General features: G+C 61.9%; 43 protein-coding genes (1 of these 43 running past the window's edge). 19 read left to right on the forward strand and 24 right to left on the reverse strand.

The window, feature by feature from the left end; genetic code table 11:
• On the reverse strand, nucleotides 1–6,320 hold a 6,320-nt coding region (locus A5773_RS06230; protein ID WP_156744757.1), incomplete at its 3' end, for a non-ribosomal peptide synthetase.
• Between the two features lie 40 nt (nucleotides 6,321–6,360).
• Complete coding sequence (locus A5773_RS06235) at nucleotides 6,361–6,591, reverse strand: MbtH family protein (RefSeq protein ID WP_066950804.1); 231 nt, start codon at nucleotides 6,589–6,591, stop codon at nucleotides 6,361–6,363.
• Between the two features lie 1,020 nt (nucleotides 6,592–7,611).
• On the opposite strand from A5773_RS06235, the gene A5773_RS06240 reads away from it, so the two are divergent.
• From A5773_RS06240 to A5773_RS06280, 9 genes are all read left to right on the forward strand, one after another.
• The gene (locus A5773_RS06240; RefSeq protein ID WP_067790169.1) at nucleotides 7,612–8,031 is read left to right on the forward strand and encodes an MmpS family protein; all 420 of its coding nucleotides are present in this window, start codon (nucleotides 7,612–7,614) and stop codon (nucleotides 8,029–8,031) included.
• The gene (locus A5773_RS06245) at nucleotides 8,028–10,919 is read left to right on the forward strand and encodes an RND family transporter (RefSeq protein WP_067790043.1); all 2,892 of its coding nucleotides are present in this window, start codon (nucleotides 8,028–8,030) and stop codon (nucleotides 10,917–10,919) included. Before A5773_RS06240 ends, A5773_RS06245 begins: the two co-directional genes overlap by 4 nt.
• Before the next feature lie 68 nt (nucleotides 10,920–10,987).
• Nucleotides 10,988–13,903, forward strand: a complete 2,916-nt coding sequence (locus tag A5773_RS06250) for an RND family transporter (protein WP_067790047.1) — start codon at nucleotides 10,988–10,990, stop codon at nucleotides 13,901–13,903.
• A gap of 59 nt (nucleotides 13,904–13,962) precedes the next feature.
• The gene (locus tag A5773_RS06255; RefSeq protein WP_067790049.1) at nucleotides 13,963–15,234 is read left to right on the forward strand and encodes a glycosyltransferase; all 1,272 of its coding nucleotides are present in this window, start codon (nucleotides 13,963–13,965) and stop codon (nucleotides 15,232–15,234) included.
• A gap of 204 nt (nucleotides 15,235–15,438) precedes the next feature.
• Complete coding sequence (locus A5773_RS06260; protein ID WP_067790052.1) at nucleotides 15,439–16,662, forward strand: class I SAM-dependent methyltransferase; 1,224 nt, start codon at nucleotides 15,439–15,441, stop codon at nucleotides 16,660–16,662.
• 146 nt (nucleotides 16,663–16,808) lie between these two features.
• Nucleotides 16,809–17,912 (forward strand): NAD(P)-dependent oxidoreductase, encoded by a 1,104-nt coding sequence (locus A5773_RS06265; protein WP_066950784.1) that lies wholly within the window; start codon nucleotides 16,809–16,811, stop codon nucleotides 17,910–17,912.
• Nucleotides 17,913–18,222: 310 nt separating this feature from the next.
• Complete coding sequence (locus A5773_RS06270) at nucleotides 18,223–19,056, forward strand: TylF/MycF/NovP-related O-methyltransferase (protein WP_197507854.1); 834 nt, start codon at nucleotides 18,223–18,225, stop codon at nucleotides 19,054–19,056.
• Between the two features lie 143 nt (nucleotides 19,057–19,199).
• Nucleotides 19,200–20,468, forward strand: a complete 1,269-nt coding sequence (locus tag A5773_RS06275; protein ID WP_067790056.1) for a glycosyltransferase — start codon at nucleotides 19,200–19,202, stop codon at nucleotides 20,466–20,468.
• Between the two features lie 160 nt (nucleotides 20,469–20,628).
• Entirely contained in the window at nucleotides 20,629–21,531 is a 903-nt protein-coding gene (locus tag A5773_RS06280) for a class I SAM-dependent methyltransferase (protein WP_082948110.1), read from the forward strand.
• A gap of 117 nt (nucleotides 21,532–21,648) precedes the next feature.
• Here A5773_RS06280 and A5773_RS06285 read toward each other — a convergent pair whose 3' ends face one another.
• A complete protein-coding gene (locus A5773_RS06285; protein ID WP_067790062.1) occupies nucleotides 21,649–22,731 on the reverse strand; it encodes an acyltransferase in 1,083 nt (360 codons plus the stop codon).
• Between the two features lie 225 nt (nucleotides 22,732–22,956).
• On the opposite strand from A5773_RS06285, the gene A5773_RS06290 reads away from it, so the two are divergent.
• Nucleotides 22,957–24,597, forward strand: coding sequence for a GMC oxidoreductase (locus tag A5773_RS06290; protein WP_082948111.1), 1,641 nt, complete (start codon nucleotides 22,957–22,959; stop codon nucleotides 24,595–24,597).
• 47 nt (nucleotides 24,598–24,644) lie between these two features.
• Here A5773_RS06290 and A5773_RS06295 read toward each other — a convergent pair whose 3' ends face one another.
• Both A5773_RS06295 and A5773_RS06300 read right to left on the reverse strand, forming a co-directional pair.
• Entirely contained in the window at nucleotides 24,645–25,655 is a 1,011-nt protein-coding gene (locus A5773_RS06295) for a Gfo/Idh/MocA family protein (RefSeq protein WP_369817331.1), read from the reverse strand.
• A 59-nt stretch (nucleotides 25,656–25,714) separates the two neighbouring features.
• Nucleotides 25,715–26,422, reverse strand: coding sequence for a class I SAM-dependent methyltransferase (locus A5773_RS06300; RefSeq protein WP_067790068.1), 708 nt, complete (start codon nucleotides 26,420–26,422; stop codon nucleotides 25,715–25,717).
• 387 nt (nucleotides 26,423–26,809) lie between these two features.
• Here A5773_RS06300 and A5773_RS06305 point away from each other — a divergent pair, with 387 nt between their 5' ends.
• Complete coding sequence (locus A5773_RS06305; RefSeq protein ID WP_067790070.1) at nucleotides 26,810–28,093, forward strand: glycosyltransferase; 1,284 nt, start codon at nucleotides 26,810–26,812, stop codon at nucleotides 28,091–28,093.
• Between the two features lie 119 nt (nucleotides 28,094–28,212).
• Here A5773_RS06305 and A5773_RS06310 read toward each other — a convergent pair whose 3' ends face one another.
• Nucleotides 28,213–29,244, reverse strand: a complete 1,032-nt coding sequence (locus A5773_RS06310; protein WP_082948112.1) for a sulfotransferase family protein — start codon at nucleotides 29,242–29,244, stop codon at nucleotides 28,213–28,215.
• A gap of 647 nt (nucleotides 29,245–29,891) precedes the next feature.
• Between A5773_RS06310 and A5773_RS25435 the strand changes: the two genes are divergently transcribed.
• The gene (locus A5773_RS25435) at nucleotides 29,892–31,220 is read left to right on the forward strand and encodes a glycosyltransferase family 2 protein (protein WP_082948113.1); all 1,329 of its coding nucleotides are present in this window, start codon (nucleotides 29,892–29,894) and stop codon (nucleotides 31,218–31,220) included.
• 685 nt (nucleotides 31,221–31,905) lie between these two features.
• Here A5773_RS25435 and A5773_RS06315 read toward each other — a convergent pair.
• The 3 genes from A5773_RS06315 to A5773_RS06325 all read right to left on the reverse strand — a co-directional run bounded on the left by A5773_RS06315 (nucleotide 31,906) and on the right by A5773_RS06325 (nucleotide 34,898).
• A complete protein-coding gene (locus tag A5773_RS06315) occupies nucleotides 31,906–32,649 on the reverse strand; it encodes an O-methyltransferase (protein WP_067790073.1) in 744 nt (247 codons plus the stop codon).
• Between the two features lie 174 nt (nucleotides 32,650–32,823).
• Nucleotides 32,824–33,936, reverse strand: a complete 1,113-nt coding sequence (locus A5773_RS06320) for a glycosyltransferase family 1 protein (RefSeq protein WP_067790076.1) — start codon at nucleotides 33,934–33,936, stop codon at nucleotides 32,824–32,826.
• Nucleotides 33,933–34,898 carry a GDP-mannose 4,6-dehydratase gene (locus A5773_RS06325; RefSeq protein ID WP_082948115.1) on the reverse strand — a complete coding sequence of 322 codons (966 nt, stop codon included), beginning with the start codon at nucleotides 34,896–34,898 and terminating at the stop codon, nucleotides 33,933–33,935. Before A5773_RS06325 ends, A5773_RS06320 begins: the two co-directional genes overlap by 4 nt.
• 159 nt (nucleotides 34,899–35,057) lie before the next feature.
• On the opposite strand from A5773_RS06325, the gene A5773_RS06330 reads away from it, so the two are divergent.
• Both A5773_RS06330 and A5773_RS06335 read left to right on the forward strand, forming a co-directional pair.
• Nucleotides 35,058–35,987, forward strand: a complete 930-nt coding sequence (locus A5773_RS06330) for a hypothetical protein (RefSeq protein WP_156744760.1) — start codon at nucleotides 35,058–35,060, stop codon at nucleotides 35,985–35,987.
• A 126-nt stretch (nucleotides 35,988–36,113) separates the two neighbouring features.
• Nucleotides 36,114–37,007, forward strand: a complete 894-nt coding sequence (locus A5773_RS06335; RefSeq protein WP_067790085.1) for an FkbM family methyltransferase — start codon at nucleotides 36,114–36,116, stop codon at nucleotides 37,005–37,007.
• A gap of 96 nt (nucleotides 37,008–37,103) precedes the next feature.
• On the opposite strand, the gene A5773_RS06340 is transcribed toward A5773_RS06335, so the two are convergent.
• The 7 genes from A5773_RS06340 to A5773_RS06370 form a co-directional block, all read right to left on the reverse strand.
• Nucleotides 37,104–37,799: a bifunctional 2-polyprenyl-6-hydroxyphenol methylase/3-demethylubiquinol 3-O-methyltransferase UbiG gene (locus tag A5773_RS06340; protein ID WP_082948116.1), complete on the reverse strand. Its 696-nt coding sequence runs from the start codon at nucleotides 37,797–37,799 to the stop codon at nucleotides 37,104–37,106.
• A gap of 2 nt (nucleotides 37,800–37,801) precedes the next feature.
• Nucleotides 37,802–38,923, reverse strand: coding sequence for a glycoside hydrolase family 99-like domain-containing protein (locus tag A5773_RS06345; protein ID WP_067790096.1), 1,122 nt, complete (start codon nucleotides 38,921–38,923; stop codon nucleotides 37,802–37,804).
• Between the two features lie 37 nt (nucleotides 38,924–38,960).
• Nucleotides 38,961–39,686, reverse strand: coding sequence for a glycosyltransferase (locus A5773_RS06350; RefSeq protein ID WP_067790099.1), 726 nt, complete (start codon nucleotides 39,684–39,686; stop codon nucleotides 38,961–38,963).
• Nucleotides 39,683–40,369: a bifunctional 2-polyprenyl-6-hydroxyphenol methylase/3-demethylubiquinol 3-O-methyltransferase UbiG gene (locus A5773_RS06355; protein ID WP_067790104.1), complete on the reverse strand. Its 687-nt coding sequence runs from the start codon at nucleotides 40,367–40,369 to the stop codon at nucleotides 39,683–39,685. The genes A5773_RS06350 and A5773_RS06355 overlap by 4 nt, the downstream gene beginning before the upstream one ends.
• Nucleotides 40,369–41,388: an NAD(P)-dependent oxidoreductase gene (locus tag A5773_RS06360; protein WP_067790106.1), complete on the reverse strand. Its 1,020-nt coding sequence runs from the start codon at nucleotides 41,386–41,388 to the stop codon at nucleotides 40,369–40,371. The genes A5773_RS06355 and A5773_RS06360 overlap by 1 nt, the downstream gene beginning before the upstream one ends.
• A complete protein-coding gene (locus A5773_RS06365) occupies nucleotides 41,385–42,602 on the reverse strand; it encodes a nucleotide sugar dehydrogenase (protein WP_082948117.1) in 1,218 nt (405 codons plus the stop codon). The genes A5773_RS06360 and A5773_RS06365 overlap by 4 nt, the downstream gene beginning before the upstream one ends.
• 267 nt (nucleotides 42,603–42,869) lie before the next feature.
• Nucleotides 42,870–44,840 carry a hypothetical protein gene (locus A5773_RS06370; protein ID WP_232001805.1) on the reverse strand — a complete coding sequence of 657 codons (1,971 nt, stop codon included), beginning with the start codon at nucleotides 44,838–44,840 and terminating at the stop codon, nucleotides 42,870–42,872.
• Nucleotides 44,841–45,006: 166 nt separating this feature from the next.
• On the opposite strand from A5773_RS06370, the gene A5773_RS06375 reads away from it, so the two are divergent.
• Nucleotides 45,007–45,501 (forward strand): GtrA family protein, encoded by a 495-nt coding sequence (locus A5773_RS06375; protein ID WP_067790110.1) that lies wholly within the window; start codon nucleotides 45,007–45,009, stop codon nucleotides 45,499–45,501.
• A gap of 165 nt (nucleotides 45,502–45,666) precedes the next feature.
• On the opposite strand, the gene rffA is transcribed toward A5773_RS06375, so the two are convergent.
• The 6 genes from rffA to A5773_RS06405 all read right to left on the reverse strand — a co-directional run bounded on the left by rffA (nucleotide 45,667) and on the right by A5773_RS06405 (nucleotide 52,654).
• Nucleotides 45,667–46,812, reverse strand: coding sequence for a dTDP-4-amino-4,6-dideoxygalactose transaminase (gene rffA, locus A5773_RS06380; RefSeq protein WP_232001806.1), 1,146 nt, complete (start codon nucleotides 46,810–46,812; stop codon nucleotides 45,667–45,669).
• Nucleotides 46,812–47,222 (reverse strand): GtrA family protein, encoded by a 411-nt coding sequence (locus A5773_RS06385; protein WP_067790113.1) that lies wholly within the window; start codon nucleotides 47,220–47,222, stop codon nucleotides 46,812–46,814. The genes rffA and A5773_RS06385 overlap by 1 nt, the downstream gene beginning before the upstream one ends.
• A 3-nt stretch (nucleotides 47,223–47,225) precedes the next feature.
• Nucleotides 47,226–47,801: a DapH/DapD/GlmU-related protein gene (locus A5773_RS06390; protein WP_067790117.1), complete on the reverse strand. Its 576-nt coding sequence runs from the start codon at nucleotides 47,799–47,801 to the stop codon at nucleotides 47,226–47,228.
• A gap of 294 nt (nucleotides 47,802–48,095) precedes the next feature.
• Nucleotides 48,096–49,040, reverse strand: coding sequence for a glycosyltransferase family 2 protein (locus A5773_RS06395; protein WP_067790120.1), 945 nt, complete (start codon nucleotides 49,038–49,040; stop codon nucleotides 48,096–48,098).
• Between the two features lie 230 nt (nucleotides 49,041–49,270).
• Nucleotides 49,271–51,211, reverse strand: coding sequence for a hypothetical protein (locus A5773_RS06400; protein ID WP_067790123.1), 1,941 nt, complete (start codon nucleotides 51,209–51,211; stop codon nucleotides 49,271–49,273).
• A 162-nt stretch (nucleotides 51,212–51,373) separates the two neighbouring features.
• A complete protein-coding gene (locus A5773_RS06405; RefSeq protein ID WP_067790125.1) occupies nucleotides 51,374–52,654 on the reverse strand; it encodes a glycosyltransferase in 1,281 nt (426 codons plus the stop codon).
• A gap of 265 nt (nucleotides 52,655–52,919) precedes the next feature.
• On the opposite strand from A5773_RS06405, the gene gmd reads away from it, so the two are divergent.
• The 4 genes from gmd to A5773_RS06425 all read left to right on the forward strand — a co-directional run bounded on the left by gmd (nucleotide 52,920) and on the right by A5773_RS06425 (nucleotide 56,646).
• Nucleotides 52,920–53,942, forward strand: coding sequence for a GDP-mannose 4,6-dehydratase (gmd, locus tag A5773_RS06410; protein WP_067790128.1), 1,023 nt, complete (start codon nucleotides 52,920–52,922; stop codon nucleotides 53,940–53,942).
• An 8-nt stretch (nucleotides 53,943–53,950) separates the two neighbouring features.
• Complete coding sequence (locus A5773_RS06415) at nucleotides 53,951–54,913, forward strand: GDP-L-fucose synthase (protein ID WP_067790129.1); 963 nt, start codon at nucleotides 53,951–53,953, stop codon at nucleotides 54,911–54,913.
• Nucleotides 54,914–55,036: 123 nt separating this feature from the next.
• The gene (locus tag A5773_RS06420; RefSeq protein ID WP_067790132.1) at nucleotides 55,037–55,768 is read left to right on the forward strand and encodes an FkbM family methyltransferase; all 732 of its coding nucleotides are present in this window, start codon (nucleotides 55,037–55,039) and stop codon (nucleotides 55,766–55,768) included.
• An 89-nt stretch (nucleotides 55,769–55,857) separates the two neighbouring features.
• Nucleotides 55,858–56,646 carry a glycosyltransferase family 2 protein gene (locus tag A5773_RS06425; protein ID WP_082948118.1) on the forward strand — a complete coding sequence of 263 codons (789 nt, stop codon included), beginning with the start codon at nucleotides 55,858–55,860 and terminating at the stop codon, nucleotides 56,644–56,646.
• Nucleotides 56,647–56,697: 51 nt separating this feature from the next.
• Here A5773_RS06425 and A5773_RS06430 read toward each other — a convergent pair whose 3' ends face one another.
• Nucleotides 56,698–57,486 (reverse strand): ABC transporter permease, encoded by a 789-nt coding sequence (locus A5773_RS06430; protein WP_082948122.1) that lies wholly within the window; start codon nucleotides 57,484–57,486, stop codon nucleotides 56,698–56,700.
• Nucleotides 57,486–57,671 carry the final stretch of an ABC transporter permease gene (locus A5773_RS06435; RefSeq protein ID WP_067790138.1) on the reverse strand. 558 nt of this gene lie beyond the right edge of the window, so the window shows 186 of its 744 coding nt (coding positions 559–744); the start codon falls outside the window, past its right edge; the stop codon is at nucleotides 57,486–57,488. Before A5773_RS06435 ends, A5773_RS06430 begins: the two co-directional genes overlap by 1 nt.

Here is a 57,671-nt window from a genome sequence, read left to right on the forward strand (position 1 = left end):
TTGCGGTGCGGCACCGCCACACCCTTCGGGGTGCCGGTCGTACCGGACGTATAGATGATGTAGGCGACGTTCTCCGCGGACGGCGCGGGCAGCCCATCGCTGGATTGGGTCGCGACGGCCGGGTCGTCGAATTCGATGATCTCCAGGCCCGACCCGTCCAGCCGCGATCGCACGTCCGCGGTGGTGACGGCCGCGATCGGCGCGGCGTCGCCAAGCACGAACTCGATCCGCGCCGCCGGCACCGTCGGGTCGACCGGCAGGTAGGCCGCCCCGGTCTTGAGCACCGACAAAATCGCCACCACGGCCTCGGCCGTCCGCGGGAACAGCACCGCGACGCGCTCCCCCGGCCCGGCGCCCCGGCTCACCAGCAGGTGCGCCAGCCGGTTAGCGGACTCTTCGACCTCGCCGTACGTCCACGAACGGTCGCCGTCGGTGATGGCCACTGCCTCCGGGGCGCGCGCGGCCTGGGCGGCGAACAGCTCCGGAATCGAGGCCAGCTTCCGCGCCGTCTCGGTCAGCACCGCCCGGTTGCCCCACTCGTCGAGCCGGCCGTGCTCGGCGGCGTCGAGCAGGTCGATCGAGGACAGGCGGCGGGAGGGATCGGCGGTCATGGCCACCATCACCTGCTGCAAGCGCTCGATCAGCGTGTCGATGGCGGCGGTGCTGAACACCTCGGTGTCGAACTCGACGCGAAGGCTCAGTTCGTGGCCCGGCGAGGCCACAACGGACAGCGGGTAGTGGTTGTACTCCCGGCTGCTGAAATCGGTGACGGCCAATTCGTGGACGCCCAACAGCGCGCCCGCGTCGATCGGATAGTTCTCGTAGAGGAACAGGGTGTCGAACAACTGGTCGTGACCGGTGACGCGGTGAATCTCGGGCAGCGCCAGGTGCTCGTAGTCGACGGTGTCGTTGTGCAGGCGTTGCAACTGGTCCAGCAGTTCGGCGACGGTGGTTGTCGGGGTGACGGTCGCGCGCACCGGCACCGTGTTGATCAGCAGGCCGACCATCGCGTCCGCGCCGGCCAATTCGTGGGGCCGCCCCGAAACCGCGGTGCCGAAGGCCACATCGTGCTGCCCGGTCAGCCAGGTCAGCAGCTGGGTCCACGCGCCCTGCAACACGGTGCTGATGGTGGTGCGGCACGAGCGCGCCAGCTCGCCCAGCGCCTTCGTGGTCTCGGCGGGCACATGGAACGCGGCGACGCCGCGCCGCCCGATGTGTCCGAGGGGGCCGACGAGGGTGGGGGTCTCGAAGCCGGCCAGCACCTGCGCCCATGCCGCTTGCGCGGCGGCGCGGTCCTGATTGGTCAGCCAGGTGACGAAGCTGCGGTACGACGGGGCGGCGGGAAGCCGCTCCCCGTAGTAGCTGGCGAAGACCTCCTGCAGCAGGACCGGCAGCGACCAGCCGTCCACCACGATGTGGTGAATGGTCAGCACGAACCGGTGCCGGTCGGGCGCCGTACGGATCAGCGCGGCCCGGAACGACGGCTTCTCAGCGAGGTCACACACCGCGGCGCGCTCGTCGGCGGCCAGCCGCTCGACCTCGTCATCGACGTTGCCGTCGTCGAGTTCCACGTACCGCCAGGCCATCTGCGGATCGGCAGGGATGACCTGCACCGGCTCGCCGAAATCCTCCGAGAACCGGGCGACCAGGTTGGGGTGCCGCTTGACGGCGGTGTGCACCGCCTCGCGCAGGCGCGCCGCGTCGAGTGCGCCGCGGACGGTGATGCCGAGCTGCACCGCATACAGGTCGTCCATATCCTGCGCGAAGGCGGTGTGGAACAGCAGTCCCTGCTGCACCGGGGTCAGCGGCAGCACGTCGGCGACGCTGCCTTGCCGGCAGAGCTCGTCGATCTGCTGCTGGCTGAGCTGCGCGGGGGCGATGTCCGACGGGGTCAACCCACCGCCGCCGGCCTTGACGTGCGCGCAGATCCCGGCCAGCGCCTCAAACCACAACTGGCTCAACCGGTTAACGCGCTCGTGGTCCAGCGCCGACGGGGCCCACGTCCAGTTGGCCTGCAGGTGCGGGCCGGCCTCGGTGTCCATGGTGCCGGCGTTGACTTCCACCGTGTGCGCCAGCGGCATGGGCACCGCGGTGGCCACGGCCGCAACGGCCAGGCTGTCGTGGCTGACCCGCCAAAAGTCGTCGGACAGGTCGGCGCCCGCGCCGAGCCGCCCCAGATAGTTGAACCCGATCACCGGGTCCGCCCCGTCCAGGTCCACCTCGGCGTTCAGGTAGCGCAGCAAGCCGTAGGTCAGCCCGTCGGGCAGGGCGCGCAGCTGTTCCTTGGCGTCCTTGATCACCGCGCCCAGCGCGGCCTCGCCGGCCACCACCTGCGACCAGCTCAGCCGGCGGCTCTTGAGCGCCACCGGGTATTTGGTGGTGAACCAGCCGACGGTGCGCGACAGATCCACCCGGGGAGCCAGTTCTTCCTGGCGTCCATGGCCCTCCACGTCGATGGCGATCGGCGCCGCGCCCGTACCCAGGAATTCCGCGAACGCCAGCCCGAAGGCGATCAACAAGATGTCGCCCACGCCGGCGTGGAACGCGGCCGGCACCTCGCCGAGCAGCAGTCGGGTCGTGTCGACGTCCAGCGACACGGAGAGCTGGCCTGCCGTCACATAGGTGTCGACATCGGGTTGCGCCGCGGGCAACGCCGCCGGGGTGGCCGCCACCTGTCGCCATTCGTCCGCCCGGGCCACCACGTCGGCGCGCTGGGCGTACTCCTCCAGAAGCGACGACCACCGGGCGAACGACGTGCCCGGTGCCAGCAAGGTTATCGGCTGCCCGCTGTGATGCTGCGCCCAGGCGATGTTGAAGTCTTCCAACAGGATTCGCCACGACACACCGTCGACTGCGAGGTGGTGGATGATCAGGGCCAGCTGGCCCGTCGGCGCGGCCCACGCCGCGCTGACCATCACCCCGGCGGCCGGGTTCAACCGCGACCGCGCCTCCGCCAATGTCTCTTCGGACAGCGTCTCGACGGCGTGCACGCAGCCGCGCGCGTCCACCGCACCGACCTCGGGCACGTGCAGCGACCAGCCGCCCGCACCGTCGTCGTCGGCGCGCAGCCGCAGCGCGGCGTGGCGATCCAGCAGGGCCTGCAGCACCGCCACCACGTCGGCCTCGCCTGCCCCGGCCGGCGCCTGCACCACCATGGTCTGGTTGAACTGTTCGATCGGCCCGTCGATGGTCTGCAGCCAGCGCATGATCGGGGTGGCCACCACCGGCCCGACGCCGTCGTCGGCGACACCGCCCGCGCCGTCGGCCGCCACCTCGGCCACCCGGGCCAGCCGGGCCACCGACTGCTCGACGAACACGTCGCGCGGCCGGAACAGGATCCCCGCCGCACGGGCGCGGGCCACCACCTGCATGGACAGGATGCTGTCGCCACCGAGGTCGAAGAAGGAAGCGTCGACGCCGACCCGCTCCAGGCCCAGCACCTGGGCGTAGATGTCGGCGAGGATCTCCTCGACTGCGTCGCCGGGGGCGCGGTATTCGGCGGTGGCGTATTCGGGTGCCGGCAGGGCTCGCTTGTCGAGTTTGCCGTTGCCCGTCAGGGGCAGCGCCTCGAGCACCACCACCGCGGCGGGCACCATGTACGGCGGGAGGCGATCGGCCAGCGCGGCTCGGATCGCGGCCGGATCGGCCGTGCCGGTGATGTATCCGACCAGGCGCTTGTCGCCGGGGCGGTCCTCGCGCGCGATCACGGCGGCGTTTTCCACCCCGTCGAGGCCCTTGAGCACCGATTGGATTTCGCCGAGCTCGATGCGGTAGCCGCGGATCTTGACCTGCTCGTCGGAGCGGCCGAAGTATTGCAGCTGCCCGTCCTCGCCCCAGCAGACCAGGTCACCGGTGCGGTACATCCGGGCTCCGGGGCCACCGAAGGGGTTGGCCACGAACCGGGATGCAGTCAACCCGGCGCGGCGCACGTATCCGCAGCCGACGCCGCGACCGGCCAGGTACAGCTCACCGACCACACCGGCGGGCACCGGCTGTAACCACTTGTCGAGCACGAACATTGCCGCGCCGGCGATCGGCGAACCGATCGGCACCACAGCGGATCCGGGGGTCAACGGCTTGCTGATCGACGCGCACACCGTGGTTTCCGTCGGACCGTAGGCGTCCAGCATCACCCGCCCGGGCGCCGCCCACCGATCCACCACGTCGGTCGGGCAGGCTTCGCCGGCCACCACCAAGGCGGTGGACTCCAGGCCGTCCGCGGGCAGCATCGCAACCGAGGACGGGGTCTGCGTGAGCACGCTGACCTTCTCCGCGACCAGCAGATCGTGGAGGTCTTCCGGCGAGCTCGCCACCGACTCGGGCACCACCAGCAGGCGTCTGCCCCGCAGCAGGGCGCCGAAGATCTCCCACACCGAGAAGTCGAACGCCGAGGAATGGCTTTGCGTCCACACCTGCCCCTTAGGCAGGCCGGCGTCGAGCGACTCGATCAGCCACGTGACGTTGAGATGGGGAATCGCAACGCCTTTGGGGGTCCCGGTGGTTCCGGAGGTGTAGATGATGTAGGCGATGTTGTCCGCGGCGGGCGCGGGCAGCGCGGTGTTGGGCTGAGCCTCGACCGCCGGGTCGTGCACGTCGACGACCGACAGGTCGCGCCCGTCCAGGCGCGAGCGCAGGTCCGCCGTAGTGATCACCGCGCTCGGTCCCGCGTCGGCAAGCACGAATTCCATGCGCGCCGCCGAGTGCGCCGGATCGATCGGCACGTAGGCAGCACCGGTTTTCAGCACCGCGAGCATGGCCACGATCGCGTCGACGCAGCGGGGGAACATGACTGCGACGCAGTCACCCGGACCCACGCCATGACCGGCAAGCAGGTGGGCCAGCCGGTTGGAGGCCTCGTCGAGTTCGGCGTAGGTCAACGACTTGGCGGCACAGGTAACCGCCAGGGCCTCGGGCGCGCGCTGCACGTGTTCCGCGAAGGCCACCGGGATTGACGACGGGGTAGGCACCGGCGCCGTCAAGGCCGCCCGGTTGCTCCACTCGTCGATTTGGGCCGGCTCGTCGGCGGCCAGCAGATCGATCGAGGCCAGCCACCGCTCCGGGTCGGCGGTCATCTCCTCCAGCACCTGCTGCATGCGCGCCGCCAGGTCGGCGACGCCGAAGTCCGCGAACGGTTGCCCCGGCCCCGCGGTGCTGAGGAAGAGCTGGTCACCTGCGCCCATGAAGAACAAACTGAAGTGCCCCACGGGCCCGTGATTCGTGTACGACGCCGTGGCCGGGGAACCGGCCAGGTCCAGCGTCAGCCTCATCGGAAGGAAATTGATCCCGACCCGATTCGCCGCCTGCCGCAGACCGTCACTCTCCAGGGTGTGCACCGGGAATCGCTGGTGCTGCAACAACTCCCGGATTCGCGTGTCGACGTGTTTGCAGAAGTCGGCGACGGTGGCCGTCGGTGACGTGTTCAGCACCAGCGGCACCACCCCGGCGAACATCCCGGGAAGCGTCTTCGACTCCGGACGCACCCGCCGGCTCACCGGGAAGTCGAGCGCTACCTCAGGACCACTCCCCGACCACGCCCGCACCAAGAGCGCGCACGCCGCGGTGGTGACGGAGAACCGGCGGATGCCCAGCTTCTTGGACAGCTCCTTGATCCGGGTGGTGACGGACGGGTCCAACTGGACGGAAGCTGACGGCGAGTAGTGGTCTTTGCCGCTCGTGGTGTCGGCTGCGGGCCGATCGACCCATGCGGTTTCCGGCGGAAGGTTGCTGCTCCAATACGCCTGGTCGTCCAGATAATCGGGCGACGCTTCGTATTCCGACTCGATGTCGACCAAATCCTGCGCCGAACCGAAATAGGCATCGGGAATGGGTTTTCCGGCGACCATCGCCGAATAAATCGTCGAAACCCGACGGCATACCAGCGCCATGCCCAATCCATCGACTGCGATGTGGTGGCAGCAGCCGAACAAATAGAACTCGGCGGCCTGTGTCTGGAATAACACGAATTTGAACAGCTGGCCGTTCAATGCCATCGGCGTGCGCTGGATCGACGAGGACATCGTACGGGCTTCCCCCACCGGGTCGGGCGAGGAAGTCAGGTCATGGAAGTCGAGCTCGAAGTCCGGGTAGTCGATCGGCTTCTGCACAACCTGGCCGTCGACCTCGAAGAACGACACCCTGCCGGCCTCGGCCTCGGCAACGGCCTGACGGAGGGCGCGCTCGAGGGCCTCCCGATCCAGTGCGCCCTCGATTTTTATCAAGAGCCCGAGCTGCCACTCCGTGCCGACGTAGCCCGTTTCCTGCGAAAGCCAGATGTCCAGCTGTCCGCGCGTCAGCGGAAGTGCGCGATCACCAACTCCCATCGACTCCCCCAAAGCTCCACCCGCCCCATACCCCGACTCGTTACTGGTCAAAACCCCGACCCGTTGCGAGCTTGTCGCGCAGACTCTTTGGCCGAATGTCGGGCCAATTCTGTTCGATGTACTCCAAGCACGCAGCGCGGTCCGCCTCGCCGTACACCACTCGCCAGCCAGCTGGAACATCGGCGAAGGCCGGCCACAGGCTGTGCTGCTCTTCGTCGTTCACTAAGACGAAAAAACTGCCGTTGTCGTCGTCGAATGGGTTGATGCTCACGGTTCTCCAGGATGTCTAGTTGACACAAGTGGAACGGTTCCAAACCCTACTGGAGGCACCATCGTGCGTCCGAGGTTTGGACAAAGTTCCCGGTGTGACCTGACAGGCTCTTAATGCAGCCTAAGAATTGGGCTGGTGCGGGGCTGCACAGCTGCCGCCGTTGGCTGCTGTGACCTGCAACAATGGCTCACCGGGGAGGTTCGCGATCGCGCGTGGTCTGCCTGCTAGGACGATGGAATTTTGGGTGGTTGTCAGCGCCTAGGCTACCGGTCCGAAAGCCGGCGCGAAAATCACCAAGAGGCGGATCCGCGGCGGCGGCTACTCCAACGCAGCAAACGGCGCGGCGAGTGGCCTGTCTGGGACGCCCGCGCCGCCCACTGCGACGGCAACGGGCGCGCACAGAAATGCCGTCCCCGAACCCATTGACTCGGGGCGGCGATCGTCGTTAGCTGACTACGGCCGCTGATCACTCAGCGGCCTCGGCCGCAGGGCGGACCGCGGGGTGGGCGGGCGCCGTTCCGGACCGAGTGGGGCACCCGGCGCCAACCGGGTGAACCATCCGGGCGGGCGATCTACAAAGTGCCGTTATGCACGCGGTATGCATTACGATCCCGTATCTCAATGCCGAAGCGGCTGATACGGAGACCATTCGCGTGGTTTACTCATGAAGACCTGGTCGCGCTCCCGGGGGGCGGGGCTCGTATGGGGTGCCGAAGCACGACTAGTCTGCGACGTACACCGCATCTGAGTGCCCTCACCTGGCGCGGCCCAAGATGTAACAGCTTGATCGGGCCGGCGGAATAACAAGAGACGCGTAAACGGGTAGAAGGGGGTGCGGTGACCGAACCCGACCTGCGGGCCCGGCCCGGTTTCGCCAGCACGAAAGGCAGCGACATTAGCCAGCCGTCAAGTCGACGACGCCGTTTTTTGCCGTTTGCTCGCCGAACTTCGACTGAGCCGGGGGGACAGCGCGCGCCGCGGGAATACCGCCGGAGTCAGGGCGTCGGGATTTTCAGAGCGCTGAAGCACGTGTGGATCCCGCTGGTCATTCTGGCGGTCGTTGTCGCCGGCGGTATAACGGTGACGCGTTTGCACGGGATATTCGGTTCCGAGAAGCGGCCGTCGTATGCCGACACCAGACAACAAGACACCAAGCCTTTCAACCCCAAGCGTGTGCAGTACCAGATCTTCGGACCGCCAGGGACGACCGCCGACATCAGCTATTTCGACATCAACGGCGAGCCGCAGCACATCAACGGCATTCCACTGCCGTGGACATACGACATCGCGACCACCCTGCCGTCGATCGTGGCAAACGTTGTGGCACAAGGGAATAGCGATACGCTCGGCTGCCGTATACTGGTCGACGGTGCGGTCAAAGCTGAGAGGATCTCACACGAGTTGAACGCGTTCACCTACTGCGTCCTGACAGCCACATGAGCACCCAGCCAGTGGTTGAAGAACGCGCCAGGCAGCCATTCTTTGCGCGGACGATCCATCGGTTCTCCGTTCCCATTATTTTGGGATGGCTGGGCATTGCGGTCCTGATGACCATCGGCGTCCCGTCACTGGAACAGGTCGAGGCGGAGCATGCAGTTTCACTGAGTCCGATCGGTGCGCCGTCGTTCAAAGCGATGGAGCGCCTCGGGACGGACTTCAAGGAAACCAACACCGGCGCTTTGGCAATGATTTTGCTGGAGAGCCAGCAGCCCCTGAACGACGATACCCACGCCTATTACGACCGTTTGGTTCGTGACCTGCAGAACGATCACAAACACGTGCAGCACGTCCAGAATTTCTGGGGCGATCCGCTCACCCGGGGGGCTGCGCAGAGCCAGGACGGCAAGGCCGCCTACGTCCAGATCAACCTGAACGGCAACGCGGGCGGCAGTTCGGGCGACGAATCAGTTGCCGCGGTCCGGAAAATCGTGCAGGCCGCGAATCCGCCCGCCGGTCTCAAGGTCTACGTCACGGGACCCGCGCCGATCGTCGCGGATATGAATGTCGCCGGCCAGAAGACCGTCCTGTTGGTGACGGCGGTGGCCCTTGCCGTCATCTTCATCACGCTGCTCCTCGTCTACCGTTCCATCGTCACGGTGATCCTCTTGCTGTTGATTGTCGGGCTGGAATTGCAGGTGGCGCGGGGAATGGTCGCGCTGCTCGGCCATCTCGGGGTAGTCGGTCTTACTACGTTTGCCGTCAACCTGCTGGTAGCCGCGGTGATCGCGACTGGAACCGACTACGGAATCTTCTTCGTCGGTCGATATCAAGAGGCCCGTTATGCGGGCGAGAGTAAAGAGGCGGCTTTCTACACCACCTTCAACAGTGTCGCCAAAGTCGTGTTGGCTTCCGGTTTAACGATCGCCGGTGCGGTGCTCTGCCTCAGTTTCACCCGGCTACCTTATTTTCAGCCGCTCGGCATTCCCTGTGCCGTGGGCATTGCCATCGCGGTCCTGGTGGCGCTCACGCTGGGGCCCGCACTTCTCGCGGCCGGCGCCCGGTTCGGAATGTTCGACCCGAAGCGGGCGATCACGGTTCACCGCTGGCGACGGATCGGCACGGCCATTGTGCGGTGGCCGGCCCCCATTCTCATCGCGACCATGGCGGTCGCTCTGATTGGGCTTTTGACATTGCCGAATTACCGGCCCAGCTACGACGATCAAAAGTTCATTCCGGCAAGCATTCCCGCCAACGTCGGATACGCGGCCGCTGAGCGGCATTTCCCCGGATCTCGAATGATGATGCCCGAGATTCTATTGGTCGAGACCGACCACGACTTGCGTAACCCGACGGACATGCTGGTGATCAACAAACTCGCCAAGGGCGTGCTCGCGGTTCCGGGTATCTCGACGGTGCAGACCGTGACCAGACCAGAGGGAGTCCCACTGCAGCACACCACTATCCCGTGGATAGTGAGCATGGGGCAGGCGAGCCAGCTGCAGAACATGGCGTTCCAAAAAGACCGCATGGACGACATGCTCGTGCAGGCCGAAGAGATGGCGAAAATGATCGCCATCATGCAGCACATGTTGGATTTGATGAGACAACTCGTCGCCACGACCCATCACATGGTCGGCGTGACGCATCAGATGCAGGACATTACCTCGGAATTGCGTGACCGCCTTGCGGACTTCGAGGACTTTTTCAGGCCCCTCCGCAGCTACTTCTACTGGGAGAGGCACTGCTACGACATTCCCGTCTGCTTCTCGCTGAGATCCATCTTCGATGGCATCGACGGCGTCGATGAGATCAACGACAAGCTGAAAGAGCTCGTACAAAACCTCGATGAGCTGGACATGATCCTGCCTCAGCTGGTCATGCAGATCCCGCCGATGATCGAAACCATGTCGAGCATGCGCACCATGATGCTGACCATGCACAGCACCATGTCGGGCGTCATGGGCCAGATGGATTCCAACTCCAAGGATCCCGCCGCGATGGGGCAGGCTTTCGACGCGTCCAAGAACGACGACTCCTTTTACCTACCGCCGGGGATCATCAACGGCTCGGAGTCCTTCAAGCGAGTCGAGAAGGTATTCATGTCACCGGACGGCAAGGACGTCCGGCTGCTCATTTCGCAACGGGGCGATCCCGCGACGCCCGAAGGCCTCTCCCGGGTCGAAGCGATCAAGACGGCGGCCGAGGAGTCGCTCAAGGGCACCCCGCTGGAAAACTCGAAGATCTACCTGACCGGTACCGCGGCGATCACCAAGGATTTGGTGGACGGGTCGAAATTTGACCTATTGATCGCCGGAGTTTCCGCCCTCTGCCTCATTTTCATCATCATGCTGATCATGACGCGGAGTTTCATCGCCGCAATGGTGATCGTCGGCACGGTATTGCTGTCATTGGGTGCGTCCTTCGGACTATCCGTACTGATATGGCAATACATGCTCGGCATTCAGCTGCACTGGACCGTGCTTTCGACCTCGGTAATCGTCCTGCTGGCGGTGGGGTCTGACTACAACCTGTTGCTGGTCTCCCGGATGAGGGAGGAACTTGCCGCCGGTATCAACACCGGCATCATCCGCGCAATGGCGGGCACCGGCAAAGTGGTGACGAATGCCGGCCTGGTGTTCGCGTTCACCATGGCGTCTATGGTCGTCAGCGACCTACGCAGCATCGGCCAGGTCGGCACCACGATCGGCATCGGCTTGCTGTTCGACACATTGATCGTGCGCGCATTCATGACGCCGTCGGTCGCCGCCCTGCTGGGACGCTGGTTCTGGTGGCCGCAGACCGTGCGTCCCCGCCCCGCCAGCACGATGCTGCGGCCAACGGGGCCGCGGCCGCTGGTGCGTTCGTTGTTGTTGAAGCAGCCGCGATAAGTGTCGGGAATCCACTTCGGCATGGGGACGACAAGCGTGGGGAGCGTCGTGGCACAGGGACAGGCCGCATGAGCGTCGGACAACGGCGGCCGCCCTTCTTCGCGCGGTCCGTCCGCAAGCTCGCGATGCTTGTCATCCTGGCGTGGGTGGCGTTTACGCTCCTGGTGAGTTTCGGGGTGCCGTGGCTGGAGACGGTCGGCCGGGAGCACTCCGTGCCGATGGCCCCCCAGGACGCCCCGGCGGTGCAGGCCATGCAGCGCATGGGAAGGGACTTCAAAGAATCCGACTCGGATAGCTTCGCGATGCTGGTGCTGGAGAGCCAACAACCACTCGGCGACGATGCTCACACCTACTACGACCAGCTCGTTCGCAAGTTGAAGGCCGACACGAAGCACATCGAGCACGTGCAGGACCTATGGTCGGATCGGCTAACAGCGGCCGGCGCACAAAGCCCGGACAGCAAAGCCGTCTACGTCCAGCTGAACCTGGCCGGTAATCAAGGCACCACCCTGGGCCAGGACTCAATTGCCGCGGTCCGGCACATCATCGCCCAGACGCCGCCGCCCCCCGGCCTCACCGCCTATGTCACCGGTCCGGCAGCGCTTATTGCCGATATGCAGCACGCCGGCGATTCATCCATTCTGAAGATGACGTTGATAGGCGCCGTGATCATCTTCACGGTCCTGCTATTCGTCTACCGGTCAATCATCACCGTAATTCTGCTGTTGCTCACGGTCGGCATCGAAGTATTTGCGGCACGCGGGATCATCGCGTTCCTCGGCGACCACAGTCTGGTACAACTTTCGACGTTCGCCATCAACCTGTTGGTGGCGCTCGCAATGGCGGCCGGAACCGACTACGGAATCTTCTTCTTCGGCCGATACCAAGAGGCCCGTCAGGCCGGTGAGGACCGCGAAACCGCCTACTACACCACCTACCGCGGGGTCGCCCCCGTCGTTCTGGGCTCCGGCTTGACGATCGCCGGAGCGATGCTGTGCCTGAGTTTCACCCGAATGCCCATCTTCCAGACCATCGGCGTGCCCTGCGCCGTCGGCCTGCTCGCTTCGGTCGCGATCGCCCTGACCCTGGTCCCGGCGGTCATTACCCTCGGGAGTGGCTTCGGGCTATTAGATCCCAGGCGCATGATCGGCTTCCAGCGCTGGCGCCGGGTCGGCACGGCGATCGTCCGCTGGCCCGCGCCCATTCTCGCCGCGACGATCGCCATCGCTCTCGTCGGTCTGGTCACCTTGCCGGGTTATCAAACCAGCTACAACGACCGCGCCTACATCCCCAAAAATGTTCCGGCCAACGTGGGATATGCGGCCGCCGATCGTCACTTCAGCCAATCCCGGATGATGCCGGAAATCCTGATGATCGAATCAGACCACGACATGCGGAACCCAGCTGACTTTCTCGTGCTGCACAGACTGGCCAAGGGGATCTTCCAGGTGAAAGGCATTTCCCGGGTTCAGGGGATAACCCGGCCGGAGGGAACGCCAATCCAACATACGTCGATACCGTTCTTGCTCAGCATGCAGCAAGCGACCATGTCGCAAGATATGAAGTATATGCAGGCGCGAACGGACGACATGCTCAAGCAAGCCGACTTGATCTCTCAGCAGATTGCGACAATGAAGCGCCTGTACGAGTTGCAGAAGCGGATGACTGAGATCACCCATGACACGATTACGAAGACGAAGGAGATGACTGTAGTCATCGGTGAAGTTCGGCAACATTTGTCTGACTTCGAAGATTTCTTCCGGCCGCTGCGCAGCTATTTCTACTGGGAGAGGCACTGCTACGACATCCCGATTTGCTGGTCGCTGAGGAACATTTTCGAGACATTCGACGGTGTCGACATTCTGGCCGATAAATTGCAGCAAGACCTCATTCCCGATCTCGACAAGATGGACGTGCTCATGCCGCAGCTGCTTGAGCAATACCCGACGATGATCGCAATTGCAGAGGGCATGCGATCGATGATCCTGACGATGCACAGCACCATGGCCGGGACCCTGGGGCAGATGACCAGCAACGACAAAGACGCCGTCGCCATGGGCGAGGCTTTCGACGCCTCCAAGAACGACGACTCCTTCTATCTACCTCCGGACATCTTCGAGAATGCGGACTTCAAACGCGCGATGAACAACTTCCTGTCCCCGGACGGGAAGGCAGCTCGATTCATCATTTCGCATCGGGGCGACCCAGCAACGCCCGAGGGCGTCTCGCGGATTGACCAGATACGCACGGCGGCAGAAGAGGCACTCAAGTCGACACCGCTGGAAAACTCCAAAATCTACATTGCCGGCACGGCATCGACCTTCAGGGACTTCAAGACAGGTTCCGAATACGACCTCTTCATTGCCGGAGTCGGTGCGCTCTGCCTCATTTTCATCATCATGCTCGTCATCACGCGCAGTTTCGTGGCGGCACTCGTGATTGTGGGCACTGTGGCGCTGTCGCTGGGCGCCTCCTTCGGGTTGTCGGTACTGATCTGGCAATACCTTCTGGGCTTCAAATTGCACTGGATGGTGCTTCCGATGGCTGTGATCATCCTTCTGGCCGTCGGGTCTGACTACAACCTGCTGCTGGTTTCCCGCATGAAAGAGGAAATAGCGGCTGGCATCAAAACGGGCATCATTCGGGCCATGGGCGGCACCGGTAAAGTCGTGACGAACGCGGGCCTGGTGTTCGCTTTCACCATGGCCGCGATGGCGGCCAGCGACTTGCGAATCATCGGACAGGTCGGTACCACCATCGGCCTGGGTCTGTTGTTCGACACCTTGATCGTGCGGTCGTTCATGACGCCCACCATCGCTGCGCTGCTCGGGCGTTGGTTCTGGTGGCCGCAGGTGATTCGTCCCCGTCCGGCGAGTCAAATGCTCCGCTCCGAGGGACCGCGCCCGCTTGTGCGGGTTTTGCTCTCGCGCGACGTCCACGAAGACGACGCCCCGACGGCCGAGATCCCGAGGCCGGCTCGCTAGGGCGTTCCCTGTGCAACGGCGCGTCATAGGGCTCGCGGCCGATACGCTGAGGATTCATCATGAAATTTGCCCTGGCATGCTACGGAACTCGCGGTGACGTCGAGCCGTCAGCTGCCGTTGCTCGCGAACTGCTGCGCAGGGGACACGAAGTCCACATGGCGGTCCCACCCGACCTCGTCGGGTTCGTCGAGTCGGTCGGGCTGGCGGCCGTCTCCTACGGGCCGAAACTGCAAGACTTTCTGGACGAAGAGTTCCTGCGAAACATGTGGCGAGACTTCTTCCGAAGTGCCTGGACGATCCGCGGACCGCTGCGTGTGGTGCGTAGGGTCTGGGAACCGATCATCCAGTACTGGGGCGACGTCAGTACGACTCTGATGTCACTGGCCGAAGGGGCTGACCTAATGTCCACCGGCATCAATTTCGAGCAGCCCGCCGCCAACGTCGCCGAGTATTACGACATCCCGCTTGCCACCTTGCATCACTTTCCAATGCGGGCCAACGGTCAGTTGGTTCCGAATGCGCCGGCGGCTGTGGTTCGGTCCACGATGACGGCGACCGAGTGGTTGTTTTGGCGCTCGACAAAAAATGTCGAGAATGCGCAGCGCCGCAAACTCGGCCTGCCAGAAGCAAAGCATCGCTCGTGGCGACGGGTCGCCGAACGTGGATCGCTCGAGGTTCAGGCCTACGACCAGGCGTGCTTCCCCGGACTCGCAGCCGAATGGGCGAAATGGGGGAACCGGCGTCCCTTCGTCGGCGCGCTGGCGATGGAACTGACGACCGAGGCCGACGAGGAAATCGCGTCGTGGATCGCCGAAGGGACACCGCCGGTGTGCTTCGGGTTCGGCAGCATTCCGGTGGAATCACCGGCCGACACGGTCGCAATGATCAGCGCGGCGTGTGCGGAATTGGGTGAGCGGGCGTTGATTTGCTTCGGCGGGAACGACTTCAGCAACGTGCCGCAATCCGAGCACGTCAAGGTGGTGGGCGTCGTGAATTATGCTGCCGTCTTTCCCGCCTGCCGCGCGGTCGTTCACCACGGCGGCTCCGGGACCACGGCCGCGAGTCTGCGCGCCGGAGTACCTACGTTGATCCTCTGGAGTTCGGCCGACCAGCCATATTGGGGAAATCAGGTCAAAAGACTCCAGGTCGGCACCGCCCGCCGTCTGTCGACCACCACCCAAGATTCGCTGGTCGCCGACCTGCGTCGGACCCTCGCCCCCGAATGCGCCGTCCGCGCCCGCGAACTCGCCAAGCGGATGACCGCACCCACCGAAAGCGTCGCCAAAGCTGCCGACTTATTGGAACGTGCGGCGGCAGCGGAAACGCTCTGAGTGATGTGAAGTGCTGGCCGTGTTTCGGGGCGGCACTCGCTATGCCGGTGCGGTGCCCGGGGCCCATGTGACTCAGGTCGCACATGGGATGCCATGATCGGTACAGTGACGATTAACTGATGAGCAAACTCAGAAGTACTGACGACGTCGATTCGGCGCTGCGGTCGTCGCTGATGATATTGACATGTGCGTTAGGGGCCGGGGTTGACAGAGCAAATTTGTCGTTTGTGCAACGGCGGTGTTAAAGAAGTGCTTGATCTCGGTCCACAACCCGTCTCGAACGCTTTTGTGAGACCCGAGGAGTCGGCCGAAGTGCCGTTCTTCCGACTTGCCGTCGGGCTCTGCGAGTCGTGCACCATGGTGCAGCAGCTCGACGAGGTTCCCCCTCATCAAATGTTTCACGCGGAGTATCCATACCGCGCATCCGGTTCCTCACTGATCCGCAAACATGGCGAGGAGGTGGCGCAGCAGATCATCCAGACCTGCCCGGGCGGTCGGGATGGGTTTGTCGTTGAGATCGGCAGCAACGACGGCGTGATGCTGAAGACGCTGAGCCAGGCCGGTATCCGGCATCTGGGAGTGGATCCGGCCGCCGTGGCGGCCGATGTGGCCCAGACGAACGGCGTCAATGTGTGGAAGGACTTTTTCAACGCGTCGACGGCGGCCAAGATCCGTGACGAGCATGGGCCGGCACAACTAATTTATTCGGCGAACGCGATCAGTCACATCTCGTACCTCGACTCCATATTCCTCGGCGCCGATCTGTTGCTCGCACCCGACGGGCTCTTCGTGTTCGAGGATCGCTATCTCGGCGACATCCTAAAGTGCGTCTACTTCGACCAAATCTACGACGAGCACATCTACCTGTTCTCCGTTCGTTCGGTGCAGGCGATGGCGGCTCATTTCGGCTTCGAGCTGATCCATGTCGAGCACCTTCCACTACATGGGGGTTCCATTCGCTACACGGTCGCCCGCCCGGGCACCTCGAAGCCGTCCGCCTCCGTTGCGGAATTCTTGGCGCGCGAATTAGCCGAGGGACTTGCCGAGATATCGACTTACGTCGAGTTCTCTACCGCTATAGACGGAATTCGGACCGACCTCGTCACCCTCCTCCAGGACTTGCGTTCCGAGGGCCGCCGCGTTGTCGGCTACGGGGCCACGTCGAGGAGCGCCACCGTGATGAACTATTGCGGTATTGGCCCCGACTTGCTTTCCATGGTGTGTGACTCGACCCCGGAAAAGCAGGGCCGCGTTACGCCAGGCACGAAAATTCCGGTATGCCCGCCTGATTACTTCTCCAATCCATACCCTGATTACGCGTTGCTGTTCGCCTGGAACCATGCCGAGGAGATCATGGCCAAGGAACGCCGGTTCCACGAGAACGGTGGACGGTGGATCCTCTACGCACCGAAGGTCCATCTGGTGTGATGGCGGTGGCCGGGCCTGTAGCGCTAATTCGATTGGTGTTGCGGAACTCACCGATATGATCGACCCGGTTTTCAATCTCGGCAAGCAATCCGCTCACCCACTTTTCCCTGCACTCGAATAGGAGGCGTCGGCTCTTGTCAGCGTCTGTGCTCATCACCGGTGGGGCAGGATTCATCGGCACCCTGCTTTCACGCCGTCTCGTCGAGGCCGGCTACGACGTCGCCGTGATGGATGTCCTGCTCCCACAGGTGCACGGCGAGCGGCCAACATTGAAGCTGGCACCCGCCGTGCGGCTCTTTACTGGCGACGTGACCCATGCGCCCGATTGGGATGCGGTGCTGCGGTTGTTCCGCCCCTCGCAGGTCGTCCATTTGGCGGCTGAGACGGGAACGGCGCAGTCGCTGTCCCACGCGACCCGCCACGGCTCGGTCAACGTTGTGGGCACCACTCAGCTTCTCGACGCTCTGAGCCGTTCCGAACTGGTGCCCGACCAACTCGTGCTGGCGTCATCAAGAGCCGTCTACGGTGAAGGCGCTTGGCAATCCGGCACTCAGGTCTTCTACCCGCGGCCACGAAGTCACGCACAGCTGTTGGCTGGTGCTTGGGATCCCGTGGGGCCTACAGGCGAACCCGCGGTGCCGCTTCCCCACCGCGCAGGCGAAACCGAACCCCGGCCAACCAACATTTACGGCGCCACGAAGCTTGCCCAGGAGCACCTATTGGCCGCTTGGGTGGCCGCACACGACACGAAGCTCAGCGTGCTCCGGCTGCAAAATGCCTATGGCCCGGGCCAATCGCTGACCAACCCGTACACGGGAGTCGTTCCGTTCTTTGCGCGGTTGTCACGCGAGAAACTCCCGTCGGAGGTGTACGAAGACGGCCGGATCGTGCGCGATCTCGTCTATATCGATGATGTCGTCGACGCGCTGTTCGCCGCTGTGCAACAACCCCCGGCCGAATCGCGTTGCCTGGACATCGGCTCGGGCAACGGCATAACCATCCACCAGCTGGCCCGGAAGATCTCCGCCATCTTTGATGCGCCCGAACCCGTCGTCGTGCCCAAATTCCGCGACGGTGATATCCGCGCCGCCAGCTGCGACGTCGAACCGGCGAGTGGCGAGCTCGACTGGCGCCCGAAGTGGTCGCTCGACGACGGGCTCCGCTCCCTGCTCGACTGGATTGACGAGCAATCCGACGTGCCCTCGGCGGCAGGCGATCGTGCCGCTTCGGGTGTCTCGTCGCAGCATTGAGGGCACCGTACCGCGCCTTCGTCGGGAAGACGGTCGGGCGACGGGCCCTAGCGCACACGCGAGCTCCCGTGACCAGGCTGGCGCAAAGAGTGAGCTAATCTATGCACGCGCCCGGCTAGTGGTCGAGCTATCGCAGGCGGAGCACGGCTACGGACGGGAACGTCCGCCACTGGCGAAACCCCGCCGGTGTGACCAAGCGAACCCTGGCGCCCCGGTCAGAAAACTTAAAACGCGCATTGACGGCGTCGATGGACGTCTAGGCTCACCACCGGGCACTTACTGGCATGCGAGACAGGGGGCGGTTTTGACCGTGACCGATAGCGACGTCCGATCTCTCTACCTCGATCAGATCCGGCGCGACCTCACCAGGTATGGCATGGACCAACTCGTGCCCGTGGGGTGGCCACTGCGGATGCGCGCCAGCGTGGGGTGGTTGACGTGGCTTCCCTTTCTCAAAAAGCGCAACTTGATGCTGGTGCGCAAACGCCCGTTCGACCAGAACGCACGCGACTTCGGCATGGATTGGCCGGCCGACGCCGAGACCATGATCGGAATGCGGCGGCTCACCAGTCTGCAGCATTGCGTCGAGACGGTACTGAATGAAGACATTCCCGGTGATCTGGTCGAATGTGGAGTATGGCGAGGCGGAGCATCGATCCTGATGCGCGCCGTCCTGGCCGCCTACGGGGACAAGACGCGCCACGTCTGGCTAGCCGATTCGTTCGAGGGTGTGCCGCCCCCCGACACCGCGAACTACGAACAGGATAAGCTGCCGCGCTTTGCGCTCGGGCTCCATCACGCCGCGCCGGTCTTGGCAGTGTCACAGGAGGAAGTCAAAGCGAATTTCGAGCGCTACAACCTGCTCGATGATCAGGTCCGCTTTCTTCCCGGCTGGTTCAAGGACACGCTGCAGGATGCGCCGATTGACCAGATCGCCGTGCTGAGGCTTGATGGCGACCTCTACGAATCAACGATTCAGGCGCTCGACGCGCTGTACCCGCGATTGTCGCCGGGCGGTTTCTGCATCATCGACGACTACAACCTTGCCGGATGTCGCCAAGCCGTCGCGGACTACCGTACGAAGCACGGGATCTCCTCGGAGATCGTCACGATCGACCAATGTGGTGTCTTCTGGCGTAAGTAGTGGAGGCAAGGCGCAGTCGCCGCGCTCGCCAACTTCGGGGCCGAAGTACGCCCAACGCTGAAAGTGCTATCGGAGTGCAGGTTTCGTCTGGACGCACGCGCAACGCCAACATGGGCAGAAAATTGAGACTTGGGGACTAGACGATGAGGTTTGTGCTGGCGAGTTACGGAACTCGTGGCGATATCGAGCCTTCCCTGGTCGTCGGTCGCGAATTGGTGCGCAGAGGGCACGATGTCCTTATGGCTGTGCCGCCGGATTCGGTCGGCTTTGTCGAGGCGGCGGGGGTTTCGGCGGTCGCCTACGGGCTGGACACGCGGACATGGTTGGACGTGTATCGCAACTTCTGGACATCTTTCTTCGGAGCCTTCTGGAAGATCGGAAATCTTCGAAAGCTCTGGCGCGAGATGTGGAAGCTGAGCGACGAGGCCTGGATCCAGATGAGCAAGACGCTGACGGCGGTTGCGGACGGAGCTGACCTGCTGTTCGTTGGCCTCAGCTATCAGGAGGCCGCAGTTAGCGTCGGGGAACATCTGAACATCCCTTTGGCGACGCTGCATCACGTTCCGGTCCGGTCCAACGGCGAGCTGTTACCGATTCTGCCGCCACCGCTGGCCCGTTTGGCGATGACGGCGTTCGACTGGCTGGGCTGGCTTCTGAATAGGAAAGTCGAGCGAGCGCAGCGCCGCGACCTGGGGCTACCGAAGGCAAAAGGCCCCGCGGCGCGACGGATGGCCGAGAGCGGCGCGCTGGAAATTCAGGCCTACGACGAGGCGTGCTTCCCCGGGCTGGCCGCGGAATGGGCGAAGTGGGACGGCCAACGTCCGTTCGTCGGTGCGCTGACGATGGAGTTGACCACCGGCGCCGACTCCGAAGTCGTGTCGTGGATTGCCGCAGGTACTCCTCCAATCTGCTTTGGATTCGGCAGCATGCCGGTGGAATCGCCGGCCGACGCGATTGAGATGATCAGCTCCGCCTGCGCGCGGTTGGGCGAGCGTGCGTTGATCTGCGCCGGTTGGAGTGACTTCAGCGACGTCCCGCACGGCGACCACGTCAAGGTGGTCGGCGGTGTGAACTACGCCGCCGTCTTTCCTGCCTGTCGGGCGGTCGTCCATCACGGCGGTTCGGGCACCACGGCCGCAAGCCTTCGCGCCGGAGTCCCTACCCTGATCCTGTCGATGGACGTCAATCAGATGTTGTGGGGCGCCTGCGTCAAAAGGTTGAAAGTGGGCAGCTCCCGGCGTTTCTCGAGTACTACGCGCAACACCTTGGTTGCCGACCTGCGCCGAATCCTCGCCCCGGAATACGCGACCCGCGCCCGCGAGCTCGCCACCCGGATGACCACACCCGCCGAAAGCGTCGCAAGCGCCGCAGACGTCGTCGAGGCGTATGCCCGTTCCAGGCATCTTGCCTGAACTGGTGCGGTGGGGCCTCAAAGCGCCGCGCTGCCTGGTGGCCGCCTGTTAGGATCCATCGACGCCGATCAACGATCTCGCCGAAACGGTAGGATTGAATCGACAATTCGAGCTGCGAGACAAGACCGCACCGACCAATTGATACACGACCAAGGAAAACATGACCAGCCTGACGACCAAACCGAAACTTCGGTGGACGCCCCGAACCCTTACCATTCTATTTTTTTGGTGGCTCGGGGGAATGCGCCCTGCTATGGTGCGGCATTACCTTACCGATGCTTTGCGCTGTCGGCTGGTGAAGTCGGGGGTGCCATCACGCACGGCAAAGCACGTCGCTGAGGTTAGCGCGGAGTTTGAGGCAAAAGCAGCCCAGGGAGAATTTCAAGAGCGCTGGTTCGATATGAACATTGTGCCCTGGTGTGTCACCTTCCCGAAAGTCTTCGAGCGCACCGACCCGGTGCGCATTCTCGAAATCGGGTCGTGGGAAGGGCGCTCGAGCCTGTTCTTCCTGAACTACTTTGCGCAAGGCGCGCTGACCGCGGTTGATACCTGGGCGGGTAGTGACGAATGGCACTACAACGCGACCCCAGACCTGCGGGACCTGGAAGCCAGGTTCGACAGCAACGTTTCCTCTGGTGCGGGGCGGGTAACGAAGCGCAAAGGATCGTCGCTGACTGTTTTGCCACAATTGATCGCGGAACGGCAAGAGTTTGACTTGATCTACGTCGATGGATCCCACTTCTCCGATGACGCTATCGTCGATGGGCTCAATGCATGGCGTTTGCTCAAGCAGGGCGGAATGATGATTTTCGACGACGTTATGTGGCCGGCTTACCCGCGAGCGCGGGCCAACACCGCATGGGCGATCCACCAATTCCTGAAATACCATGCCGGCGAATACAGAGTACTGCACGCCCAATACCAGATTATCTTGCAGAAGAAGAGCGCATTTGTTGATGAGACTGCAGATTGGGTCAGCAAGCCACCCGCCCCCGCTGCAGTTTCAGATCCGTCGAATAACGGTCGTCAGCCGGAACAAACCCATCAGCAGGTGTTGGGTTAGACGCAGGGTGATCCATACCCTGTCAAGCTCACGCTGAGCGCGCGGTAACCGGTCCGGTTTCGTCGCCCCTGGTTGCTCGTCGGCACCGGAGCGGCCGGCAGGAACGCACCGCGTCGGCTACCCGGAGGTCGCCTCTTGCTGGACCGTGACGGCCGGCGCCGGCTGACCTAGTCTCTTCTGGGCAAAACGAGACTTCAAAGCCATCGCGCGCTTCTCGACTCCGAACCAGCTCAGAGCGGCCAGGGGCACGGTCGCGGCGCCGGCAACGGCCGCGAACGCGAACGGATTCAAAAAGCTCAGTCCACACATGACCAGAAACTGCTGCACCGGCCATCCGTAAATGTAAATGCCATACGAAAGATCCGTCCGCAACCTGAGACGCGGGTTATGGATCAGGGCGCCTGAAACGATGACCGCGTACGCCAGCGGAATAGCGCCGATTACCCGATAGTTGGTTATGAGCAAGGCGGAACCAATGGCGATAACCAAGCAGACTATTACCAGCGACCATCGGGCGGGCAACACCTCGCGGAACTGGTGGATAAGCATTCCGGCCAGGAACACAACAGCGAAGCGTCCGATCATCTGCGGGATGGTTTGCACTGCGAAGCTCGGGTACGACACCACCGCGGCCAAGGACACCGCCAGCACGAACGCGACAGGAACGGCCCAACGGCGGCCCAGCAACCCGATGACGCCGGCGGTCGCGACGCCGATGTAGCAGAAGAGCTCGAATATCAGAGTCCAGAGGGTGCCGTCCCACACATGGGGCCACGGAACTCCGTTCGGTGTGCCTGCGATACTGCCGTGGTACACGTTCAGTACGGCATTATTCAGGACGTATTCGATTGGCGCAGTGGACATCAGCAGTTTCTTCGGGGACCCACCTTGAATGGCCACTCCGATCGGGGCGATGACGAACGCGATGACGATCAGGCAGACCCACAGCCCCGGGAAGATGCGGAGAGCGCGCGCGACGAAGTACTCGCGAGGGCGCGGGTTGCGGTGCCAGCTCGCGGTGATGAGGAACCCTGAGAGGACGAAGAAGCCGTCGACCGCTACGTCATAGAGGCCGTGTAATCCAGGAGCCTTATGGCCGGTCAGCGGCCACGAGTGTTGCAGGACGACGGCACTGGCCATCACGAGTCGCCACACATTGAGGGCGTTCATGCGCGGATCGAACACCTGGCTCAGTTTCATGCGTCTCCACCTATCCCGATTGCCCGTTCAGTGTTGCGCAGTTACACGGGCGCCGCACGGAGGTTTGCAAAAGATCCGCGAGTGGCGGGGCGGGCATCACGGTCACACTCCTTCGGCTCCGCCCTGTGGTCACGAATCTGAGGGACGCAACCTGTCCGTCCAGGCAGATGATACTGTCGCCCAAACGAGGCAACGATCAAGCAATTATCCGCTGAGGAACTCGATTTGGCTGACGGGGAGCTGACCGCGCGCGAGGCGGAAGGCTGCGTCTGGGACGTGATCGTCATCGGCACCGGCATGGGCGGCGGGACTCTGGGCTACTCGCTGGCCCGTTCGGGCCGAAGGGTGTTGTTCGTCGAGAAGGGGCGTTCGACCCTTCCTGGTGCACCGGGGACGATTCGCGCTTCGATGCCCGAAGTCGCCGAGCCGCTGGCGTGCCGTTCTGCGGAGACCATTTACGACGCCTTGGCCCGATCCGGCCGCTCAACCGACGAGGTTGAAGACATCAGCGGCCGCTCCCCGCGGCGTTTTGTGCCCTTTCTGGGCAGCGGCACAGGCGGGTCATCGTCCCTCTATGGCATGGTCTGCGAGCGGTTCTTCGCTCAGGATTTCACTCCGCGCCAGCACTTCCACGACCCGGGCGACTCCACCGTGCCGGAGGCCTGGCCGGTCACCTACGACGAGATGCGACCCTGGTACGCCGCCGCCGAGAAGCTGCTGGGGGTTCGGGGCCAGCCCGACCCACTACGTCCGGAGGCAGCCGAGGCGGGTCTGCCTGCCGCACCGGCATTTTCGGCAGAGAATCAGCCGCTGGTCGACTACCTGACAGGTCGCGGGCTGCATCCCTACCACCTGCCGATGGCCTGTGACTACACCGAAGAATGCTCCACCTGCCAGAGCTACCTCTGCAGCAAGTCGTGCAAAAACGACGCTGCCCGCAATTGTGTGCTGCCGGCCGTCGCCGATCACGGCGCCCACCTGCTACCCGAATCTCGCGTTGTGCGCCTCGAAGCGGACCGCAGCAAGGTCAATCAAGCGATTTGCGAGACTCCCTCCGGGACAGTGGCGTTGAAGGCCAAGGTGGTGGTGCTGGCCGCCGGTGCACTGGTGACGCCCGTGCTGTTGATCAATTCCCGTTCGGCCGATTGGCCGGGCGGATTGGCCAACGGGTCAGACTGGGTGGGCCGTAACTTGATGCGTCATCTTGTCGACATGGTCGAAATCTGGCCGCAGCCCGGCGTCAGGATGACGGGCGCGAACAAAGAGATCGGGCTGAACGATTTCTATTTCTGGGAGGGCCAAAAGTACGGCACCGTGCAGTCATTCGGCTCGATGCCCCCTCTGGAAATCATGACCAGCGCCCCCGGGTGGCGGGCGAGGGCCTTGCGCCTGATGAACCCGGCTGTGCGTCTGGGTTATGAGCGGTTCTTCAACGGTGGACTGGTGCTTGCGGCGATCATGGAAGACCTGCCCTATCTGGACAACCGCGTCATGCAATCCGATCAGCCAAATGCGGATGGCCGCCAGCGCCTGCGGCTTCAGTACCGTCTTCATCCCAACGAGATCGAGCGCCGCGCAACGTTTTTGAGGCAATTGAAGGGGGTGCTGGAGCCATTCCGCAAAATCACCCTGCGTGGCGCCGAAGACAACAAAGCCGTGGCCCACGTCTGCGGCACATGCCGCTTCGGTACCGATCCCGCATCCAGCGTGTTGGACCCACAGAATAGGGCGCATGAATTGGAGAACCTGTATGTGGTGGACAGCTCGTTCTTCCCCTCCAGCGCCGGGTTGAATCCAAGTCTGACGATCGCGGCCAACGCATTACGGGTGGCCGCCCACGTCAACGAGGCGCACTTCGCCACCTGAGAACCGCGGGGCCACCCTGGGGCTCCGATTCGGTTGCGTCCCTTGGATTAATTGGCCGGCTGGCGAAGCGGAAGGCCGGCCGCGCGATAGATCGCGTCGATGACGGTCATGTTCTCGACAGCGGCTTCCGGTGTCGTCTTCACCGGCTCCCCCCGGAGCACCGCCGCGGCAAACGCGTCGAGTTGATACGCGTACGACGGGCGGCGCGGGAAGCGCTCGGCTCGTTTGCCGCCGGCAGATCGGACCGCCAGCCGATGGAAAGACTGGGGCATCACCGGGTTGAGCACCCGCAGCTCTCCGCGATCGCCAATCACCTTGGCGCTCAACTGCAGCAGATCGGCCGACCACATCGAGCAGCGCACCCGCCCCGTATGGCCGCCTTCGAACCGCAATTCGGCCGTCATGGCCCTGTCTATTTGAGTGTCGCGCAGTTTTGCTCGTGCTGAAACGACTTCCGGCGTGGAACCGCCAAACGTTCGAACCATGTCGACGGCGTAGCATCCCGCGTCCATTGTCGCGCCACCGGCAAGGGCGTAGTTGTAGCGGATGTCGGAGAACTTCGGGAGGGGAAAGCACAGGGCCGCTTCCACCCGCTGCAGCTTGCCCAACTCCCCCGAGGCAATGATCTCCTCGACGCGCAGACACAACGGGTGGTAGCGGTAATGAAATGCCTCCATCACGACGCGGTCGGACTTCGCTGCCAGTTCGGCGATTTCGCGGGCCTCGGCGGCATTGGCCGTGAACGGCTTTTCGCATAGCACGTGCTTCCCTGCGGCAAGGGCAGCTCGGGTCCACTTGCCGTGCAACCCGTTTGGCAGCGGGTTGTAGACGGCGTCCACTTCTGGATCGTCGATCAGTGCGTCGTAGCTGCTGTGCACCTGGTCGATGCCGTGTTTGTCCGCAAACTCCTGGGCGCGCGACGCGTCCCGGGCCGCAACCGCGGGGACCTCGACTTCGGAGTTCTCCCGGGCCGGGTTGATGAGCGCCAACGGCGCGATGCGGGCCGCTCCCAGGATGCCGATCCGCACGGTGGTCCCACGTTCAGACACGGACCGGATGCTAGCACTGGCTCAGGCCAGCCGGGGCGACAAACCGCTTCGAGCGATCGCGCGACTATTCAGGAATTGGACGAGATACGGTGCTCCGAGGAGAGAAATTCGTCGAGGTACCCCGGTGGTTTCAGGTTGAGCAACCGTTCGCGATCGGCGACGAGATCCGCGTAGCCCAGCGCCTCGATCTGGGCCGGCGAGTACGACAACCGTGACTCGGGAGCCCCTTTTCGCACGATCCCCACGCCCCAGTCACAGTTCAGGACGGCGATGCGCAGATCCTGCCGGGTGCTTCGCAGGTAGACGATCGCCTTCCAGACGTCACCGCTCCAGTCGATCTCCCACCAGCGGTTCTGCCGGCGAAATTCGGCATACGAGTCCGCGGGGCAGGCGACGGATGCCCGCGTGGGATTGCAGTCGTGTAGGAAGATGACGCCGTCGTCGCGCACATAGCGGAGGGTGTTTTCGACGTCCTGCACTACCTGCCCATAGGTGTGCAGGCCGTCGATCAGGGCGACGTCGATGCGACGCTGCTTGAGGAACGCTGCCTCGTCCGCGAAGAAAGTGTCGCTCGTTGTCTCAAAGTAGTGGGTGGCGTGCGCCTTCGCATCGGCTCGCCGCCGGGTACGTGCCGACAGTTTGAACGCGGGGTCGACGGCGATCTTCTCCTGAGCGGTGATGCGCCGAAAGGCCGACCCCCGCGATACGCCGATCTCGAGGTAGACGGGGGTCGACCGTCCATCGAGCGCTCGCTGCACGGCCTTGATCCGGTTCATACGAGACCCCTCCCTAAACGCGTGCCCCCAACATAGAACACGCTCGCACGCAAAAGCACCGTGTCAGCTGCGTTTTGTCAAGAGTGTGCCCGTGATGTGTCGGCGTCGGAGTGCGCAACCGTTGACCTCGGCGTGCCGTCACGTTCAACCGTCTCACCATCGGGCGGATTCATACCGGTAACGTATCCCAAGGGGGGCAGCTGCAAGATCCAAACGGCTCGGAGTTCCGAACATCGTCTCGCGATCCGCGGCAGCCTGACCCGGGCGGTTCCGAGGACCCGACGCGAAAAGAGCCACCCACACTCCTGAATAAGCTGCGCTCAAGACGCCCTGGATGTCATGATGGCGCAGACTTCGAGCATACGGAAGTGAAAAGGCGGGGACCCAATGAAGTTTGCCTTGGCGAGCTTTGGAACTCGTGGCGACATCGAGCCCTCGGTCGCTGTCGGTCGCGAACTGCTGCGCAGGGGGCACGATGTACGCATTGCTGTCCCGGCCAACCTGGTTGACTTCGTCGAATCGACTGGTCTGACGACCGCCGCCTACGGCATTGACACAGTGGACGGGCTCCAGGAGGGGCTCGACGCCAACCGCGAATTTTGGACGTTGCTATTCCACAATTTTTGGAAGGTCAACGATCTGCGCAACGCTTGGCATGGACTTTGGGATCCAGTCGCCGACATGTGGGCGCACATGAACAAGACGTTGGTGTCGCTGGCAGATGGAGCCGACCTCCTCCTGACCGGCCTCAATTTCGAGCAGGCCGCGTTCAACGTCGCCGAGTATTACGACATTCCGTTCGCCACGCTGCACTTCTTCCCCATTCGGCCGAATGGGCAACTCATTGGGCCCCTGCCGGCGCCGGTGGTCAAGTTCGGGATGACGGCGATGGGCTTGTTGTCTTGGCACCTCCTGACGAAGAAGCTCGACGATCTGCAGCGTCGCGAATTGGGCCTGCCGAAGGCAAGAGGCACCTCGTGGCGTCAGATCGCCGATCGCGGCTCGCTGGAAATCCAGGCCTACGACGAGGTCTGTTTCCCGGGATTGGCGGCCGAGTGGGCGAAGTGGAATGGCCGTCGGCCGTTCGTCGGCCCATTGACGATGGAACTGACCACGGACGCCGATGACGAGGTCGCGTCTTGGATCGCCGCGGGAACGCCGCCGATTTGCTTCGGCTTTGGCAGCTTCGCAGTCGAATCTCCCGCCGCCACTGTTGAAATGATCAGCTCTGCCTGCGCCGAGCTGGGGGAACGGGCATTGATTTGCTCGGGCTGGACCGATTTCAGCGATGTTCCCCATTTCGACCACGTCAAGGTGGTGGGCGCAGTCAACTACGCGGCGACCTTCCCCGCTTGCCGCGCGGTGGTTCATCACGGGGGCGCCGGCACCACGGCCGCAAGCCTGCGTGCCGGAGTGCCAACGCTGATTCTCTGGACGATGCCCGACCAGCCGATCTGGGGGGCCCAGTTCAAACGCTTGAAGGTCGGGGCGTCTCGGCGGTTTTCGACCACCACCCGCGAAACGCTGGTCAAGGACCTGCGCGAAATCCTCGCGCCCGACTACGCCGTCCGCGCCCGCGAGCTCGCCGCCCGGGTGACCAAACCCGCCGAAAGCGTTTCTATCACCGCCGATCTCGTCGAGAAATTCGCCCGCTCGAGGCGTGTCAACTGATCACGAACATCAACCGCCGGGTGAGCACGGGCCTTCCTTCACATCGAGTGCGATCGGCGTGAAACCGAGGTTCGAGGCGAAACCAAAGCGGCTGCGGGGCAACGCCAGGGGCTAATCGGCTAAGCCCAGGTCCCTCTTCGCCGGTGAGCCATCGCCACGAGCTCGATCATCGGCTTCACGACGGCCGGCCGGAAAATTCGCGAGCGAACACCACCAGAAAGTTCGCGGTAATCCTCGAGGGCAGAACGGAAATCGCGCTCGCTCGCCCGATACGACTCGAAGATGTGATCGAGCATTTCCTCGTCTGGACACTCATCTCGCGCGGCCATGCACTGCGCGTCGTAAATCTCAGATATCCAATCTGTGCCGAAACGGTTTGTCACCGGCCCGCGATTTCTCTGGCGACGAAGATCAGGCGTGAGAAACTCGTCGACCGCATCGGCAGCTTGGGGGGTGAGATCGATTGGCAACGCCGTGGAAATCCGCTTAATCTCCCTGCGCCAGTCGTCAAGGAGGCCGGCGTACTCAACGAAGACACGTGGGATGCCACGCGTGTCGCGCTCGGCCAGCAGGTTGTATTTGAGCCATAAGGCGCTCGACAGCTCCCGCTCAATATGCCACGAAGCCGCGACCGACGAGATCACCTCTTCCGGGTGACGCACCGCGATCACGGCCGCCGTGTCAAACCCGGCCATGCGCGAGGCCTCGAACCACAATCCCGAAAGGGTCGTTATCCTGGGGTCTTTGATCACCACGAGCGGCGCGGCAGGCAATGTCTTGAGATACGCCGCGATCTCTTCGACGCAGGCGGCCTTCTCGTCGGCGTTGAAGGCGCCGTCCTCGAGTAAGCGCAGCGATGGATCGAACCAGGCGCTGCCGTGGCGGTGCAGAATCGCCTCGTTGATGGCAATGACTTTGCGCGGCTCCCAGTTGCCACGGGGATTGCCAGCATCGGCGCCCAACATCCCGGCCGGAAGCGTGCCGCCGCACAACGAGAGAACGCGAGTGAGTGCTGAGGTTCCGGACCGTTGTGTCCCCAACACAAAAAGAATAACCGGACGGGTCCCAGTCCCAGGCTCAGCGCTGTTACTGGCAGCTTTGCGGGTATCGACAACGCTTTCGATGTGTCTGGTCCGCCGGTCGGATCTCATAGCGAATCGAAGCCTCTCAGTTCTCCTGCCCGTAGGCCGCGATGCTATCGCAGCATGGTCTTGATTGCCGAGCTTTGCTGGATCCGTGCAGTTTGATGCCTATTGCACCGAGATCGTTCGACCACTCGATCAGCAAGCATAGGTCGTCGACGCAACGTCGCCAGCAGCTGCGATCGTGACGGCAAGCCGCATACTGCTGAGCCGTGTACTTTCAACCGGCCGCCTTCCCAGAGATTGCACGAGAGCATGAGGGAGCGTTTGCATCGATGATGACTATCCAGCCTGTGTTCACCTCGCTTCCGTCTGCTACCAGTAACTTGCGATCGTCAGTCATCGACTGTGCAAGCGGCCGAACGAAGTAGGCGGCAAAACCATCTCTCGGGACCGGTCCGCAAAGCGGGCTCGATGACCACTTCCCGGCCGTCGACGTGGACAGGGCGCGTCAACCACGCGCTCCTCTGGCGGGTGCGTAACCGGCAGTAGCCGTGACCAGAGCCTTCAGCCAGATCTCGTCGCGTGCATAAGAGTGCCAAACCAACCACAGATAGACAGTACGATGGCACCGCCACCAAACGACTCAGTCAAACGGTTTCAACGGCCCGGGAAGCGGCGTAGTGTCCGACGGCTGCGATTAGATTGGAGAAGCAATGGTCAGCGCCGGTGACAGGTGCGGATCTTTCCATCCGGTGGTCGTCGCTCAGTGGGATGTCCTGAACCGCTTCCCAACCGAGCTGTTAGACGAGTACACCAACCAACCCGGGACGGCTGTCCATCTGCTTATCAGACTCGGCACAGAGCCACTGGGGTACGCGGATTTCGAATTTGACGGCGGCGATTCACTCTCTGTCAATGCGGCAAAAACTGTGTCGCAATCCTTCTTGCCCGTAATAAATGATCGCCTGATCGGGAGTCATCTATCGCCAGTCCGCGATATACCTGCTAATGGCTTGCAGCTAAATCCAATAGATTTGACTTTTGTCGCTGAGCGCGAGCAATTACTCCAAGACCCGCCAAATATCTCAGTCGTTATAGCTACTCGAGACCGTCCCGCGCACATTGCCAATTGCCTTCGGCGGCTCGATCTTCAACGGTACCCGAGCTACGAGATCGTAGTCGTTGACAATTCCCCGGCCGATCCTACCGCAGTGCCAATGGCTATAAAAACGCTAAATTTGCGTGCCCCTGTGCGGTATTTGCTGGAACCCCGAGCCGGGCTCTCGTGGGCTCGAAACGCAGGTTGGAGAGCCACAAGAGCCGACATCATCGCGTTTTTGGACGACGACGCAATTCCTGATGAGTATTGGCTCGCCGAAATCTTGCGAGGCTTCTCGGCAAGACCGCGGGTCGGATGCGTCACAGGCATGGTGCTTCCGGCTGAGCTGAAAACGGAACCGCAACAGTGGTTCGAAGAACTGGGCGGATTCAGCCATGGACGAGGCTTTGAGCGAGATATTTTCGAACCAGGACATCCCCAGAGCCCACTCTATCCGATTCCGCCATTTGGTGCCGGCACGAATATGGCCTTCCGTCGGCGTGTGTTGAATGATATTGACGGTTTCAACGTCTCACTTGGGGCAGGCACACCATCAATGTCAGGTGAAGAAACGTTTGCTTTCACGCAGACGCTACTTGCTGAGCACACCATCGTCTACCAGCCGACGGCGCTCGTCTTCCATTACCACCGCGCAACGCTAGAAGAACTAAAGAAACAGTTGTATGGATACAGTGTCGGCACTGCCGCCTTTTATGCGGCACTAATATCTTCCGACGTGAGGCACCTGTTTGCCTTGCTACGGATGACCCCTAGTGCTATTAAAGACAACTGGCGAGCAAATATAGAAGCGTGGCGTACGAAAGACTCGCCTCGAGCCGTGATGCGCGCTTGGCCCGGGCTTGCGCGCACACAAACTCAGGGCCTGCTTGCGGGCATTCCTGCCTACATTAGGAGCGTGCGAAAGCAACGTCGACTGGCTTAACAAAGCCAGCAGGGGAAGCGGTTATCCGCCACCATTCGCCAATCGCATATTGGGGCGACTGGTTGTGTGTTTGAAGCGTTTTGGCGGCCGCTGCCTTGGGGATCTGGGCTGAGGTTGACGTCCAGTCGAACGGGTGGGCGCGATAATTCCAGCAGGCTATCAATCGTGTTAATGGCGGCGGTCAGTTCGCGGACGTTGCCGAAGGTGCGGCGATGGGATCGTTTGACGTTCGATGACGCCGGACCAGACTTCGACAAAATTGAGCCAGGACGCAAAGATCGATTGTACTGCAGCGGATTCGAGGGTTGGCGGCAAACCAATCGCAGGTCTCGACGCGTTTGAGGGCGGCGTGGTTACCCCTCACCAGATGCAGCTGCTGATCGGGGTAGCCGCGTGAGGTGCTTGAGGAACCGCAGGAACTCCTGGTGGTTACCCTGGCCGGCGACGATCTCCAAGGCAGGCCAAGGCGAAAATTCTTTCCAAACGGTCGGCCAACACGCGAACTCCAGTGTGCAACAACATGTTTAGGGACGCTGCTTCCAGGCGGCGCTCATCAGCACCATCACCGCCCTTCCAGCTACCCCAGATCGGAAACCGATCCCAAGTGTCCCCTATTGGTGCAGCAGGCTTGAACAGTGACTTAGTGCACCGCGGACTTCCGGGTGCTCGAGCAAATGAAGTGCACTCAGAACGAGCGGAACCAATTCCAGTTCCGTTCGTCTTCGGCGATCTTCTGCAATGCGACCATGGAAGGGTATTTCGCCCCGCGATAGAGATAGTCATACAGCCACATCGGAAAAATCGTCTCGGCAAAGGGCCGCACGACCTTCGCGAGCATATTCTGCAATCTGATCGCCAGCGCCGAAGTACCGCCAAGAACCTTGTAGCAAGGGTATTTTGCGAAGTACGAAACGGCCTTCGAGACGCTCAGCATTGTTGCATCGTCGATGATGATGTATCCGCCCACGTTGACCAACCTGTTCGCGTAGTACAGATCGACAAGCGTGTGGTCGAAGGTGTGCCAGCCGTCGACAAACACCAGATCGAACTCCGCGCCTTCTCTCAATAGCTCGGGGAGTGCGAGTTCGGACGGATCTTCGAGAAGTTCATAGAAGTCGATGCCGGCGCGGTCGAGGTTCATCACGCCAATGCCGTTCCAGTCGGCGCTTTGAAACGGATCGATGATGACGTGGTGCGCCCCGGTGCGGCCCGCGGTGGCACCCGTGATGTGCAGGGATGAGAAGCCGTAGGCGCACCCGATCTCCAAGGTTCGGATTATGCCCGGTCGCTTGGCGATGAAATCTGATAGGAAGCGGCCTTCTGCCGCATCGATGCCGTGGTTCTGTATGGGGTAGGTCTTGCCGTTCGCGTCGCTGACCGCTCGCTGCTGACGGATGTCGGTAATCAGCGTCATGGCTTCATCTCGCATGCTTGGCCACCTTAGACGCCCAAGCATGAGCACTGCGGTGTTCTGCGGGAAATGCTCTAAGACGAGCTTGGTAAATCATGAACTCGGACTCGGACGACCGCACTCGCCCAGCAGGTTCGCACGCCTGCACCCGCCGGCCACTGCGGTGGTTCTACTTGGTGACACCAGATCGGATCAACCAATGTCATATAATTCGCGATAGATTCGAGCGGTTGCCGCTGCGCACTCGTCCCATGAGAACGCGGCGATCCGCACGTATCCACGGGTTCGCAGGTCCGCCTGTAACTCTTCGGCCGTAGTGACACGTTCCAGAGCCGTGCGTAGCTCCTCTGGGTTATTCGGATCGAAATAGATCCCCGCGTCGCCAACTACTTCTGGAATTGAGCCGGCATTACTGCACACAACAGGGCAGCCATGACCCATCGCTTCTAGCGGAGGAAGCCCGAAGCCCTCGTACGTCGACGGAAAGACGAATGCGGTAGCTGACCGGTAGCGTGCCGCAAGTGCCAAATCAGAGCCGGACTCGAAGCGGACCCGGTCAGTGATGCCTAACCGACGGATCTCCGTTTGTTCGTCGGGAATGAATGCGCCTCCACCAAAGGCCACCAGATCGAACTCCCGCAATATCGGAGAACTGGAAAATGCCTGCAGCAGCATCCCGAAGTTCTTGTAGCCCCTGCGATTTCCCACATACAGGAGCGAGGGCCTGGCGTCACCGGCATCCCCGTCCGTGGCGTTCGGCTCCGCAGTCATCGAATAGCCGAGGTGAACGACGCTCGTTCGCGCCGGGTCGATGTCGAAGAGACGCACCACGTCTCGCTGGGTGTTTTGGGAAATGCAGATCACATGGTCCGCACGGTTGACAGCCGCGCGTTTGGCAGCCGTCACTCGCTTCGCGTCAGGAAACTCCTCGGCAAACAACTCATGAATCATGTCGTAGACCGTCACGACGCGGCGTCGCGCCTTGCCGACAGGCTTTGTCGCGAAGTAGGTCTCATGCACTATGTCCGCGTTTGCTTTCCGCCATGCCAGCGGTGCGACAATTCGGTTCGCAGCGGGGACAAGTGGTATGCCTGCGATTGTGTAGGACGGTATGTTGACATACTTGCCGCGGGTGAGGCGGCGGGCAGAGTCAGTCGCCAGATATTTGTTGACGTGCAGCGGGGCGACGATGGAAACCTCTGCCGCGCCATGGGCGGGCAGGCGACGGGCCAGCTCGAAGAAATAGCGCGAAACACCGCCGTATTGCTGGAAAGAGAAGATCTGGTGGTCGAAGGCTACCTTCACAATCGCTTAGCCCGATCCCACTCGGCCTCCACCATTGCCTTTGCGACATCGCTCATTCGGTAATTCGCCGCCCAGCCGAGGACTTCGCGCGCCCTAGATGCATCACCGCGTCCTTCGGCGAGGTCCGAAGGACGCATCAGTGCCTCCGAAAGGTCCGTATGCTCGCGCCAGTCGAGCCCCACCTGCCGGAACGCGGCCTCCGCAAACTCCTCAAGGGTGTGGCTTTCACCCGTTGCGATGACGAAGTCCGAGCCGGCGGGCTGCTGCAGCATCCGCCACATCGCCTCCACGTATTCGGGTGCCCATCCCCAGTCTCGTTGGATCTGAGTATTGCCTAGCGTAAGGCGCGAGTGCTCATCCATGGCGATGCGGACCGCTGCGGCCACGATCTTCTTTGTCACGAAACGCTCAGGGCGCAAAGGGGATTCATGGTTGAACAATATGCCGGTGCTGGCATGCAGCCCATACGCGGTGCGATAGTTCTCAACGAACCAGTACGCCGCACTCTTCGCTACGGCGTACGGGCTGCGGGGATGAAAAGGCGTCTGCTCATTTGCGGCGTGGCCTCGCGTATCGCCGAAGCATTCACTGGACCCAGCGCTGTAAAAGCGGATGGGCTTGTCGAGAAAACGTATCGCTTCAAGCAAATTGATCGTGGCGACAGCGATGCTCTCGAGGGTCTCTACAGGCTGCTCGAACGACAGGCCGACACTGCTTTGCCCGGCCAGATTGTAGATCTCCTGGATGTCGGTTTTGCGCAGCACATTCAGCACACTGCGGAAATCATTGGCGTCCATGGACTCTAGGCGCACGCGGTCGTGGACTCCGAGTCGCGCTAGATTCGCGAATCCGCCGATCTGCGCGTCGCGTGAGGTGCCAAACACCTCGTAACCCTTGTCGAGCAGCAGTCGCGCCAGATAAGCGCCATCCTGGCCTGAGATGCCGCAGATGAGCGCTCTCATGCCACCTCCTCGATCCCGCTTCACGGGCCCTTGACGAGTATGGCCGCGTGCAGACACGGACTACCCGCCACCGGCCCCATGAGCCTCTCATGACCGGCCTATAACAACAGAAGGTTTTCGATCGTTTTGTTTATAGTTCGGGGAACATAAGATGTGCGCGTGGACCCTGACAGGAAGGCTCTGACCTTCCGGACGCGGCTTGGGCAGCGCGCACGGGATCTCCTCTACCGCACGATTCTTTACCGCATGATTCGCAATCTGTTCGGCAATCGTTCGGTCATGCGCGAAGTGCAGGGCGTGCGCTTGGCGATGCCATGGTCGCACCGGCTCCCTGACTACGCCCGCATGTATCCCAGCTATGGTCAAAACCTCGTCGACCTGGCGCTGTGTCTTGGCGACACCAACAAACCTCTGGGCGTGGTCGACATCGGAGCGAATATCGGGGACTCGGCAGCGCAGATCCTCGCGAAAGTCGACGCCCGCGTGCTTTGCGTCGAAGCGGATCCCGAGTACCTGCCCTACCTGGAACGCAATGTGGGTTCGGATTGCCGCTGCGTGATCGAATTCGGACTGCTGGTCACCGATCCTGCGGAGGCCTCGGGTCTCGGCGCGGTCCGCAAGGGCGGCACGACCCGCTTCACCCCGAACGGCGGCGGGGGGTCGGCTGCGGCGTTGGCCGTGGCCGAACTGCCCGGCCGTCACCCGGAACTACCACCGATCCGGCTGATCAAGTCAGACACAGACGGCTACGACACAACGCTGATTCCAGCGCTCGCGTGCGCGTACGCAACCTCCCATCCGGTGCTGTTCTTCGAATACGACCACGATCTGACGCGCAAGGCCGGTAAACCGGAGCCCGCCTCGGTGTGGGCGGACCTCAGGACCGCCGGCTACTCACATGTTGGCATCTGGGACAACTTTGGTACCCCGATCCAGCTCCTAGCCATCGATGAGGTGCCCGCCCGGGCCGCGGTGCTAGACAAGCCGTTCGAAGAGCGCGGATACCACTACTGGGACGTTGCCGTGATGCACGCCGACGATGATGCGGGCACTAAGGCGCTAAGCCGGCTCTTCATCACCGCCCGGTGAAGTGTCGACGTTCAATCCTGCGCTCCCCCACACGAACCCTCTTGCAAGCCGACGGGCCTGTCGGCTTGACTGTAAGCCCCTGACCTGCGCCGCGGCACGCAGGTGATGGCGAGATAAAGGACAAGCATGGAAATTTTCTTGAACCCGTTCGCTATGCAGGCAGAGTTGTTGAAGCGTAGCGAGGTCAGGCAGCGCACTCTGATCGGCCGTGCTTTGGCCTGGCGGGTTCGAGAGCTCCAATCAATCGACGGTTTCGCTGACGTCGAATTCTCGGTATTTAGCCAGTTCGGAGACGACGGGATCATTCAATGGCTGATCCACCGCCTCTCAGGCCTCAGTGACAGTTTCGTTGAGTTCGGGGTCGAGGACTACCAGGAGGCCAACACCAGATTCCTACTCGTGAATGACAACTGGCGTGGCTTAGTCATGGACGGCTCAAGTCGGAACATCGATTCCATCAAGCGTGATCCGATCTCGTGGCGCCACGATCTACAAAGCCACTGCACCTTCGTGACCGCCGAGAACATCGATGAATTGTTGCGACAACACGGGTTTGAAGGCGACATCGGCCTTCTGCATATCGACATCGACGGCAACGACTATTGGGTGTGGCGCGCCCTGACTGCCGTGCGTCCGGCGATCGTAATCATCGAATACAACAGTGTCTTCGGGGCGGAACGCTCGATCACAATCCCCTACGATCCGAAATTCAATACAGGGAAAGAATTCAGCAATCTGTACTTCGGCGCCTCCCTGCCCGCTCTTTGCGACCTGGCACACTCCAAAGGATACGACTTCGTCGGCAGCAACAGCGCAGGCAACAACGCCTACTTTGTCCGATCCGAACTGCAACACGGGCTTAAGGCCCTCACAGCCGCCCAAGGCTATGTCGCGTCCAGGTTCGCGGATTCCAGGGATAGCAAAGGTCGAATGACCTACCTTCGCGGTGAGCAGCGGCTGGCCTCCCTCAGGGGATTGGCTGTGGTCAACACGCGGACCGGCGCCAACGAGGAGATTTGAGCCAGCATGTCCGCCCTTCCCGCAGGCCTCTCTGCTGGTGAAGAGCGCCTTGCCAGCGCGAAAGCCGTTGGTAATCAAGGGCTACAGAAGTAGGGCTTAGGTTCGTGGCGACGCCACGCACGCGTATTGCGTATAAAAAACATCGCTGAAGTATCCAAAGGTTACGAGCGTCAGCAAAAGACCAAGGGGCCCGCGATATGCGTTGATGCCCTTCATGTTCCGCATGGTGAAGCCTGCTGTCTCGAACAACCGCACGATGCTCTTGCGGGTAAAGAAGCGCAGGTGTGTGCGGTCGAAGATGCCAGCGTCCTCCTGCGGGAAGTCCTTCCGGAAAACCACTTGGCTAAGCGCTGGCAAGAAGCGGATGTTCGGGATCGAGGCAACGACGACACCCCCAGGCGCAAGCTTTTGCCGAAGCTGCCGAAGGGTCGAGCCCGGCTCGACAAGATGTTCCAGCACGTCGTTGCAGACAATCGCGTCGAAGTAGCTGTCCGGCAGCTCGGCGATTTGTTCATCGGCATCTCCGACGAGCACGCGATCGATGACGGTACGTGCACGTTCGGCTACCTGCTCGTTGAACTCGATGCCCCAGACTTCGGCACCGGTAAACTCCTTGACCGTGGCAGCGAACGCCGCCTCCGCACAGCCGAGCTCCAGCACGCGCTTCGCGGCTGCGGGCACGAACGGCAACATCTCCGGGCGTCGCTGGGCGTAGTAGATAGCTTCAACTGTCGGCGCGGGCGCGGTAATCGCAGCGAGCTGCTTGCGGGTAAACGCGATACGAACGCGCATAGCTATCTGTCCTCTCCTAGCTTGCTGGGTTGACGGGGTACTTCCGCGGTTCCGCCGAACACTTTCCGTACGGCCTCCAGAAAACGGTGCCCGTTGCGTCGGTCCGGCTCAAGATGGCATCCTTCGGCCCACTCGTTCCAGGCATTGATGAAGACGATTTGCTCGTCGTCCGGGTAGGAAGCCACGCGATTCGCGGCGTCGCGTAGCCATGCTTCGAACAACTCGGCATCGTCATTCTGAATGACCAGGGCGCCAAATCGGGCAAATCGGGAAGAGTTGTCCCAGCTCGGTATCACGCACGGAAAACGCCTTTCGGCCGGGTCTTGCCGTTCGGCGGCACGGACCAGTGCGGCGTAGTCGAAAACAACGAACGATTTTCCCCGGAGACGACTGAGCAAGCGACGAATTATGTGGCGTCTCGAAGCAGCGGCAAGCTGGGGCCGCAGCGTACCCAAATGCGGCTCGAACCCGACGATCGCGTCGAAACCGAGGGCAATCGTCTCGGCATCGCTCATGCTGTGCATGTGGCTACGCAGCGCACAGAGGTAGATGCCGGGGAGCCCCATCGATTGCGCCTTGGCACGCCACCGCCCGATAGTCGATCGAAAGTCGGGGAACTGGTCGATGCGATAAACGATGAAGACCGGTCGGCCTTCGACGCGTATATACCGCGGATCCGAAAACGCCTTGCCGAGATACTCGAAGTGGGCTTCCGGATCGTAGCGGTCAAGGTCCGCCCCGATGAGTACGTCGTGATCCCGACCGTCCCAACGCTGGCTCCACGTCTCGTTGGCCCAACAAACGCAGAAGGGGAAGTCCGGCTCCCGATCGGCGAGGACAGCCTCTAGGGGCTTTTCGAGCAGCAGTTTGCCATTGAACCAGTAGTGGTAATAGCAGAATCCCCCAAGGCCGTACTGTCGAGCCAGCTCGGCTTGCGCGATACGTGTCTCGCGCAGGCGCAGGTCGTAATAGCCCAAATCAGCGGGAATCTGGGGTTGGTGATGGCCACGGAACAACGGGCGCGCCTTGGCGACGTTGACCCAATCAGTGAAGCCGCGTCCCCACCACTGGTCGTTCTCCGCGATCGGATGGAATTGTGGCAAATAAAAGGCGATGGCCCTCATGGCTGCCACTCCTTTCCGCGGGAATGCGACCGCGCGTTCATCGGCCGCCTCCGGCAAACACACGACCCCGGCTGAATGCGTAGACGTACCACTTGAGGTAGTAAGGCAGCCATTTCATCAGGCGAAAGCGCGACTGGCCGACCGTACGGTCGCGCCAGGTTGACGGTACTTCAGTGACGCGATGACCGGCGACGTGCGCTTTGGCCGTGATCTCGAGCGAATATTCGAACCCGCCCGAGCTCTCGATGGGAATCTCACGAAGGACCGAGAGGCGGTAGGCGCGAAAAGCGTTGGTGGCGTCGTGTGTTGGCAGTCCGCCCATCCAATACAGCGATACGCCGGCGACTCGTGAGATCGTCCGCTTGAGGAAAGGGCCACCAATCTGTTGCCCTCCACGCATATAGCGAGAAGCACACACGACGTCGTAACCCTCGTCGCGAATCAACCGGACCATGTCGTCAACAACCCGCAGGTCGTCTGACAAGTCCGCCATCGAGACGATTACCACGTCGGAGCGTGCCGCATCGACGCCCGCCCGAATCGCGTTGATCACGCCCTTGCCGAGGGCATTGCGCACCAGTTCCACGCCGGGGTAACGAGGTGCGAGCTCGCGGACCACGGGCACCGTGTCGTCTTCGTCGAAGTCGTAGACGATCAGAACCCGTTTCGGGCGCCTCACCATCGAGTAGAGCTCGGCCAGTGCGTCGGCGATGTTGGAGCCTTCGTTGTAGACGGGAACGATGAAGTCGATCTCGTCGGTCATTGGGGCCGCTCTGCTACCAGGAGCATCTGTTTGCCCAGGAGATACTGGGCCGGACGCAAGCGCAGGTACAGCCGAACGAAAAAGGCCCATTGCGGCAGGCGACTCTTGGTCGTATACGGCAGGAATCTCGCGCGGCACTCGACCACCCGGAATCCGGCGACTTCGAGCGCCTCACTCATTCCGCGCTCGCTCAGCGGCAGGGTGTGATCGAAGAAGTCCCAGAACGCTCCACCCACCAGCCGGACGTTCGGCTGCATGATCATGATCCGCCCACCGGGCCGCAGCGCCGTGCGGACGTTGGCGAGCACTTTGAGCAATGCATCGGGACCGCGAAGATGCTCAAAGACGTTGCTGGCGAATGCAAGATCCACCGTTCCGTGGTCGACCGCCTCAGCGAGTCGTTCGAGCGCAAGCTGGTGTGCCTCGACGCCGGGCGCAGCAAACCGTTTCGTGTCGGGATTGAGGTCGACAGCGATCCGGCGCCGGGCCGAAATGTTATTGATGAAGTCGCAGTAGCCGGCGCCCAAATCGACGACGCAGGCATCGGCGGGCACATAGCGCGAAAAGAATTCCTGGCAAATGACGCGCCACAGGCGAGCCTTGGACTCACGCTCGTCGTCGTGAAACCGCGCAGCATACAGCCGATCCAACTCTGAGTTGAGCTCGCCGTGCCCTTCCGACATCAGATACCGCCCAATTCGATCTGGTTCTCAATCCACGGAATGATTTCATCGAGCGCTTCATCGAGTGACGTCGTGGCCTTGAAACCGAGGATTTCCATGGCCTTTTGAACGTCAGGCACACGCCGCTGCACGTCATAGGGAAACGGATCGTCGCTCACGAACCGTAGTGGGACATCACCTTTGACCTTGCGCCATATTATGTTGGCGAGTTCGCGCACTGTCGTCGACGTCGCGGTCGAGAGATTGAAATCCTCGTTATTCGCCGCTTGAGACTCGATGGCGAGGCGTATGCCTCGGGCGAGATCGCCCCCGTAGGTGTAGTGCCGGACCTGGCTGCCGTCGCCGAGAATGTGCAGCGGATCCTGACCTTTGAGAACCTTTTGGACGAGATCAGGCACGACGTGGCTCATCGCGAGCCGGACGTTGCCCGACATGATCTCGCGATCGCATAAGGCGCGCTTTTCGCCCACACCAATGCAGTTGAACGGTCGCACAATGGTGTAGGGCAGCTCGTACTGCTCCCATGCGCCTTGGGCGAAGTACTCGGTCGCGAGCTTTTGAAAACCATACGTCGACTCCGGTGGCGGGCAGCGGCGCTGCTCTCCCTCGGGGGTGGGATAGGTCGATGTGCTCTCGTAAACCATCGAAGACGATACGACGGTGATCTTGCGGAGCCGCGCATTGCGGTGCGCCCAGATCGCTGCGTCGAAGGTGGCCGCAGTGATGCGCTCGTTCTCCGACAACAGGTCGTAGGCCAGCTCGTGGAATAGCGATATGCCACCGATGATGGCAGCGCCGGCGACGAGATGATCGCAGCCTTCGAGCAACTCCTTGAGCAGTGCAACATCTTTCGCGTCGCCCTTGACGGCGGTGTAGTTCGGATTTGCGTCGTACGCGCGGTCGACCGGTCCGTATTTAGAGTCGTTGTCGATGCCGATTACCTCGTAACCGTTGGCGAGTAGTTCCTCGACGAGGTAGCCGGCTACGAAACCCGCCGAGCCCGTGACGAGAATCTTCACGCGAGTTGCGCTCCCTTGCCGAAGAAGTTCCAAATATCGACGACCGGCTTGTCATCCGGGATCACCAGCGACCGGTAGTCGCTGTGCGGCGCGCCGAGCACAAGGATGTCGGACTGCTCGACGGCCGCGTCGAGCGAGATAAGGCGCGGGTCCTCGACGAACGGGTCCGTGCATACAACGGCAGCCGCCTCGTACTCAAGGATCTTTCGAAGTTTGTAAGAAAGAGACTCCCGCGTGTCGTCGCTATCGCCCTTGAATGCCATGCCGAGGATCCCAACCGTCAAATCGTGAAGCGGGTAACGCGATTTCATGTGTTCGACGACGAAGTTCGGAAGGCCCTCGTTGATCAGCATCGCCGCGTGCCCGAGCGAGAACCGCGACTCGGTCGCGGCCGCGAGCTGCATGGTGTCCTTGAAGAGACACGGTCCGGCCGCGAACCCACTCTTCGGCAATCCGGCCATCCTCGGATAGTCGCGCGTGAGCGCGTCATAAATTCGGTAGAAGTCCAACCCGAAATCGGTTGCGATCATGAAGAATTGGTTGGCAGTCGCGAACTGGATGTAGCGCCAGACGTTGGCGAAGATCTTCGTCAGCTCGGCCTCTATCGGCTGCATCGAAATGATCGAAGGGGCGATCCGGCTGAAGAGATCGGTGGCGACTCGTGTCGCCTCGTCATCGCAACCCGCCACGATTTGTGGTAGCTCGACCAGTTCGCGCATCGCGCGTCCTTGGGCGATTCTCTCGGGGCAAAAGGCGACATGGACGTACCGACCCGAAGCTCGCACGAGCGCATCCAGTCTTTCGGTCGTCCCGGGATAGACCGTACTCCGGAGGATGATGCACTGGCCGTCGACGAAGTACGGCATCAGGCTCTCGAAAAAGCGATGGATCTTGTGGAAAGTGGGGTTCAGGTGCTCATCGACCGGCGTGCCGATGATAACAATGACCACGCGGGACCTCGAGATGAGCGTTGGATCGTTATCGGCGACCAGGTTCCTGTTGATGACCTCGGCGAGCATCGGCTCTGCCTTCTCTTCCACGAAGGGCATGCGTCCCGATCGGACCATTTCGACGGCGCTCGTGTCGATGTCGTCGATCGCGACTCGTAAGTCGCGGTGCGCCATCACAATGGCCAGCGGCAGCCCGACGTGCCCGCACCCCCCGACGACACAGACGTCGAAATCGAATTGCGCCAGTTGAGGTGACGATCCCACGATTTCCTCTCTCTCCGAGTTCAGGGCGCGTCACGCGTTAGTTGCACGGCAGCAGGATTTCGCGGATCGGCTTCTGGTCGAAGAACCGCTGATGGATGAGCTTCCAAACGCCTTGAACCTCGATTTTGTGGCCTCCGCGCGGGTGCGCACAGCATATAGTTCATGCCAGCCCCATATAACCCGTTTCAGAAGACTAATGTCGCCATTTCGTATCCATGACGGGCGGGAGCAACCGGCTGTCCACATCGGTTCGAGTTCGTCCCCGTCTCAGGGGCGGACCTGCATCTCGTAGAAGCTCAGCCGCGCAGTAACTCCCTGATGACCAAGGAATTGTGAACGGCTCAAACGGATGGTGTGGGCGTGGATCTGCAGGTTCGTGGAGTTGACCGACGGAGGGCTTTTGACAAGAAAAGGTTCGGCCGCGTTTTTGGTGACGAGGCGGTACGTGTTTCCGTCGAGCACGACGCCGAAGGAGATCAGGGGCGCGACTGTACCCTGAAAAAGTCGGTCGACGGCCGTTGACTGCAGATCGATCCCCGCGAGGACCGCCGCGTTCGGTTCGCTCGGCTCGGGGATTGTGATCACGTCGTTCTCGTGGACGGTGACCTCCGACAGCGCGGTAAGCCGTCCGCAGCGGGATCCAGTGTGGGTGAACAGCGCCCAGCCGTTCTCAACCCCGCTTACGGTGTAGTCACATAGCAGCGCTCGTGAATACCGGGGAGATTCTTGTACGCCAAGCCGCCCATCGATGCCGACGGCAGGTGCGTCCGGGGGGGATAGCTGAGACAGGACGAATTGTGGCCCTTTAGTAAGTGATTCGCCATTTAGGCCATCAAGCGCGGGCGAGTAGGCCGCGTACGTCTGAAAAACGGGCGCTGGGCGCCACGCCCGATCGTAAGCCCAAGCGGCCGATGCTTCAATGGGATCGATGTGGACCGTTCCCGGCCCAATCGAGTCGATAAAGCGACCCGGGATGGCGTAAAGCGCACGCTGGCGTGCTTTGGCTTGCTCGATGCGTTGATTGACGTGACCTGGCAGGGCGAGCGTGACGAGGCGATCGACCGCCTGCGCAGGCGCCTCCAGCGCCTCCTGGGCGTGGATGTAGGCGAAAGGCCCGAAAACTCCTACATACAGCACCACGCTCGTCACCGCAGCCACCACAAACACGCGGCGCCGAGCTACGAAGAAGGGAGAAATGATCACCGCAACGACGATCAGGCCGAGCAGAATGCTGAAGTGCCACTGGTCAAGCCGTGCGAACGCGGACTTGACCACGATTACGGTCGTCAGGCCGACGAGCAACACAAACCGGCGGGGAATCTTCGCGCCGCCACGCACTAACACCACACAGATGGCCCCCACCCACGCGAACGTCAACACCACTGCGGGGACCGCTTGCAAGCCGAGCGCCGGGAGGGGCCTTGCCATCGCTTCGCTGTAACCCGATGCCACGGCGGCGCTGAACCTGAGCCACTTGGGCAGATCCCCCAGTCGTTGGCCGGCGAAAATCCACCAGATGGGTATGGACGCCACGAAGATGATGGTCGTTGCGCAATGGCGCCCGACAGCGCGCCAGTCGAGCAACAGGGACGCGACCAGCGCGATGGCGAAGACGGCGAGGCCGCTGTTCAGCTTCACCAGCAGCTGGAACCCCGCAGCTGCGCCCAGCACGAGGCACGTGATGAAGACCGTCGAGCGCTGGGGGGCGTCCTGCAACAGGAGCACGCTTGACCACGCGAACGCCGCGAGAAATGCAAGTTCGGGGTACATCATGCCCAACGAGTCCCCCACCTCCAAGCCAGGACCGATGCAGAGGTAGGCCGCGATGCCGGTCGTGACGAACGCGGCAATGAGCGATGTCAGGGGGGCGTAGCGCTGCCGCAGTCCGGCCGCGATGCCGAGGAACAGCGCGGCGACCGTAATCATCTGGTAGATCGTGGCGAGCAGCGACTGATCGAACGAATAGTAGGCAGTCGTTTGCAGGAAACCGAGGGGTCCGAGAGTGAATACGACCTCCCGGCCCCATGCGAGATCGTGTATCCGGGCCAGCGCAAGCCCGGCCTGCCAAGAGGGATCGAGCCCGACGGCAGGATTTACCGAGGCTTGTGGCCAGAAGACGATGGCAGCGATCACCGCGACTAGGGCCTGTTGCCAACCGGCGGCGCCCCATCCGGACGTCGAAAACCGTCTCATCGTTTGTCCCAACGTCCTGACGGGTGCCATGGTGGATTCGGGCATCCTCGCAAATTATCAACGACTTCAAAGCAATTCGCGGGTTTAGTCAATTACGGTTGCGATCCCCTAGTTCGGTTCGATTTCCGTTCTCAGAACATTCATCGATCAGCAGCTATGGGTTCCACCAATTCAGCTCCCGAGCGACCCGTTACGAGTATGTTGGCCGACCATGAACCTCCCGCATTTGGGCCTTCTCGAACGGGCCCGAGCGGAGGAGACACACAAGAAGCTGCGCTATGCCGCTGTGTCGGTGATTTTCGTCCCAATCGGCCAGGCCCTCCTCCAGATCCTGGGCTTGTGGCTGCACAACTACACCACTGCGTCGCTGTTGCAGGCCGCAATCGTCACGATCCCCAACTTCTTCGCCAACGAACACTTCGTCTGGCGGGTAACGTCGCGCGAGAACCTGCGCAGCCAGGTGCTCGTATTCTGGATAGCCGTCATGTTGGGCGTCGCCCTCGCCACCCTCTTCACCCACCTCGTCGAGGACGCGATGACCGATCGGACCGATCTCGCCCGAGGCGCAGCTGTGTTGGTCGCCCAGCTGCTTGGCTTGGGAATCGTCTGGGTCGGCCGCTTCCTCATCCTCGACCGGTGGCTCTTCAAGCTCGCGGGCGACACGCCCGAGAACGCCGACGAGGTCATTGGCGAAGTTCCCGTGTGACCTGTCCGCGCGATGCCAGCCGATCCCGCAGCATCCAGCGGGTGCGTGCACAGGTGCTCGGCGCCGCAGGGCGGGTGCAACGCGGGTCGTTGATGAAAGGCAAGCGGCACAAGCAATCCGTGCCTAAGTCAGCCAAGACGTTTGGCGTCCGTACGCCGTAGACCATTAACGGCGCGCAGTCTGGTAGAAGTCCAGTACCGCATTGGCGACCTCCTCTACCTCTTTGTCGGCGAGGTCAAAATACATTGGCAGTCTCAGCAATCGTGCGCTGAGTTCCTCGGTTTTCGGCAAATACTTTCTTGGTAAGCCGAGCGATTGAGCGAATGGTGAAGTATGCAGCGGTACGTAGTGGAATACCGCGAGGATGCCGGCCGCACCCAGATGCGCGATGAGGGCGCTGCGTTCCTCGAGGTCGGCAGTCAACAGATAAAACATGTGGTAGTTGGTGATGCAATGTGGCGGCACTACTGGGATGCGAATCAGGCCACTTTCCGCCAAAGGGGCGAGAATGGTGACATAATGGTCGAATATCTCACCACGCCTCTTGGAGATCTTCTCCATATTTTCGATCTGGCCCACCAAGAATGCGGCGAGCATATCGGAGGGAATGTAGGAGGATCCCACGTCCACCCAGGTATATTTATCAACCTGGCCGCGCACGAATTGACTACGGTTGGTACCCTTTTCGCGCAGGATTTCGGCACGATCCACCATGGCCGGATCATTGACAACAAGTGCGCCACCCTCGCCACAGGAAATGTTCTTGGTTTCGTGAAAGCTGTAACAGCCCAGGTGACCAATCGTTCCTAGCCACCGACCCCTATACCGGGCGGAAACGCCTTGAGCTGCATCCTCCACAACCAATAAACCGTGGCGGTCGGCAATGTCCATGATTGCGTCCATCTCGCAGGAAATGCCCGCGTAATGGATAGGGACTATGGCCCGCGTGCGCGGAGTGATTGCCTGCTCGATCAGTCGCTCATCTATGTTGAGCGTATCTGCCCTGATGTCGACGAACACCGGCCTACCGCCACGCAGCACGAATGCGTTGGCCGTAGACACGAAGGCGTAGGATGGGACAATGACCTCGTCACCTGGCTGCAGATCGCACAGGAGCGCGGCCATTTCGAGCGCCGACGTGCATGATGTCGTCAGCAACACCCGCTTTGCGCCGAAGGCTTCTTCCAGCATTCGCTGGGCGCGCTTGGTGAACGGACCGTCGCCGCTGGCATGCCCACCCGCGACCGCCTCACCGACATAGACCAGTTCCGACCCAACCACGGACGGTTTGTTGAACGGGATGCGGATCATCAAGCACTTCTCTTCTTAATCCTTCTCGCACCGCCAGCAGTCGCAGAGAATACCCAATACTTCTGCATTATGAAGGCAAGCAAGGCCAACACAAGGATCGCGCAGCCTTGGACGATTTGGTGAGGGAAACCGATCCGGCCGGCAAAGACCCACAGGGCACTGAAGTTTATGAGGTAGATGACGGAATAGCAGGTCAGATACCGTCCGAGTGCGGTGAGTCGGTGGCCGCTATGGCGAAAGGTGATATCGCGGTTAGCGAGGAAGCTCAGTAGCATACCGACGCTGAAGGTGATTGTCATCGCGGTCTCACTGCCCATCGGCCACGAAGTCAAGAAGAGGTACGCAGCATACAAAGCGGCATTTAGGGCGAGGCCGATAAGGACGTAGCGGATGAACTGCGTGCGGACCATGTCCTAGCCGCGCTGGGCCGCTTCGTCTTCGGTAAGGTACTCTGCCTCGAGCAGCAGCAGGTCGCGCCGGCGATCCTTTATCTTCTTGGCCGGCGACCCGACGCACACCGACCACGCTGGTGTCGATCTCGTGACGAGCGAACCGGCCCCTATGGAAGTGCCTTCGCCAAGTTCGACGCCCGGAAGGATTATCGAGCCAGCGCCGACGATGCTATGACGACCGATGCGGACGGGCAGTTTGGCCTCCTCGCGGTACTTGAGCGGCAACGTCGGGCCGGTTAGATGCAGACCGCTGTAATCATCACTCTGCGAGAACACGTGGCTTCCGTAGGCGATGCCGGAAAAGTCGTCGAGAAACACGCCTTCACTGCCGCCAGCGATATTGACGAATACCGCGAGATGCACGTTGCGTCCCATCACCACTCGTCCCGATACCACGCAGAAGTCGTCGATGCGCGAGTGATCTCCGATCTCGATCTGGTCGGCGTTATGTACCGCCGCTCGATCGCTGACCTTCACATTCCGACCGAGGCGCTTGAAACCCAGGCGTGCTAGTTGCTCGCGGTCAAGGTATGCCATAGTCGCCTTTCGAATGCACGGCGTTGAATTGCTTCCGCACAATCACGAAAGGGCAGTCCGTCCTGCGGACGTGACTATGCGCGAAGTGCTCGCCGAGACCCCGAGGCAATATCCGCGGAACTGATGAATGCGGTGCGCCGACCATGCTTCGTCGCGCCCAGCCGCAAGGCCTTACCCAAGCTCCGAGGGTCGGCGGCTTCGTCTGGTCACGTCGGCAGCGCCGGTCATGAGAATTTGGTTCGGATATGCCCGACATGCGAGACAACAGTACATGCTGATGTCGGGTCTATGCGGTCAACTTGAGCGTTCCGCGCCATCGGATGCGGCGGTCTCGCTCACCAGATAGGCCGGCCGGTCCATTGTGCGGAAATGCATACGGGCGAGGTATTCGCCCATGACGCCAAGCGCAAAAAGCTGCGCTCCGGAGAAGATCGCAATGATTGATGCGAGGAATGCGAAGCCGGGCACAGCACTCCCGTTGATCAGATAGTTGGCAAAGACGTAAATAAGGATAGAGATGCCGAACAATACTAGGACGAATCCGATAAGGCTGGCGATCTGCAGCGGGAGCGTACTGAATCCTGTCATCAAGTCGATCGCATGGCGAACTAAGCGCGGGACCGAATAACCGCTGACGCCAACGGAACGCGGGGCGTGTCGCACATTGATCGCCGCGAATCGAGATGTCGCCCAGGTGAGCAATACATCGATGGAGACGGTAGGGCTGCGATAGTCGCGAAAACCCTCCCGCAAGCGGGTGCGGAAGGCGCGGAAGGCGCTAACGTGGCGTGCCGTCTCGGCGCCCATGGCGCTGGCCAATGCGAACTTCGTCAGGCGGGAGGCTGCATCGCGAAAGAAGCCATGCTGCTCATCATGCGGTGCGCCGTACACCACATCGACGTCCGGTCCAAGCGCTGCAAGAAGCGGCGCAATCTCACTCACCGGATGCTGCAGGTCGTCATCCATCGTGACTGTGACGTCGTAGCGTGCGGCGCGGATCCCGCAGAGCAGGGCATTATGCTGACCATAGTTGCGGCTCATGCGGATGCCGCGCACGCGCTGGTCTGCCGCAGCCAATTCGGTGATGATCGACCAGGACTCGTCACCGCCGCAATCTTCTACGAAGATGATCTCGAACGTGGGAGCGATTTGCGGCATCGCCATGCTCAACTGACCGTACAACTCCCGCAAAGTCAGCGCTGCGCGATAGACGGGTATCACAACACTCACAGTCAGCATCGCGCCTCCGATCGCAACTTTGCAGCCCCCAAAGCCTCCTACTACAGATGCCTCCAGGTCGGATGTGCGAGCACCCAGCTACAGGGCAGGCGACTACTACCGGCTCTGTGACAGTACCTGCCGGTCAAGTCTCAATTCGCGAACCTGGCCGGAGCGGTTTCCACAGGCGACCTGCTGCGTCGTTCGCGTTGGCGGCCCCGTCCCCGCACTACTGCGGCAACGGCTCGCGATCAGCTGCCGCTCCCTTCGCGCTTGAGGAGCTGGTAATCACCGAACGTTGCGATCGGAACAAAGCCATGGCGCAGGTAGCTGACTAGCGGGCCGGGCGGCATTCCGCCGGCCCCCAACCGACTCCACCGCTGGGCGAGCGGAACGTTTTCGAGCAGGCAAAGGCCTTCGATCGAGCGGATGGTTTCGATCACCCTCTGCTGGCGGTCAGAGCCAAATAACGCCGTCGGGGTGGTCACGGTCACCTTATAGTCGGCGGGCGGTTGCTGCTGCGACCAGAGGTAGAAGCTGTTCATCACTGGCAGCATCACAAACGATTTGCAGTTGTGATTGACTGCGGCGACGGTCGCTTGGTAGTCCGCCGCTTGTTTCGGACTGACGCGGACGTCTCGGGCGCCTGGCAGCCCGAGCGGGACTGCGCGGTGGTACGCGGCCCGATCCCGATCGAGCCCCAGCATGAACTGGATGCTGACGAGCACAGCTACGGCCACCGTCACCGCGATTGCGCCGATCACGATGGGGGTGCGTCGTAACCTCCGGTCACCGAGACTGAAGGCGGCCAAGCGAACCCCGTTTGCGATACACAGCGCCCCGACGGGAATCAAAAGTACGGCCGACCATGACGCTTGGCTGCCCGCGACCGGGAAAGCGTGCAAGGTTTGTAAGACCGCCAGTGGCGGCAGCAATAGGCGGGCGAACTGGGTTCGCTCGTCCGACTTTCCGGGCGCCTGAATCAGCGCCACCCAGGCCAAGCTCGCGAGGCCTAGCCGCGTTACTGGGGTCGTCGAGCCGATCACAAACGGGCCGATGACAAGCATGAAGATCCCGGAGAACGCCATCAGGAGGCCGATGAGAATGCTTGCCCCGGAGACAACCCAAGTCCAGGTGAGGCTCGAGCGGTCCCCATGGTTGCGGGCGAAGTACCTATAGCCGAGTGCCCCCGCCACGGCCGACATGTCAAGGACATAGGTCCAGCTAGGCAGCGTGAGCGGAAACGAGAAAACTCCGGCAAACCGCAGCGGGACCTTGATCATCTCGGTGAGGCCGGAGGGGCTCGCTCCCCCGGCGAGGATCGCCAGGAAAAGGGCCAAGCCGACAACAAGCAAGCCGCCGCCAAGCCACCAGAGTTCTTTGGAATCGCGACGATCGACGCCGCGGGCCCGCAGCACGATCACGACGGCGAGCGCGGCGGCCGAGACATGGAGTGCGTATTGGCGAACCCATGCCTCGCTCATCTTCGAGCTCATCAGCACCAGCGGCAGCGCCACGAAGCCGACCTCGATTACCGGGCGCACCCAGCGAAGCCGGTCAAATGCTGGAAAGCTGACCACGCAAGCCAAGGCCACAGCGGAAAGTGCGAAAATGCCGACATTGATCTTTACAAGGACCAGCGCCATCACGGCGGCGCCGAGCAGGCCCATCGAAAGATATGAGCTGCGATCGCGCACGAAACAGGAAAACACCATGATCGCTGAGACCAACAAGACGATGAGACCGCCCGGATGCATCGGCTCCGCACTGAGGCTGGAAAGCTCCTGGAATACGGCCAGCTGGGTCGCGAGGCCGAGAATGATGCTCCCGGTCATGCGCCAGGAGGTCAACCCGAGAAGCAGGCTTGCGAGCACCCAGACGACCAGGGTCGCCGCGCGGCCGCAGTCGTTGGTTACTGACATCCCGAAGATGGAGAAGACCGCACCCCAAAACTCGTAGTAGAAGGGGCCGTAGCCGCCGAAGACGTCATACAGCCAGCCGTGATTGAGGAACGACTTGAGGGACATCAGCATGTAGCCCTCGTCGTCGTAGTCCCGGAACCCCGTGAAGATCCGGTAGCGAGCGATCGGATACATCGCCACGGTTAATGCCGCGAATGCCAGGTCGCCTACGCCGGACCGAACGCCGTGCGCCCGCAGCAGCCCGTTCGTTTCGTTGTTGAGAACTCTCAAGGTCGGTGCCCGACTCCGTTCGCCTCTGCGCGGTTAAGCATATTAAACGGTTGTGGGACCGCCAACCGTGATCAGCTGGGATCCTAGGCCGGGCTGCGCCAGGCCGCTCGATACTTAAGCAGCGGGCGGAAATTCTCGGGGCCGCGTCTGGGCCTTCACCAATCAGCCATCACGTCCCGAGCGAGCGAGCTTCTCCACGAGATTGGCGGCATTTACAATGCTTTCGGCGGGTTTGGTCATTTGAGTGGCGATCTCGCGGGCTCGGGCGACGATCTCCGGGGCCAGGATCTGGCGTAGGTCGGCGACCAGTGATTCGCGGGTTGTGGTCGAAAAGCGCTGGGCGGTACCCGCATTCAGTCGTCTGACCTGAGCTCCCCAGAGCGCCTGATCGATGAACGTCGACAGGATCAAGGTAGGGACTCCCGCGCGCAGACTCGCGGACGTAGTCCCCGCGCCGCCGTGATGCACGACTGCGCGGCAGGCCGGAAAGACGGCCGCGTAATTCACCGTGCCCACCACCTTGACGTGGTCGGAATGTGGGACGTTGCCGAAGTCAGTCCTGCCGGAGCAAATCAACGCCCGCTCTCCCAACTGCGCGCACGCCGCGCTGATCATTTCGACCGTGTCAACGGCAGATCCGATCGGTGTGCTGCCAAAGCCGAAACAGATCGGCGGTGTTCCCGCAGCAATCCACGACGCGACCTCGTCATCGGCATCGGTCGTCAACTCCAGCATCAGCGCGCCCACAAAGGGCCGTCGGCCATCCCATTTCGCCCATTCGGTGGCCAGCCCGGGGAAGCAAACCTCGTCATAGGCCTGGATTTCCAGCGATCCGCGTTCAGCGAACCGCCGCCCGGGCGGGCCTGATGCCTTCGTTAGGCCGAGTTCACGGCGCTGCGCGCCGTCGATTTTCCTCGACATGCGCCAATACGCCGACCACTCGTTCGCCGTCATGGAAAAGCGAATCAAAGGCGATGGAACAAACGGAATAGGGCGGCCGTCAGCCAGGATCGGAACGAGTTGACCGTTCGCCCGTACCGGGGAGTGGTGCAGGGTGACTAACGGAATGTCGTGATACTCCGCAATGTTGGCGGCGGACTCCTCGAGATACAGGCCGGTGACTAATAGGTCGGCCCCGTCCGTCAGCGGCGTGAGTATTTTGCTCGTCTCCCGCCAGCACCGCGCATAAAGCTTCCGAGATTCGCGCCACCGCAACTTCTGGAGGAAATTCGCCTCCATCCAAATTTTGCGCTGCGCCTCCACGAACGACTGCAAATCCGGTCCGAAACCGACCGCCTCAAGGCCAGCCCCCTCGACGAAGCCCACCAGGTCAGGGGGGACGGCCATGCGGGCTTCGTGCCCCCTGCGCAGCAGCTCACGACCAACAGCGACGCAACCCTCGATGTCGCCCCGACTTCCATAGGACGCCAGCACAAATCGCATCGGCGGACTAGTCACCTCGTCTCAGGTCAGGCGCGCGACGTAGCTTACCGTGCGCTTATCACCTAATCGACCGAAAAGGCCCGCAACCCGCAAAATAACTGCCTTGATCAACGATGCCGTTGCTTAACGCTCCTTGCCCTCGACATCTACTATGAATCGACAGCGACGCCCCGCCGTCGTAGCGCAACGAGGAGTGAGACGGCCGCGATATGGTAGGACACCTGGGATGCCTTGACACGTATCCGCTTGTCGAAGCAGCAATTTCGTGAAGCGAGCGTTTATCACCGGGATCACCGGACAGGTTGGCTCATATCTCGCTGAACTGCTGCTCAGTAAGGGATACGAGGTGCACGGGCTGGTGCGCCGAACGTCGACATTCAACAGTTGGCGGATCGATCACCTCTATGTCGATCCACACCAACCGGACGCACGGCTGTTCTTGCACTACGGGGACCTGCTCGACGGGACACGCCTCGTCACCTTGCTAAGCACCATCGAACCCGACGAGGTCTACAACCTCGCAGCACAGTCACACGTGCGGGTCAGCTTTGACGAACCCGTATACACCGGCGACGCCACCGCCATGGGATCGATACGGTTGCTGGAAGCCGTCCGGCTGTCGCGGGTACACTGCCGCTTTTACCAAGCGTCCTCGTCGGAGATGTTCGGCGCCTCGCCACCACCGCGAAACGAGCAGACCCCGTTCTACCCGCGCTCTCCTTACGGCGCGGCGAAGGTCTACGCGTACTGGGCCACACGTAACTATCGGGAAGCCTACGGATTGTTCGCCGTGAACGGTATCTTGTTCAACCACGAATCACCCCGGCGCGGTGAGACATTCGTGACCCGAAAGATCACCAGATCCGTGGCCCGCATCAAGGCCGGCATCGAGTCCGACGTCTACCTTGGCAACCTCGATGCCGTCCGTGACTGGGGCTATGCGCCCGAATACGTCGAAGGGATGTGGCGGATGCTGCAGGCACCCGAACCCGAAGACTTTGTTCTCGCAACAGGGCGCGGTTACAGCGTGCGCGAGTTCGCCCAGACCGCCTTCGATCACGCCGGACTCGACTGGCAAAAATATGTCAAGTTCGACGAACGCTATCTGCGCCCTACCGAAGTCGATTCGCTAATCGGCGATGCAAGCAAGGCCGCCCAGACACTGGGGTGGAAGGCCTCCATTCACACCGCCGAACTGGCGCGGATCATGGTCGACGCCGACATCGCCGCATTGGAATGCGACGGCACACCATGGATCGACAAACCAATCCTTCCCGGCTGGAACTAAACACCAGGATGCACCCGTCAGTCGGCCCTCTCGACCGCACCTTGCCGGTATACATCGCCGGGCACCGCGGGCTCGTCGGGTCCGCCCTGTTGCGCAAGTTTCAGGCCGAAGGATTTACCAATTTGCTTGTGCGCTCACACAGCGAACTCGACCTGACGGATCGAAAGGCCACCTTTGATTTTATTTTAGAGTCAAGACCTGAGGTCATCCTCGACGCGGCGGGCCGGGTCGGCGGCATCATGGCCAACAACACATATCCGGCCGATTTCCTGTCAGAGAATCTCCAGATTCAGGTCAATCTGCTGGATGCCGCCGTGGCGGCGCGGGTGCCGCGGCTGCTGTTTCTCGGCTCCTCGTGCATCTATCCCAAGTTCGCCCAACAGCCCATCCGGGAGAGTGCGCTACTGACCGGGGCCTTGGAGCCGACCAACGACGCGTACGCAATCGCCAAGATTGCGGGCATCCTTCAGGTCCAAGCGGTCAGGCGTCAGCATGGCCTGGCGTGGATCTCTGCGATGCCCACCAACCTGTACGGACCGGGTGACAACTTCTCCCCGTCAACCTCGCACCTACTGCCCGCACTCATCCGAAGATACGAAGAGGCCAAAGCCAGCGGCGCCCCAGAGGTGACGAACTGGGGCACCGGAACTCCCCGGCGTGAGCTGCTGCATGTCGATGATCTGGCGAGCGCGTGTCTGTACCTGTTGGAACACTTCGACGACCCTAATCAGGTCAACGTGGGTACCGGTATCGACCACACCATCGCCGAAATCGCCGGGATGGTTGCCGCAACCGTGGGCTACTCCGGCGAAACCCGTTGGGATCCAAGCAAACCGGATGGAATGCCGCGCAAATTGTTGGACATTTCGGTGTTGCGGGAGGCGGGATGGCAGCCAGGAATCGCGCTGCGAGACGGCATCGAAGCGACGATAGCGTGGTATCGCGCAAACGTCGGCCCATTAAGGACATGAATGCGCGTCGGCGACGGCTCTGTTGAACGGCGCTTTCACCACAGGCTAGACCGTGTGGCGAGGTAGGCTCATTGGTACTCCGTTTCCTCGGACCCTCGCATATTCGCGTGTTAGCGTTGCGCAGTGGATTTCTCCCACCGTGTTCGATTGATCGCGCGCCGCGCCGGTTTCGAGCTGTCAAGCTACTCTCCCGGCTTGGACTGGGAGCGCAACTTTATGAATCAACTCGAATCGCATCGAGTCAATGTCGTGCTTGATGTCGGAGCCAACTCGGGGCAATACGCCACCGGCCTGCGCAAGGCGGACTTCGAGGGTCGTATCGTCTCCTTCGAACCCCTTTCGGAACCGTTTTCCCAGCTGGCGCGCAGGGCATCAACGGATCCGCTATGGGATTGCCGGGCGTGTGCACTAGGTGATGTTGACGGAAAGATTGCAATAAATGTGGCAGCAAATGCCGGTGAAAGCAGTTCCGTCTTGCCGATGCTGAAGGCCCATCAGGACGCCTTCCCCTGGGCCGACTACGTAGGTACCGAGGTCGTGGCTATACACCGACTTGATTCCATAGCGCCAGAAATTCTCCGGCCGACTGATGTCACATTCATCAAAATCGACGTTCAAGGGTTTGAGAAGCAGGTGCTCGCAGGCGCCAAATCGACGCTGAATGACCGTTGCATCGGTATGCAACTTGAACTGTCGTTCGCCCCATTGTACGAAGGAGGCATGCTCATCCGTGAAGCACTCGAACTGGTGGAATCGTTGGGCTTTACGCTGACGGGGTTGCAGCCCTGTGTCACCGATGTTCGCAATGGCCGGATGCTGCAGGCCGACGGTGTCTTCTTCCGCGAGGGCGATTGACCGGAGGCGCATCACGCGGGCCGAACGAAACACCAAGTACTGGACCGAGCGCTCGAGCAGAAGATTGTGAGTACGTCGTGACCGCCCCAATGTTCTCGATCGTCGTGCCGACGCTGAACGTGGCTGCGACCCTGCGTGCTTGCCTCCAGAGCGTTGTTCAACAGACCTGCAGTGACTTCGAGCTGGTCCTGGTCGACGGAGGCTCGACGGACGATACCGTCGAGATCGCGAAAAGCTTCGCCTCCGATTCGTGCGCACGCATGCTCATCCATTCGGCCCCCGACCAGGGCACTTACGACGCCATGAACCGTGGCGTCAGCATGGCTAACGGATCTTGGGTGCTGTTTCTGGGAGCCGACGACACCGTATATGAGGCAGACACATTGGCGCGGGTGGCCGCCTTCATCGGCGAACATGAGCCTAGCGATCTCGTATACGGCGATGTGCTGCTGCGCTCAACCTCGGTTCGTCACGCCGGTGCCTTCGATCTCGACCGCCTGCTGTACGACACCAACATCTGCCATCAGGCGATCTTCTACCGCCGCGAGCTTTTCGCCGGCATCGGACCCTACAACCTGCGCTACCCCGTCTGCGCCGATTGGGACTTCAATATCCGCTGCTTCTCCAACCCCGCGCTCGTCACCCGATACATGGACATTGTCGTCGCCCGGTACAACGACATGAGCGGCGTCAGCATGAGTAAGGACAAAGAATATTTGAAGCGGCTGCCGGTTTACCTTTGGATATTCAACCTGATGCGATGGAGGACCAAAGAAGGTCGCCGCGCGCTCTTCCTAGGGTACATTCGGTCGTTTCGTGTCCGAACGTCTCAGGTGCGCGAAGCCGGCTCGAGGCTATTTGGCGCTCGCAACACCTGAAGTATCGTCGTTCTGCCTCTCGGGGTACGGATCGCACTGCCACAGTGCGGCTCAAGCGCTCGACTCGGCGGCGCTCCGGTAGCCGCGCACGGCGATCGGGATGAAAACCGCGAACAGCACCAGCGCCCAGCAAAAAGTTAGCGCGAGGGGCCACAACAGCGGGCCGCCGTGGGCCAATCCCCACATCGCCTCGATGGGCGCCGACATCGGCTGCATACGAACGAACGGTCGAAGCCAGTCGGGGTACAACATGATCGGCGTGGTCCCCGGGTTGAGGAACGCCAGCGCAACGGTGCCGGCCGCCAGCCAGGTCATGAGGGCAACACCGTTGGTACGGATGGCGATCGCCATGACCAGCGTCGTGAACCCGACCACCATGATCGGGGGGATCAGGACGTACACCAGGACTGTGGCCCAGCCGTGAGTGAAGCGCAGTCCCATCGCGACCCCGAGGGCGGTGATCAAGGCAGTTCCGAGCAGGGCGCGCGCCGCCTCGGCCGTCAAACGCCCGGTCAGCGCGCTTGCGCGGTGAACCGGCAGCACCCACATCCTGCTCAGCAGTCCAGAATCGCGCTCCATCGCGATGCCAAGCGAAGTGCTGAGGGCGCCGAACACCCCGGACAGCACCGCACACACCGGAACCAGGCCGTAGACACTCTGGACGCCGGTGAGCTTGTGCACGCGCTCGTCCAGCACCACGACGTAGACGAGCAAGAGGCAAACGGGGACGATCAGGGACCCCACCAGCACCGCACGCTCGCGCCGCCACTCGGTGAGGAGTCGACCGGCTTGCACCCAGCTCTGGGTGACTAGCGAGGTTGGCAGCCGAGCTTCGGCCATCACTGGCTCCGCCTCTGCAGACGCAGCGTGACCGCGCCGAAAACCAGCACCATCCCCACACACCAGGCCAGGCTGGCCGCCAAATTGCCGAGCGCCACGTGGCCGGAGCCCAAGCCGCGCAGTGTTTCGGCGACCACTGACAACGGCTGGTTGCGCACATACGGGCGCAACCACCCGGGAAAGTT

Origin of the sequence: Mycobacterium sp. 852014-52450_SCH5900713 (assembly GCF_001667075.1) — a bacterium.
Taxonomy (GTDB): Bacteria; Actinomycetota; Actinomycetes; order Mycobacteriales; family Mycobacteriaceae; genus Mycobacterium.

Bases quoted from the DNA above. Each gene is read 5' to 3' on its own strand.
- A5773_RS06245 (WP_067790043.1), top strand. From the start codon at position 8,028: ATGAGCACCCAGCCAGTGGTTGAAGAACGCGCCAGGCAGCCATTCTTT.
- A5773_RS06250 (WP_067790047.1), top strand. From the start codon at position 10,988: ATGAGCGTCGGACAACGGCGGCCGCCCTTCTTCGCGCGGTCCGTCCGC.
- A5773_RS06255 (WP_067790049.1), top strand. From the start codon at position 13,963: ATGAAATTTGCCCTGGCATGCTACGGAACTCGCGGTGACGTCGAGCCG.
- A5773_RS06275 (WP_067790056.1), top strand. From the start codon at position 19,200: ATGAGGTTTGTGCTGGCGAGTTACGGAACTCGTGGCGATATCGAGCCT.
- A5773_RS06280 (WP_082948110.1), top strand. From the start codon at position 20,629: ATGACCAGCCTGACGACCAAACCGAAACTTCGGTGGACGCCCCGAACC.
- A5773_RS06285 (WP_067790062.1), bottom strand. From the start codon at position 22,731: ATGAAACTGAGCCAGGTGTTCGATCCGCGCATGAACGCCCTCAATGTG.
- A5773_RS06300 (WP_067790068.1), bottom strand. From the start codon at position 26,422: ATGAACCGGATCAAGGCCGTGCAGCGAGCGCTCGATGGACGGTCGACC.
- A5773_RS06305 (WP_067790070.1), top strand. From the start codon at position 26,810: ATGAAGTTTGCCTTGGCGAGCTTTGGAACTCGTGGCGACATCGAGCCC.
- A5773_RS06310 (WP_082948112.1), bottom strand. From the start codon at position 29,244: ATGAGATCCGACCGGCGGACCAGACACATCGAAAGCGTTGTCGATACC.
- A5773_RS25435 (WP_082948113.1), top strand. From the start codon at position 29,892: ATGGTCAGCGCCGGTGACAGGTGCGGATCTTTCCATCCGGTGGTCGTC.
- A5773_RS06315 (WP_067790073.1), bottom strand. From the start codon at position 32,649: ATGCGAGATGAAGCCATGACGCTGATTACCGACATCCGTCAGCAGCGA.
- A5773_RS06325 (WP_082948115.1), bottom strand. From the start codon at position 34,898: ATGAGAGCGCTCATCTGCGGCATCTCAGGCCAGGATGGCGCTTATCTG.
- A5773_RS06335 (WP_067790085.1), top strand. From the start codon at position 36,114: ATGGAAATTTTCTTGAACCCGTTCGCTATGCAGGCAGAGTTGTTGAAG.
- A5773_RS06340 (WP_082948116.1), bottom strand. From the start codon at position 37,799: ATGCGCGTTCGTATCGCGTTTACCCGCAAGCAGCTCGCTGCGATTACC.
- A5773_RS06345 (WP_067790096.1), bottom strand. From the start codon at position 38,923: ATGAGGGCCATCGCCTTTTATTTGCCACAATTCCATCCGATCGCGGAG.
- A5773_RS06350 (WP_067790099.1), bottom strand. From the start codon at position 39,686: ATGACCGACGAGATCGACTTCATCGTTCCCGTCTACAACGAAGGCTCC.
- A5773_RS06355 (WP_067790104.1), bottom strand. From the start codon at position 40,369: ATGTCGGAAGGGCACGGCGAGCTCAACTCAGAGTTGGATCGGCTGTAT.
- A5773_RS06370 (WP_232001805.1), bottom strand. From the start codon at position 44,840: ATGCCCGAATCCACCATGGCACCCGTCAGGACGTTGGGACAAACGATG.
- A5773_RS06375 (WP_067790110.1), top strand. From the start codon at position 45,007: ATGAACCTCCCGCATTTGGGCCTTCTCGAACGGGCCCGAGCGGAGGAG.
- rffA (WP_232001806.1), bottom strand. From the start codon at position 46,812: ATGATCCGCATCCCGTTCAACAAACCGTCCGTGGTTGGGTCGGAACTG.
- A5773_RS06385 (WP_067790113.1), bottom strand. From the start codon at position 47,222: ATGGTCCGCACGCAGTTCATCCGCTACGTCCTTATCGGCCTCGCCCTA.
- A5773_RS06390 (WP_067790117.1), bottom strand. From the start codon at position 47,801: ATGGCATACCTTGACCGCGAGCAACTAGCACGCCTGGGTTTCAAGCGC.
- A5773_RS06395 (WP_067790120.1), bottom strand. From the start codon at position 49,040: ATGCTGACTGTGAGTGTTGTGATACCCGTCTATCGCGCAGCGCTGACT.
- A5773_RS06405 (WP_067790125.1), bottom strand. From the start codon at position 52,654: ATGCGATTTGTGCTGGCGTCCTATGGAAGTCGGGGCGACATCGAGGGT.
- A5773_RS06415 (WP_067790129.1), top strand. From the start codon at position 53,951: ATGCACCCGTCAGTCGGCCCTCTCGACCGCACCTTGCCGGTATACATC.
- A5773_RS06425 (WP_082948118.1), top strand. From the start codon at position 55,858: ATGTTCTCGATCGTCGTGCCGACGCTGAACGTGGCTGCGACCCTGCGT.
- A5773_RS06430 (WP_082948122.1), bottom strand. From the start codon at position 57,486: ATGGCCGAAGCTCGGCTGCCAACCTCGCTAGTCACCCAGAGCTGGGTG.